Genomic DNA, 41,871 nt, shown 5'->3' on the forward strand with positions numbered 1-41,871 from the left:
GGCGGTCAGCGGTCGGCCGAGCAGGCGGCCCGCGCGCTCACCGAGCTGACCCGCGTCGGCATCACTGTCGACAACTTCTCGCTGGGCCAGCCCAGCCTGGACGAGGTCTTCCTCGCCCTCACCGGACACGACACCCGGACGCAGGACACACAGCGCGCACAAGGCAGTCAGGGCAGTCAGGGCAACGACACCGAGCTTCACGACACGAAGGACGAGGCGGCGGCATGAGTACCGCGACCACCACCGAGAGCAAGGAACTCGCTCCCGTCAGCGCCGAGTCGCTGGCCGCGCTGCTGATCGCCAAGGAGCGGCCGCCGCGCCCCAGCGCCCTGTCCGCGTCGCTGACCTTCGGCTGGCGGGCCATGCTCAAGATCAAGCACGTGCCGGAACAGCTCTTCGACGTCACCGCCTTCCCCGTGATGATGGTGCTGATGTACACGTACCTCTTCGGCGGCGCCCTGGCCGGTTCGCCGAGCGAGTACATCCAGTTCCTGCTGCCCGGCATCGTGGTGATGTCGGTCGTGATGATCACGATGTACACGGGTGTCTCGGTCAACACGGACATCGAGAAGGGTGTCTTCGACCGGTTCCGCTCACTGCCGATCTGGCGGCCGTCGACGATGGTCGGCTATCTGCTGGGCGACGCCCTGCGCTACACGATCGCGTCCCTGGTGATGCTGACCGTCGGTCTGGTCCTGGGCTACCGCCCCGACGGCGGGGTCGCTGGCGTCCTCGCCGGGATCGCGCTGCTGATCGTCTTCTCGTTCGCGTTCTCGTGGATCTGGACCATGTTCGGTCTGATGCTGCGCACCGAGAAGTCCGTGATGGGCGTCAGCATGATGGTGATCTTCCCGCTGACCTTTCTGTCCAACGTCTTCGTCGACCCGAAGACCATGCCCGGCTGGCTCCAGGCGTTCGTCAACAACAGCCCGATCACTCATCTGGCGTCGGCGGTGCGGGGGTTGATGGCGGGTGACTGGCCGGCCGCGGAGGTCGCCTGGTCGCTGGGCTGGTCGGCACTGTTCGTGTTGGTCTTCGGACCGATCACGATGCGGCTCTACAACCGCAAATAGCCGTACGGCGTCGGGAGTGTCGTACGACGACAGGGGTGCCGTACGACGACAGGGGTGCCGTACGGCGCTGGGGGCGTCCGCCGATTCCGCGCGGGCGCCCCCTCGCCGTGCCCAGGGCCGGTCAGTCCTGAGGCAGTGGTCGCATGTCCGGCGCGACCCTGGTGCTCGGGGTGGCCCGCACTATGGTGATGAGCCGGTCCGTCAGCTGGAGTTCACCGACGGAGGGGTCGTCGTAGCCGAGTACCCGGTGGCCTCGTACGACACTGACGACGAGGTCGTCGGTCTCCCGCACACCGCGCCCCACCTCGGCCTTGATGACCGGACGTTCGACGATGTCCAGCCCGCTGCCCTGCTGGATGAGGTCCTCCATGACCATGCCCGCGGCCGGGCTGAGCACGGAGAGCCCGAGCAGCCGTCCGGCCGCGCTGGCACTGGTGATCACCATGTCGGCACCGGACTGCTTCAGCAGCGGCGCGTTCTCCTCTTCTCGCACGGCGACCACGATCTTCGCCGAGCGGTTGAGCTGCCGGGCCGTGAGAACGGCGAGGACCGCGGTGTCGTCCCGCTGCGTGGCGATGATGATCTGCCGCGCCCTCTGCGCCTCGGCCCGCAGGAGCACATCACTGCGGGTGGCGTCTCCTACGACCCCCGCGTACCCGTCGGCCGTCGCCGCGTCGACCACCTTGGAGCTGGGGTCGACGACCACGACCTGCTCCTTCTTCAGCCCCTGCGCGCAGACGGTCTGGATCGCCGACCGTCCCTTCGTCCCGAAGCCGACAACAACGGTGTGATCCCTCAAAGCGGTCCTCCAGCGGTTCTGGCGCCATTCCTCACGTGTGCGCTCCGTGAGGACCTCGAGCGTGGTGCCGACCAGGATGATCAGGAACAGCACGCGCAGGGGCGTGATCACGAAGATGTTGGTGAACCGGGCGGCGTCACTGACCGGGGTGATGTCGCCGTAACCGGTCGTGGAGAGGGTGACGGTCGCGTAGTAGAAGGCGTCGAGAAGGTCAACGCCGTCGTCGGAGTTGTCGTTGTATCCCTCGTGGTCGGCGTAGACGATGAGGGCGGTCACGACCAGCACGAACAGGGCCATCGCCAGCCGCTTGGCGACCTGTCGTATCGGGCGCTCGACAGCCCGTCTGGGGAGCTTCACCTGGTGGGTCGCGAGACGCTCGTCCGCGCGTCGAGCGATCAAGTCCTGGCCCGGTAGTTTCACGTGAAACGCTCCCCGGTCCCCGATTCGTTCTCCACGATCCTGTACGTGACGATCTTGTACATGACGATCCTGCACATGCTCCGTTTCACGTGAAACACACCTGAATTCCCGCAGTCGCCCACGGTAGATCGAGGAGTTCCAGCCCCTGTCCGGTGCGAGCACCACCCGGCGGTACGACGGCCAGGGCGTCGGCGGTGGCGATACCGCGCAGCATGGCGGGACCGTTGTAGTGCAGCGGTACGGCCCGGTCGGCGCGCCGGGCGACCGGGACGAGCCGGGTGTCGCGCGGGTGGCCGTGCACGGTCTCCTGGAGCGGCAGCGCGTACGGCTCCGGGGCGGCGCGTCCCGCAAGGGTCCGCAGCAGGGGCTCGGCGAGGGTGAGCAGCCCGGAGACGGCCGCCAGGGGGTTGCCGGGGAGCCCGACCAGGTGCTGGTTCTCCCGTGTCCTGGCCAGGAGCATCGGGTGGCCCGGACGGACCTGGACACCGTCCACGAGGAGCTCGGCGCCGAGGCGGCGCAGTGTGGGGTGGACGTGGTCGACAGGGCCCGAGGCGGTGCCGCCGGTGGTGACGATCAGGTCGGCGGGGGAGTTCTTCAGGGCCTCGTACAGGGCATCGGCGTCGTCCCCGATCCTGCGGACGGTCATGACCTCGGCACCGAGCGCCCCCAGCCAGTGCGGCAGCATGGGGCCGAGGGCGTCCCGGATCAGGCCGTCGTGGGGACGCCCTTCGGTGAGCAACTCGTCTCCGAGGACCAGGACTTCGGCCCTTGGACCAGGAATGACGGAGACCGTGTCGTACCCGGCGGCCGCGGCCAGCCCGAGCACGGGCGGGGTGATCAGGGTGCCGAGCGGCAGGAGCTGGTCGCCGCTGCGGCACTCCTGGCCGCGCGGCCGGATGTCCTGACCATGGACGACCGTGGGCGTCCCACCGGGTCGAGCGGCATCGCGAGCCTGCGGGAGGGTCGCGTACAGCCGGCCCTTGTCGTCGATGCGGCCGTGCTCGCTGCGCAGGACGGCCGTGCTGTCCTGCGGGACGCGGGCGCCGGTGGCGATACGAACGGCCTCGCCGTCCGTGAGGGGCTCCGGCTGCGCATGCCCGGCCAGCACTCCGTCCTCGCGTACGTGCCAGGGGCCGGGGCCCGCGACCGCCCAGCCGTCCATCGCGGAGGTGTCGAAGGACGGGAGGTCGGTGAGGGCCACGAGGGGGGCCCCGAGGACCAGTCCGAGGGCGTCGTCGAGGGTGACGGAGGCGAGGGTACGGCGCCGGACCGAACGGGCGGCGCGCTCGGCGAGGGCGCGAGCCTCCGGCCAGGGCGTGCCCCTGTGCCGGGTGTCCTCGCTGGAGTGCGGTGCCCGCGAGGCGGGCGTGGACGGCGACGGGGTGGATGGCGTGCCGAGTGGGCGCCTGCCCCTGTCGTTGACCATGGCCAGCGCCTCCTCCACGTCGAGTTCCTCGGCGTCCTGGGCGGTCATCCGGCGTCCGGCCCGGCGTCGGGCGTGCTCTCGTCCGCCCAGCGCAGGGCCAGGGCGGCGGCCTTGCGGGCGGCCTCGGCGACCGCCTCAGGGCCGCCCTCGGCGCGGGCCGCGGCGTACCCGACGAGGAATGTGGTCAGCGGGGCAGCGGGCCTGGCCACTCCGTGGGCGGCGTCGCGAGCGAGGTCGAGCAGGGTGCCCGTGTCGACATCGAGGTCGATGCCCAGCTCGTCCTTGACTGCGGAAATCCATTCATCCAACACGCGCCCATGCTCCCTGATCTGAGCCCGGGCGGCGGCGATGTCCTCCCAGGTGTCACAGTCGAACGACGCGACGGGGTCGGCGATGCGGGTGAGATCGAGCGCGCCGGTGAGCCGCCGCAAGGGCAGCCCGGTGAGACCGCCGTGCCCGGCGGTGAGCGCGGTGAGCTCGCGGCGCAGGGCGTCGGCCCGGTACGCGGCGACGAGGGGCTGGTCACGGCCGTCGGGGTCGGTGAGCAGCACCCCCTCGGAACCATGCGTTGCCACGGCGTCCAGCAGCCGCCGCACCGTCGTCTCCCGAAGAAACGGCAGATCGGCGGAGAGCACGACGACATACGGCGCGGTGGTGTGCCGGAGACCGGCCTCCAGCGCGGCGAGCGGGCCGCCGCCGGGCGGGTCCTCGCGGGCCCACACCACGGGCCGTGCCGTCTGTCGGGGATCGGCCACGACCACCGTGGTGCCGCCACCGGCGCATGCGGCCAGCACCCGGTCGAGCAGCGCCCGGCCGCCCACGCGCACCCCGGGCTTGTCGGCGCCGCCGAGCCGCCGGGCGGCGCCCCCGGCGAGCACGACGGCGTCGTACACGGTCACGGCAGCGTCGTACGCGTCGGCGGCAACGCGGGGCGGCGACTGCTGCGGCTGCGGCTTCGGCTGCCCCGGAGGGTCGTACGCGGTCACCCCCCGAGTATGCGTGCCACGGCGATCACAGGGAACGCAGGAGCACCACCGGCTGTTCGACGCAGTCCGCCACGTACCGCAGGAAACCACCCGCCGTGCCGCCGTCGCACACGCGGTGGTCGAAGGTGAGCGAGAGCTGGACGACCTGCCGCACCGCCAGCTCGCCCTGGTGCACCCAGGGTTTGGGGACGATGCGGCCGACGCCGAGCATGGCCGCCTCGGGGTGGTTGATGATCGGCGTGGAGCCGTCGACGCCGAACACTCCGTAGTTGTTCAGCGTGAAGGTCCCGCCGGTGAGTTCTGCGGGGGTGAGCGTCCCCGTGCGGGCCGCCTCGGTCAGCCGGGCGAACTCGGCGGTGAGTGACTGGGCGTCCCTCGTGTGCGCGTCCCGGACGACGGGCACGACGAGCCCCCGTTCGGTCTGCGCGGCGAACCCCAGGTGCACCCGGTCGAGGCGGACGATCTCGCGGGCGGCCAGGTCGACGGTGGAGTTGAGCTCGGGGAAACGGGCGAGGGCGGCGGTGCAGATCCGCGCCAGCAGGGCGAGCAGCGAGATCTTGGGGCCGTCCGCCGCGTTCATGGTCGCGCGCGCGTGCATGAGTTCCGTCGCGTCCGCGTCCACCCAGCAGGTCGCGTCGGGGATCTCGCGCCGGCTGCGGGAGAGCTTGTCGGCGACGGCCCCGCGCACGCCCCGGAGGGGGATGCGGGTGCCGGCCGCGGCAGACGCGGCGGCGCTCTCCGCGCGCGTGGGCGTCAAGCCTTCCGCGCGCATGGACGTCAGGCTCTCCGCGCGCATGGACGTCAGGCTCTCCGCGCGCGTGGGCGTCGAGACGGTCTCCGTCTGTGCCGCCGGGACCGCTGTCGCCGGAGCGGAGGGGGGCGCGGCGGCGGCCGCGGCCCGCAGCGCGTGTTCCACGTCCGCCCGCAGGATCAGCCCGTCGGGTCCGGAGCCCGCCAGCTCCCGCAGATCCAGGCCGTGCTCCCGGGCGAGGCGGCGCACGAGCGGTGAGATGACCGGGACGGGGCCCTCAGGACGCTTCGGGGCCGCCTCGGGTGGGGGTGGGGTGCTCGCGGCGACTGGGGGCGCCGCAGCCCGACGCGGCATGTCCGGCACGGCTCCGCTCCGGGGCCGCGCCCTCCTCCGCCGTGCCGGGGGCGCCCCCGTGCCGTAGCCCACCAGCACGTTGCCGGAGCCCTGGTCGTCCTCGGCGGGCGCCCCCACGGCCACCGTCAACAGCGGTGCCCCTACGGGCAGTTCCGTGCCCTCGTCGCCGTAGCGGGCGGTCACGACGCCCCCGTAGGGGCAGGGCACCTCCACCATGGCCTTGGCCGTCTCGACCTCCACCACCGGCTCGTCGATGGCGACGACGTCCCCGACCTGCACCAGCCAGCGGACGATCTGGGCCTCGGTCAGCCCCTCACCGAGGTCGGGCAGCCTGAACTCCAGCACCTGGGTCATCAGCTCTCCGCCTCCCACTGCAGGCGCTCCACGGCGTCCAGGATCCGGTCGACCCCGGGCAGGTGGTGCCGCTCCAGCATCGGCGGCGGATACGGGATGTCGAACCCGGCGACGCGCAGCACGGGCGCCTGAAGGTAGTGGAAGCAGCGCTCCGTGACGCGGGCCGCGATCTCGCCGCCCGGACCGCCGAAGCCGCCGGACTCGTGGACGACCACGGCGCGCCCGGTGCGCCGCACGGACGCGGCCACCGTGTCGTCGTCGAAGGGCACCAGGGAGCGCAGGTCGACGACCTCCAGGTCCCAGCCCTCGGCCCGCGCCGCCTCGGCCGCCTCCAGGCAGACGGGTACGGACGGCCCGTATGTGATCAGCGTGGCGCTGCGGCCCGGGCGCCGCACCACGGCGCGGCCGATGGGCTCGACGGGCCCCGGGTCCTCGGGGTTCCAGGAGTCCTTCGACCAGTAGAGCCGCTTGGGCTCCAGGAAGACGACGGGGTCGTCGGACGCGATGGCGGCGCGCAGCAGCCCGTAGGCGTCGGCGACGGTCGCGGGCGTGACGACATGCAGCCCCGGAGTCGCCATGTAGTACGCCTCGGAGGAGTCGCTGTGGTGCTCGACGCCGCCGATGCCTCCCCCATAGGGGACACGGATCGTGATCGGCAGCGGCATCGCGCCCCGCGTACGGTTGCGCATGCGCGCGACGTGGCTGATGAGCTGCTCGAACGCCGGGTAGGCGAACGCGTCGAACTGCATCTCCACGACCGGCCTGAGCCCGTACATCGCCATGCCGACGGCCGTCCCGAGGATGCCCGCCTCGGCGAGCGGCGTGTCCGTGCAGCGGTCCTCGCCGAACTCCTCGGCGAGGCCGTCGGTGACCCGGAAGACGCCGCCGAGCGCGCCGACGTCCTCGCCCATGACGTGGACCGCCGGGTCGGCGGCCATGGCGTCGCGCAACGCGCGCGTGAGGGCCTGCGCCATGGTGGCGGGCTTGAGGGCGACGGTGGTCATCGGCCCGTCCCTTCCGCGTCCGCGTCCGCGTCCGCCTCGGCGCCGGCTTCGAGCTCGGCCCGCAACCGGTCCTGCTGCTCCCGCAGTTGCGGTGTGGGCTCGGCATACACATGGGCGAACAGATCCATGGGGTCGAGCTCCGGGTCCTGGTTCATGCGCTCGCGCAGGTCGGCCGCCATGGCCTCGGCCGCGTCGCGAGCGGCCTGGATGCCGTCCTCGTCGAGCAGCCCGCGCTCGGTCAACTCGTGCTCCAGGAGCGCGATCGGGTCGTGTGCGCGCCAGGTCTCGACCTCGGCGTCGCCGCGGTAGCGGGTGGCGTCGTCGGCGTTCGTATGGGCGTCGATGCGGTACGTCACCGCTTCGACCAGAGTGGGACCGCCACCCGCGCGCGCGTGGGCCACGGCGTCGCCGAGCACCTCGTGCACGGCCGCCGCGTCGTTGCCGTCGACCAGGCGGCCCGGCATTCCGTAGCCGACGGCCTTGTGGGCCAGCGACGGGGCGGCGGTCTGCTTGGCGAGCGGGACGGAAATCGCGAAGCCGTTGTTCTGGACGAGGAAGACGACCGGGGCCTGCCACACGGCGGCGAAGTTCAGCGCCTCGTGGAAGTCGCCCTCGCTGGTGCCGCCGTCGCCGACCAGGGCGAGCGCGACCACGTCGTCACCCTTGAGGCGGGCGGCGTGAGCGAGGCCCACGGCGTGCGGGAGTTGGGTCGCGAGGGGGGTGCACAGGGGCGCGACGCGGTGCTCGTGGGGGTCGTATCCCGTGTGCCAGTCGCCGCGCAGGAGCGTGAGCGCCTGGACGGGGTCGAGGCCGCGGGCGACGGCGGCGAGGGTGTCCCGGTAGCTGGGGAAGAGCCAGTCGCGCTCTTCGAGCACGAGGGCCGCGGCCACCTCGCAGGCCTCCTGGCCGGTGCTGGAGGGGTAGACGGCGAGTCGGCCCTGCTTGGTGAGTGCCGTGGCCTGCGCGTTGTACCGGCGGCCGCGCACCAGCTCCGCGTAGAGCCGGCGCAGCAGCGTGGGGTCGGCCTGGGCGGCGGTCTCGGTGCCCAGGACGCGGTACGGCCGCGAGTCGGGCAGCAGCGGAGCGGGGTCGGTGCGGGGCTGCCAGGCGGGCGGCGGTGTCGGCCGGTACGCGCCCCGCTGCTCCATGACCGTCATACGGCACCTCCTCGTGGGAGTGGCTTCTCGGGCCCGCCACGGTTGTGACGCGCCTCACCTACCGATTGTTCGGTCGTCGGCACATTTTGGCTACAGGCACCGCCAGGCTGTGGACAAACGGTTCTCCACAGCCTGTGATGGACGCACTACGTCCATGGTAGGGAGGCGGGGGGACATGGCACCTGAACAAATGGCCGAGCCTCCGGAGCACGGCCTGGTGTTGCCACCCCCTCGTCCGCTGGACGCCATTGATCAGGACATCCTGCAGATGCTCCAGGCGGACGGCCGCGCCTCGATACGTTCCGTCGCCGAGCGCGTCCACGTCTCCCGCGCCAACGCCTACGCCCGCATCAACCGCCTCCTCGAGGACGGCGTGATACGCGGATTCGGGGCGCGCGTGAACCACGAGCGCGCCGGGCAGGGCACCTCGGCCTACATCACCCTCAAGATCGTGCAGAACTCCTGGCGCACGGTCCGCGAACAGCTGCGACAGCTGCCGGGCGCCTCCCACATCGCCCTGGTGGGCGGCGACTTCGACGTCCTGCTGCTGGTGCACACCTCGGACAACCGCGCGCTGCGCGAGCTGGTCCTCACCCGGCTCCAGGCCATCCCGGAGGTGCTCAGCTCAAGGACGCTGCTGGTGTTCGAGGAGGAGGACCTGGAGCCGCAGGGCTGAACGCCCCTGGCCTCACCCCTGGGTGCGCAGGCCCCCGAACACCAACTGCACCACCGCGTCGGCCACTTCCCGCTCGCCCATGCCTCGCCCGTCCGGCCGGTACCACTCCACGACCGAGTTGATCATCCCGAAGACGAGCCGCGTGGCCAGCCGGACCTCTATGTCGCCGCGCACGTCCCCGTCGGCGGCCGCGGCCTTGAGCAGTTCGGCGACCCGGTGGTCGAAGTCGCGCCGCCGCTCCAGAGCCCACCGCTCGGTGCCGGTGTTGCCGCGCACGCGCAGCAGCAGCGTCACATACGGCAGTTCGGCGGTGAGCACCTCGACCATGCGCCGCACGACGTACTCCAGGCGCTCCACGGCACGCCCCACGCGCGCGTGCTCCTCGTCGAGGATCCCGAAGAGGCCGTCGAGCGCCCGGCTGACGGCACGCCGCAGCAGCTCCTCCTTGCTCGCGACGTGGTGGTATATCGACGACTTGGAGATACCGGCCGCTTTGGAGAGGTGCTCCATGGAGGTGCCGTCGTAGCCGCGTTCGTTGAAGACCCGGACGGCGACGGAGAGCAGTGTGTCCGGGGTGTACGTGTCGCGCTTGGCCGTGGTCATGAGGTGGTGCCCTCCCGCTTGTCGGAGGCGTACGCGTGACGGTAGAGCGCGAGGGACGGCGCGTAACGGCCCGAGGGGTCGCGCAGGTGCAGGTCGTCGAGGACGGCGTACGCCCAGTTGCGGCCGAGCCTGCGGCTCCACTCGAAGGGCCCCAGAGGGTAGTTGACGCCCAGACGCATCGCCGTGTCGATGTCCTCCTCGGTGGCCACGCCCTTGGCCACGGCGTCGTGCGCGAGGTCGACGATCCGGGCCACCGTACGGGCGACGATCATGCCGGGCGCGTCCCCGATGACGCTGACGTCCTTGCCGAGCGCCTGGAAGAGCCCGATGGCCTCGGAGAGGGTCCCCGGCGAGGTGTCCTGGGAGGCGGACAGGGCGATGCGGGTGGCCTTGCGGTAGTCGAGCGCCAGGTCGAAGTACACGACGTCCCGGAACTCCACGGAGGTCTGGCCGTCGGCGAGAACGAGCTGGCCGCCGCTCGGCAGGATCAACCGCGTGCCGTGGTCCTCGTCGTCCTCGCGCACACCGATGCCTGCCTCGCGGACCAGCGCGAGCAGCTCTGACGCGGGCCCCAGGTCGCCCTCGGCGACGACGTACGCGGGCGCCGGGGCCTTCTCCGCGGTGTGCGGCTCGGGGTGCTCGGCGTCGTCCCCGTAGTCGTACCAGCCGTGTCCGGTCTTGCGGCCGTGCCGGCCCGACTCGACGAGCCGCCGCTGTGCGAGCGAGGGCGCGAAGCGGACGTCCTGGAAGAAGGCCTGCCACACGGAGTGGGTGACGGATTCGTTGACGTCCTGCCCGATGAGGTCGGTCAGCTCGAAGGCGCCCATCCGGAAGCCGCCGGACTCACGCAGGACCGCGTCGATGGTGGCGGGATCGGCGGCCTGGGCCTCGTACACCGCGAAGGCCTCGCCGTAGAAGGGCCGCGCGATGCGGTTGACGATAAAGCCGGGGGTGTCGGCGCAGGCCACCGGGGTCTTGCCCCAGGCGCGGGCGGTCTCGTACGCGCGCGTGGCCGACGTGACGTCGGTCGCGAACCCGGAGACGACCTCCACGAGCGGCAGCAGGGGTGCCGGGTTGAAGAAGTGCAGGCCCACGAAGCGGCCGGGGTTGCGCAGGGCGCCGCCGATGGCCGTGACGGACAGGGACGAGGTGTTGGTGGCGAGCAGGCAGTCCTCGCCGACGACCTCCTCCAGTTCGCGCAGCAGCTCCTGCTTCACATCGAGCCGTTCGAGCACCGCCTCGACGACGAGCCCGCAGTCCGCGAGCTCGGCGAGGCTCTCCGCCGGGCGCAGTCCGGCCTGTGCGGCGTCCCGGTCGGCGCCGGTGAGCCGCTCCTTCTCGACGAGCCGGTCGAGGCGGGCGCCGATCGCCGCGGCCGCTTCCCGGGCCCGTCCGGGAACGGCGTCGTACAGCCGCACGGGGTGGCCCGCGACCGAGGCGACCTGGGCGATGCCCTGGCCCATGGTGCCGGCGCCGACGACGGCCACGGGGCTGCTGAGGTCGAGTGCTGTCATGTGCGCGATCCTCCCGCACGGGGTTTTCCACAGATGCGGCGGTCCCCCTTGTCCCGACCGATCGTTCGGTTACTCTAACTCTGTCCGCGTGTTTCTGCCCCGGTCTGAGCTCGACGAAGAGTTCTGGAGACGAGGAGTTGGTCCCGCATGGCCGCCGATCCGACCACACACGAGCTGATCGCCAAGCACCGGCCCACCCTCGACCAGGCGCTGGAAGCGATCCGCACACGCGCGTACTGGTCCCCCCACCCCGAGCACCCGAAGGCATACGGCGAGAACGGCAGCCTGAGCGCCGGGGAGGGCAAGGCCGCCTTCGATGCCCTCCTGGGCGGCCGCCTGGCCATCGACCAGCCCGGCACGGACGACTGGGTGGGCGGCGAGGTCTCCCCGTTCGGGATCGACCTGGGCATCACCTACCCGCACGCGGACATCGACGTCCTGCTGCCCGCCATGAAGGCCGGCCGGCGGGCGTGGCGCGACGCGGGCGCCGAGACCCGTGCCGTGGTCTGCCTGGAGATCCTCAAGCGGATCAGCGACCGCACGCACGAGTTCGCACATGCCGTCATGCACACATCCGGTCAGGCCTTCATGATGGCGTTCCAGGCGGGCGGCCCGCACGCGCAGGACCGCGGCCTGGAAGCGGTGGCGTACGCGTACGCGGAGCAGGTCCGCACGCCCGACGCGGCGGAGTGGACCAAGCCCCAGGGCAAGCGCGACCCGCTCGTCCTGGACAAGCGGTTCACACCGGTCCCGCGCGGCATCGCGCTCGTCATCGGCTGCAACACCTTCCCGACGTGGAACGGCTACCCGGGCCTGTTCGCGTCCCTGGCCACCGGCAACGCGGTGCTGGTGAAGCCCCACCCGCGCGCGGTGCTGCCGCTCGCGCTCACCGTGCAGGTCGCCCGCGAGGTCCTCGCCGAGGCGGGCTTCGACCCGAACCTGGTGGCGCTCGCCGCCGAACGCCCCGGCGAGGGCATCGCCAAGACGCTGGCCGTGCGCCCGGAGATCCGGATCATCGACTACACGGGATCGACGGCGTTCGGCGACTGGCTGGAGGCCAACGCCGGCCAGGCGCAGGTCTACACGGAGAAGGCCGGCGTCAACACGGTGATCGTGGAGTCCACCGACAACTACAAGGGGATGCTCTCCAACCTGGCCTTCTCACTGTCCCTGTACAGCGGCCAGATGTGCACGACCCCGCAGAACCTGCTGATCCCCCGCGACGGCATCGGCACGGACACGGGCCCCAAGTCGTACGACGAGGTCGTCGCCGACCTCGCGCAGTCGGTCGGAGGCCTCCTGGGCGACGACGCGCGCGCGAACGCCCTCCTGGGGGCGATCGTGAACCCGGATGTGAAGGCCCGCCTGGAGGCCGCGTCCGGGCTCGGCGAAGTCGCCCTCGCCTCACGGGAGATCACCAACCCGGACTTCCCGAAGGCGACGGTCCGCACTCCGGTCATCGTCAAGCTCGACGGCGCACGGAAGTACTGGGAGGGGGCCGACGACGAGGCCGCCTACCTGAGCGAGTGCTTCGGCCCGGTCTCCTTCGCGGTGGCGGTCGACTCGGCGGAGGACGCGGTGCGGCTGCTGCGGCGGACCGTCCAGGAGAAGGGCGCGATGACGGTCGGCGCGTACACCACCTCGCAGGAGGTGGCCGCGTCGATCGAGGAGGCCTGCCTGGAGGAGTGCGCCCAGCTGTCCCTCAACCTCACCGGCGGGGTGTACGTCAACCAGACGGCCGCCTTCTCCGACTTCCACGGCTCGGGCGGCAACCCGGCGGCCAACGCGGCGCTGTGCGACGGAGCGTTCGTCGCCAACCGCTTCCGGGTTGTCGAGGTACGCCGGGAGGGCTAGACACGTCCTAGTGCGGGCTGGAGTGCTGGGCGCTCGTCGCCGCGCCCCCGGTGGCGCTCCAGTGGAACAGCGTCATGGCCACACTGGTCGCGAGGTTGTAGCTGGAGACCTGAGGGCGCATCGGCAGGGACACCAGGTGATCGGCGCGGGCCCGGAGTGCGGCGGACAGACCGCTGCGCTCCGAGCCGAAGGCGAGCACGGCGTCGTCCGGAAGCTTCAGCGCCCGGATGTCGTCGCCCTCCGGGTCCAGCGCGAACACCGGGCCCGGCGGCAGCTCGTCCACGTCCAGCTGCTCCACCGCGGTGGCGAAGTGCAGTCCGGCCCCACCGCGGACGACCGTGGGGTGCCAGGGGTCGAGGGTGCCCGTGGTGACCACGCCCGCCGCCCCGAACCCGGCCGCGAGACGGATCACGGCTCCGGCGTTGCCGAGGTTGCGCGGGTTGTCGAGGACGACGACCGGAGCGGTGCGGGGGACGTGGGCCAGCGCCCGCAGATTCGCCTCCCGTGAGGGCCGTACCGCCAGGGCGGCCACGGCGGTGGGGTGCGGACGGGCGACGAGGGTCGCGTACGTCGCCGCGGGGACCTCCGCCAGGAGCGCGTCGAGGGTTTCCCGTACGTCGGGGGCCAGTTCGTCGGCGAGTGCGAGGGCGGCGCCGCGGTCGGTCGTGACGGCCACCGGGACCTCGGCCCCGAAGCGCACCGCGTGCTTGAGGGCGTGGAAGCCGTCGAGCAGGACGGAGGTGTCCGCGAGCCGCCGCCACACACGTACCGGATCGTTCATGCCGTGAAGCGTCTCAGATTGGCTTAGGGATCCCCAGTCTTGCTCAGGGATGTGAGCCAATCGCCTTCGTGCCCTGGTGCCGAACGGCGGGAACCGTCAGCCCTCGTGGCACGTCCCTCCGGACGCTGGTCGGTGAGGTCTCGCGATCTCACCGAGGAGGGTGCCCGACGTCGCCTGGGCGCCGGGCGTGCGCGTGACAGCCTGCCACAGGATCACTACGGACCGCTAATCCGGCTGATGAGCCTACGTGCGGTTCCTCGGCCCTCTCCGGGACGCCCGGCCGCGGCTTGTCCAAGCCCCGCGACGCGCGATCACGGCGACTTGGTCCGCCCGAAAGCAGCCTCCCACGCGCGCGTGCCGCCCCGTTGCCCAGGCGCCGCAGGAAGGACGTCGGCAGGAACACGGTGTCGGCGGCGATCATCGCGAGCGAGAAGAACGGCAGTCCCAGGACGACGGCGATCACGGCGTGCTCAGTGATCATCAGCGCCAGCAGGACGTTCTTGACGCGCCGGTTGAGGAGCGTGAACGGGAAGGCGACCTGCACCAGGACCGTCCCGTACGTCACGAGCATCACCATCGTGCCGTTCGCCGACAGCACGTCCGACAGCGCGGGCCACGGCGAGAAGGAGTCCAGGTGGAGCGGGTAGTACACGGCAGTGCCGTCCTGCCAGCGCGAGCCCTGGATCTTGTACCAGCCGGCGGTCGCGTAGATCAGACACGCCTCGGCCATGATCACGAACAGGGCCGCATTGTGCGTGAGGTTGGCCACGAGGTCGAGCAGCACGCGGGGCTCCCCGCTGCGCGCGTACCGCCCGACGGCCCACCACAGGCCCTGCAGGGCCCACAGCCCCCAGAAGACCGTCAGCCAGCCGCCCAGCGCCCCTCCACTGATCTTGCCGGCGGCCGTGGCCGCGGCCAGCAGCAGTCCGAGCACACACCACAGGGCGGGACCGATCCGGTCGGGCCGGGGCCACTCCCCACGCGCGCGTGCCTCCCGGGCGAGCCGCGCCCTGCGCGCGTCCAGGGACCACACCTGACCGCAGCGTGTGAGGACGAGGTAGATCGCCATCAGATGGATGACGTTGTCGCCGCCGTCCCCCATGAAGATGCTGCGGTTCTGCAGCGACAGAACGCCGACCATGAAGAGCACGCTCATGGTGCGGGTGCGCCAGCCCACGAGCAACAGAACGCCGGCCAGCACGGCCACGGCGTAGACGATCTCGAACCACACCTGGCTGTCGGACCACATCAGCACCGTGAACGCGTGGTTGCCCGCGATGAGCTGCTGGGCGAGGTCCCAGCTCCAGGTTCCGTCGGGCCCGTACATCTCCTGCCGGTTCGGGAACTCGCGCAGCAGGAACAGCAGCCAGGTCGCGGAGAAACCGATCCGTATGACGGCCGTCTGGTACGGGCCCAGCGCGGTGTCCGTGACACGGGTGATGCCGCGCCCGATCGCGGCGGCGGCCCGGCTCATCACGGGCCCGCCTCCGTCCGGTCCCGTTCGGCGACCTGCCACCAGGGCAGCTCGCGCACGATCGGCTTGTCGGACACCTTCTCCTCGCTCCACTCCGGCGGCGGCACGTTGGTGGTACGGGAGCGGACCTGGATGTGTTCGACGAGACCCCCGGGTCCGGCCGCGTTCTCGCGTTCGAGGCGCAGCACGACGATCCGGCGCAGATAGCGCTCGGCGAGGTCGCCGCGCTGGCCCGTGGGGCGGTTCTCGCTGTCGTGCGAGGCGACGTAGAGCTCCCAGGCCCGGCGCAGTTCGTTCTGCCGGGTGTGGCTCGGCAGGAGGCTGCCGTCGATCGCGGCGCCGTCCAGCGCCGTCAGGTCGTACCAGCCGGTCGTGCGGATGCTTCCGTCCGCGGCACGGACCTCGGCGCGCACCTGCACCGAGATGTTCTGCTGCAGCGGGTTGGGCGCGAACAGCATCCAGTTCTGCTCGAACTCCGGGTAGACCCACTCGTCGATCGCCCGGCCGTGCTTCTTGGTGACCGTGTTCGAGGGCGCCACGTGCAGGAACACCATCCCGAGGTGCACGCATGCGGCCACCGCGACGACGGCCAGCGCGAGGGCGGCGACGACCTGGTAGGGGAGCGACAGCGCGGTTATCCCGGCGGGGTCGGTGGGGTCGGTGGGGTCGGTGGGGTCCGCATACTCGGCGAGGTCTTCACGCTCGGCGGGCTCCGCGGCGGGGGGGTACGGGGCGTCAGTGGCCGAGAGACGGGGACCGCCGGTGCCGGTGTCTGTCGCGGTGCCGGTGCCGGTGCCGGTGCCGGTGCCCGTGCCGGTGCCGGTGCTCGCGATGCTGATGTCGCTGTCGGTGGCCGGGCGGTGTTCGGGCGTCGCCGGGCCGCCCTGCGCGGGAACGGCGGGGGCGATGGCGGCCTGCGCACGGGGACGGGGGTCCGAGGAGGAACCAGTGCTCAAGGAGGAGCCGGTGTCCGGCGCGCGGGCGGCGTCATCCGGTACGGAGGCAGTGTCGGGCGCGGAGGTAGTACTCGGTCCGGAGGCAGTGTCCGACGCAGAAGCGCTGCCAGGCCCGGAGGCAGTGTCCGACGCGGAAGCAGTGCCAGGCCCGGAGGAAATCTCCGGCGCGGAGGCAGTGTCGGGCGCGGGGGCCACGTCCGGCGCGGGGCCGTCGGGCGTGTCCGGCCCGTGCGGCTGCGGGGCGTTCGAGCCCTCGTCGTACGCGTCCATTCCGCCCCGATTCCCGATGTTGCGGTTCGCTTGCCCGTCTCCCGGTCCGTTGTCAACCCGCCTGGTCGAGGGGGTCCTGCCTCGCCCGGCCGCGAGCGCCGTACCGCGGTGTCCGCACCGGAACGGTACTCAGCCCCACCCGCCCGGCGCAGCCACACCGGGAACCGCGATCACATCAGCACATCAGTCACACCGGCGGCATGAGTTGTCCACAGGCGAGTTATCCACAGCGGTTGACACCATACGGCGCCCCAACCCACCATTGAATCGAGCGGACCGAACGATCGGTCGGGAGCAGGGAGAGGCGAGGGGGAGCGATGGCGACAGCAGCGCACCGGATTGCCCGGACGCCGGAGGAGGACGGCCCGGCGGACGAGGCAGCACTCGCGGTGGCGTACGAGGCGGCGTTCGACGCAGCCGTGGCGGCCGACGAGCGGATCGAGCCGCGGGACTGGATGCCCGACGCCTACCGGGCCACGCTCGTCCGGCAGATCGCCCAGCACGCCCACTCGGAGATCATCGGCATGCAGCCGGAGGCCAACTGGATCACGCGGGCGCCCTCCCTGCGCCGCAAGGCGATCCTCATGGCCAAGGTCCAGGACGAGGCCGGTCATGGCCTGTACCTGTACAGCGCGGCGGAGACCCTCGGCACCAGCCGCGACGAGCTGCTCGACAAGCTGCACAGCGGCCGCCAGAAGTATTCGTCGATCTTCAACTACCCGACGTTGACCTGGGCGGACGTCGGCGCCATCGGCTGGCTGGTGGACGGCGCCGCGATCACCAACCAGGTGCCGCTGTGCCGCTGCTCCTACGGGCCGTACGCGCGCGCGATGGTCCGCATCTGCAAGGAGGAGTCCTTCCACCAGCGCCAGGGGTACGAGCTGCTGCTGACCCTCAGCCGCGGCACCCCCGAGCAGCACGAGATGGCGCAGGACGCGGTGAACCGCTGGTGGTGGCCGTCCCTGATGATGTTCGGCCCGCCCGACGACCAGTCGCAGCACTCCGCGCAGTCGATGACATGGAAGATCAAGCGCCATTCGAACGACGAGCTGCGCCAGCGCTTCGTGGACATCTGCGTCCCCCAGGCGGAAACCCTGGGCCTCACACTCCCGGACCCGGACCTGAGGTGGAACGAGGAGCGGGGACACCACGACTTCGGCGAGATCGACTGGACGGAGTTCCGGGAGGTCCTCAAGGGCAACGGCCCGTGCAACGAACAGCGGATCACCCAGCGCAGGCGCGCCCACGACGAGGGCGCCTGGGTGCGGGAGGCGGCCGCGGCGTACGCCGAGAAGCACACGTCCAAGGACACGGTCCAGAACGGGGCCACCAGGGCCAACAACGGGGCCAAGGACGGGGAGGCGGCGGCATGACCACCAGTGAATGGCCCCTGTGGGAGGTCTTCGTCCGCTCACGCCGTGGGCTCTCGCACACCCACGCCGGCAGCCTGCACGCCCCGGACGCCGAGCTGGCCCTGCGCAACGCACGCGACCTGTACACCCGGCGTGGTGAGGGCGTCTCCATCTGGGTCGTCCCCTCCGCCGCCATCACGGCGTCCTCGCCGGACGAGAAGGACCCGTTCTTCGAACCGGCGGCCGACAAGCCGTACCGCCACCCGACGTTCTACGAGATCCCGGAGGGGGTGAAGCACCTGTGACGGAGACGACGAAGCCACCGAAGGCCCGCGAGCCCGTCCCCCACACCGCCGCGGCCCTGGCCCTCGGCGACGACGCCCTGGTGCTCTCGCACCGTCTGGGGGAGTGGGCGGGCCACGCCCCCGTCCTTGAGGAGGACGTCGCCCTCGCCAACATCGCACTGGACCTGCTGGGCCAGGCCAGGGTGCTGCTGTCGATGGCCGGGGACGAGGACGAGCTGGCGTATCTGCGCGAGGAGCGCGCCTTCCGCAATCTGCAGCTCGTCGAGCAGCCGAACGGCGACTTCGCGCACACGATCGCCCGCCAGCTGTACTTCTCCACGTACCAGCGGCTGCTGTACGCACACCTGGCCGCGGGGGACGGCGAATTCGCCGGGCTGGCCGCCAAGGCAGTCAAGGAGGTGTCCTACCACCAGGACCACGCCGAGCAGTGGACCCTGCGCCTCGGCGACGGCACGGACGTCAGTCATGAGCGGATGCGGCGGGCGTGCCAGGCGCTGTGGCGATTCACCGGCGAGATGTTCCAGCCGGTGGAGGGCCTCGACGTCGACTGGGAGGGGATCCGGGCCGCCTGGCTGGAGTCCGTGTCCGCCGTCCTGCGCCGGGCCACGCTGGATGTTCCCGAAGGCCCGCAGTCCGGTGCGTGGAGCGCGGGCGCCGGACGGCAGGGGCTGCACACCGAGCCCTTCGGGCGGATGCTCGCCGAGATGCAGCACCTGCACCGCAGTCACCCGGGGGCGTCATGGTGACCTCCCCGACCGCCACGACGTCCCTGGAGGCAGAGCTGCTCAGGCTGGCCGGCTCGGTTCCCGACCCCGAGCTGCCCGTCCTCACCCTGGAGGAGCTGGGCGTTCTCCGCGCGGTCCACGTACGCTCGGCGGACTCGGTCGAGGTCGAGCTGACCCCGACGTACACGGGCTGCCCGGCCATCGAGGCGATGTCGCTCGACATAGAGCGGGTGCTGCACGAGCACGGCATCCGTGAGGTCTCCGTCCACACGGTGCTCACCCCGCCCTGGTCCACGGACGACATCTCACCCGAAGGCCGCCGCAAGCTGCGGGAGTTCGGGATAGCGCCCCCGCGGACGGGCCGGGCCCCCGGACCGGTCCCGCTGACCCTCGGGCCGACCCGCACGACCACGCCGGACACGCGTCCGCAGGGCCCGGACCCAGACCCGATCCGCTGCCCCCACTGCGGATCGGCCGACACGGAACTGCTGAGCCGTTTCTCGTCCACCGCGTGCAAGGCGCTGCGGCGGTGTCTGGCCTGCCGTGAACCGTTCGACCACTTCAAGGAGTTGTGATGGCCCGCTTCCACACGCTCCCGGTGACGGCGGTCGACCGGCTGACCGACGATTCCGTGGCGCTCACCTTCGCCGTGCCGCCGGAGCTCCGTGCGGACTACCGGCATGCGCCCGGCCAGCACCTCGCCCTGCGCCACGCGGTCGACGGCACGGAGATCCGCCGTACGTACTCGATCTGCTCGCCCGCCCCGGCACCCGGCACCGACGGCCCGCGGACACTGCGGATCGGGGTGCGGCTGGTCGAGGGCGGCGCCTTCTCCACATACGCGCTGAAGGAGATCGGCGCCGGCGACGAGGTGGAGGTGATGACCCCGGCGGGCCGCTTCACGCTGGAGCCCGCGCCCGGACAGTACGCGGCGATCGTCGGCGGCAGCGGCATCACCCCCGTGCTGTCGATCGCGACGACGCTCCTGACGCGGGAGCCTCAGGCGCGGTTCTGTCTGATACGCAGCGACCGGACATCGGCCTCGACGATGTTCCTGGAGGAGGTCGCCGACCTCAAGGACCGCTTCCCGGAGCGGTTCCAGCTGGTGACGGTGCTCTCCCGGGAGGAACAGCAGGCGGGGCTGCCGTCCGGGAGGCTCGACCAGCAGCGGTTGACGGAGCTGCTGCCGGCGTTGCTGCCCGTGGAGCAGTTGGCGGGGTGGTTCCTGTGCGGGCCGTTCGGCCTGGTGCAGGGGGCGGAGCGGGCACTGCGCGGGCTCGGAGTGCCTCGGGCCCGGATCCACGAGGAGATCTTCCACGTGGACGCCGGGACGGCGCCGGCCTCGGTCTCGCCGGCCCCCGCGCACAGTTCGGTGACCGTCCGCCTCGACGGCCGTGGCGGGACCTGGCCGGTGCGGGACGGCGAATCGCTGCTGGACACCGTGCTGCGCAACCGTCCCGACGCGCCGTACGCCTGCAAGGGCGGCGTGTGCGGAACCTGCCGGGCCTTCCTGGTGACGGGCGAGGTGCGCATGGACCGCAACTTCGCGCTGGAACCGGAGGAGACCGATGCCGGTTACGTGCTGGCGTGCCAGTCCCATCCGGCGACGGAGAAGGTGGAGCTGGACTTCGACCGCTGAGCGCTTCCGGGGTGACGTGGAGGCGGGCTTCCACGCCGCGATGTTTGTCGGCCCGTCCTGGAGAACGGCGCCGGATGATCCCTGGACAGTACGGGTCGGTCCCTGGACGTTCCCTTCTTCTAGAACCTGTTCTATCTTGACGCTCCGTCAGGCCGGAGCGCGGATCAGGGTCAGGGTCAGGGCGCGGGTCCGGTCGTCGGACGGCGGCGTGCGGAAGGGGACGGAACCGTGGACTTCACCTTCACCGAGGAGCAGCAGGCGGCGGTCGAGGCGGCGAAGGCGGTGTTCGCCGGGGTCGCGCCGGACGGGGTGCCCAGCCCGGCGCTCACTCCGGGTGCCGTGGCCGACGACTTCGACCGCGCGCTGTGGGCGAAGCTCGCCGACGCGGATCTGCTGAGCCTGCTGCTGGAGCCGGAGTACGGCGGGGCGGGGCTGGACGCCATCGCGCTGTGCCTGGTGCTGCGCGAGTCGGCGAAGGTGCTGGCCAGGGTGCCGTTGCTGGAGAGCACGGCGGCCGCGGTGGCCGTACAGGCCCACGGGAGCGAGGAGCTGAAGGCCGCGCTGCTGGAGCGGGCGGGCCGGGGCGAGACGGTGCTGACGGTCGCTGCGAACGGCCGGACGGGCCACGATCCGGCCGAACTCGCCGTGACCGCACGGCACGAGAGCGACGGGACCTGGGTCCTGGACGGCGTGCAGACGGCGGTGCCCTGGGCGTACAACGCCGACTTCGTCCTCGTCCCCGCACACGCCCCGGCGGCCGGACGCACCGTACTCGCCCTCGTGCCCCGGTTGCACGAGGGAGTCGTGCTCGCCGAGCAGGTCACGACGACGGGTGAGCGGCTCGGCGAGCTGAGCCTGGACTCCGTGAGGCTCCCCGCGCGGGACGTCCTGGACGCCGACGGGGCGTGGGAGTGGCTGCGTGCGCTGCTGACCACTGGGACGTGTGCGCTGGCGCTCGGTCTGGGTGAGGGTGTGCTCGGGATGACCAGCGAGTACACGGGGAAGCGGGAGCAGTTCGGGTTCCCGATCGCCACGTTCCAGGCCGTCGCCGTGCAGGCGGCGGACCGCTACATCGACCTGCGGGCGATGGAGGCGACGCTGTGGCAGGCGGCGTGGCGGGTCGGGTCGGGGACAGGGGCGGGTGCGGGGGCCGCGTTGCCGTTGGCCGGGGACGTGGCCGTGGCCAAGATCTGGGCGTCGGAAGGCGTACGGCGAGTCGTGCAGACGGCACAGCATCTGCACGGCGGCTTCGGCGCCGACGTCGAGTACCCGCTCCACCGGTACCACGCCTGGGCCAAGCAGCTGGAGCTGTCCCTCGGCCCGGCGGCGGCCCACGAGGAGGCACTGGGCGACCTGCTGGCGACGCACGCCCTCGGGTGACGCCGGTCGCGCCCGGCCCGTGACTACAGCACGAAGCCGGGCTGTCCCTTGGCGTCCACGACCGCACGTCCGCCGGCCGCCCAGAGCTGCATGCCGCCGTCGACGTTCACGGCGTCGATGCCCTGCTGGACGAGGTACATCGTGACCTGGGCCGAGCGTGCGCCGCTGCGGCAGATCACATGGACCCGCCCGTCCTGCGGTGCCGCCTCGGTGAACTCGCCGTAGCGGGCCACGAACTCACTGATGGGGATGTGCAGCGCCCCCGCGGCGTGACCCGCCTGCCACTCGTCGTCCTCGCGGACGTCCAGCAGAAAGTCGCCGTCCGCGAGGTCCGTGACCTCGACCGTGGGCACACCAGCTCCGAAATGCATGTGACAGACGCTACCCGACCGAACAGGGGTGCGGTGTCGCCGAGCCGGCCGACGACGACGGCCGGCTCACACCGACTCCCGGGCCGACAACGACACCCGGCCGGCAAAGACGGCCGAGTGGCAAAGACGGCCGGCCGGCAAAGACGGCCGAGTGGCCCGCGGCGCCCGAGTGGCCCGCACGTACGAAGGCCCGCTAGCCGAGCAGCCCGGCCAGTTCCGCCTCGCGTTGGGCAACCTGGGCGAGGAGCTGCTCGGCGATCTCGTCGAGGAGGCGGTCGGGGTCGTCCGGCGCCAGGCGCAGCATCCCGCCGATCGCGCCCTCCTCCAGCTCCCGGGCGACCAGGGTAAGCATCTCCTTGCGCTGGGCGAGCCATTCGAGTCGGGCGTAGAGCTCCTCGCTGGGACTCGGCCTGCGTTCCTCGGGGACGGGACCCGCGTCCCACTCCGCGGAGAGCTCCCGCAGCAGTGCCTCGTCGCCGCGGCCGTACGCCGCGTTGACCCGGGTGATGAACTCGTCGCGCCGTTTGCGCTCGGTCTCGTCCTGCGCGAGGTCGGGGTGGGCCTTGCGGGCGAGTTCGCGGTAGAGCTTGCGGGCCTCCTCGCTCGGGCGCACCCGCTCCGGGGGCCGCACCGGCTGGTCCGTGAGCATCGCCGCGGCCTCCGGGAACAGCCCGTCCGAGTCCATCCAGCCGTGGAAGAGCTCCTCGACCCCGGGCATGGGCATGACCCGTGCACGGGCTTCCTGGGCTGCGCGGATGTCCTCCGGGTCGCCGGTGCGAGCGGCTCGCGCCTCGGCGATCTGGGCCTCCAGCTCGTCGAGCCGCGTGTACATGGGTCCGAGCTTCTGGTGGTGCAGCCGCGAGAAGTTCTCCACCTCGACGCGGAAGGTCTCGACGGCGATCTCGAACTCGATCAACGCCTGCTCGGCCACCCGCACGGCCCGCTCCAGCCGCGCCTCGGGCCGCGCGTCCTCGGTCCCGTCGGTTTTCCCGTCGGACCCGCCCACACTCGTGTCGGCCTCGCCCGTACTCGTGTCGGGCCCGCCCGCCGCCGTGTCGGGCCCGCCCGCCGCCGTGTCGGTGGTGCCGGCATTCGTGTCGGAGCCGCTCTGGTCGCCCGCGCTCGTCTCAGAGCCGCCCGCGCCATCACCGGAGTCCGCAGCTCCGGCATCCGTGCCATCACCGGCATCCGTGCCATCACCGGAACCCGCGCCACTCCCGGAGCCCGCAGCCTCACCGGAGTCCGGAGCCCCAGAACCCGCACTCCCCGTACCCGCGCCGCCCCCGGATGCGGGCTGCCCCTCGCCGGAGCCCTCCCCGCCTTCCCTACCTTCCCCGCCCTGCTCGGCTGCACCGGCCGGTATGTCGGGCCGCCCGGCGGCGCCGGACGACGCCTCCGCAGGCGCGGCCGCCTCCTCCTGCGGACCTCCCGCATCGGGCACGGACTTGGACTGATCGGCTTCCGGGGTCGTCACCCGACCAGCGTAGGCCACGGCCCGACCGCCCACCGAGCTTCACCGTCCCCGCCCGGACCCACGATCCGGCCCACTCACACGCTCAGCTCCGCCGCCCCACGAGTGCCGTCACACTCCCGCCGGTCCCTCACACGCCCGCAGGCCTCACAGGCCGGCACGCCTACACGCCTCACAGGCTGGCGCGCCTACACGCCTCACACGCCCAGTTCCGCCGCGATCCGCCCGGCCCTGACCGCCGCCACCAACACGTCGTGGTCGGCTTCCGTCCGGTCCGCGTATGTGACCGCGAACGACGCGATGGCCTCGTCCAGCTCCTCGCTCTTGCCGCAGTAACCGGCGATGAGACGGGGGTCGGCGGTGTGGGTGTGGGCGCGGGCCAGGAGGGCGCCGGTCATGCGGGCGTAGTCGTCTATCTGGTCGACAGCGAGGGCCGCCGGGTCGACGCTGCCCTTGCGGTTGCGGAACTGCCGCACCTGGTAGGGGCGTCCGTCGACCGAGGTCCAGCCGAGCAGGATGTCGCTGACGACCTGCATGCGCTTCTGACCGAGGACCACCCGGCGGCCTTCGTGGGGCACGGCCGGGGCCTCGAAGCCGGCCGTCGCCAGATGCGGGAGCAGCACCGAGGGGCGGGCCTCCTTGACCTGGAGGACCAGCGGCTCGCCCCGGTGGTCCAGCAGAAGGACGACGTACGAACGGGTGCCCACACTGCCGGTGCCGACCACGCGGAACGCGACGTCGTGCGCCGCGTACCGGGCCAGGAGCGGCAGACGGTCCTCGGACAGCGTCGTCAGGTACTCCTCCAGGGAGGTCACCACCGACGCGGCCTCCTCGTCCGGCACGCGGCGCAGCACCGGCGGGGCATCCACGAAGCGACGGCTGCCGTCCTGAAGCACCTCCGTGGACTTCGCCGCGAACCGCCCGCTCGTGTTGGCCCGCGCCTTCTCCGAGACCCGCTCCAGCGTGCCGAGCAGGTCGTGGGCGTCGGTGTGGGAGACCAGTTCCTCGTCCGCGATGGCGTTCCACGCGTCCAGTACCGGCAGCTTGGCGAGCAGCCGCACCGTGCGGCGGTACACCCCGACCGTGTCGTATGCAGCCTTGCGGCAGCTGTCCTCGTCGGCGCCCGCCTCCCGGCCCGCGAGGACGAGCGAGGTGGCGAGCCGTTTGAGATCCCACTCCCAGGGGCCGTGCACGGTCTCGTCGAAGTCGTTCAGGTCGATGACCAGTCCGCCGCGCGCGTCCGCGTACAGGCCGAAGTTCGCCGCGTGCGCGTCACCGCAGATCTGGGCCCCCATGCCGGTGACGGGCGTGCGCGCGAGGTCGTACGCCATGAGGCCGGCCGAACCGCGCAGGAACGCGAAGGGCGTCGCGGCCATCCTGCCGACCCGTATCGGCGTGAGCTCGGGGAGCCGACCGCGGTTGGACTCCACGACCGCGGTCGCCGCGTCCGGCCGGCCGGCGTCGAGCGTCAGCTCCGCATGCGCACCGCGTCGTACCCGCGCGCGCAGCGCCTTCCCCTTCTCCTTGGGCGAGCTTCCCTCCACGGGCCACCGCGCGAAACCGCGCACCCAGGGCACCCGCACCCCGGCCGCCGCCTGTGCCTCCAGCACCGCACCGACCTCGGTCATGCCGACCACCTCCCCCGCCCGCACACGAACATCAACTCCGCGAAACCGTACAACCGCCGGCCGAAACGCGTCAGACCCTGTGGAAAACCTGGCGGCACGAAGCGGTCAGAAGGTCACGCTCGCAGGGCACGGCTGAGAGCCGCACGCCCTGACGCGCGAATGGTGATGTCGCTGCCCCCCGCCACCCTGCCCGCGAAACCCCGTTCAGCACCCCTGTCCAGTTCCCCTGTCCAGTTCCCCTGATCAGTCCAGCAAGCCCCGCTCCGCCGGAGTAGCCGGGCGAGCGCCCGACCCGTCCCGAGCTTAGAAAGGGAGCTGAGAGACAGAGCTCAGAGAGGGACAGGGAGCTACAGGGAGCTCAAAGCCCCCGGAGGGAGTGGCTCGGGATGCAGATCGTCGTGGACCTCACCCGCTGCCAGGCGTACGCGCAGTGCGTGTTCCTCGCGCCGCAGGTGTTCTCGCTGCCCGGTGAGGAGGCCCTGCTGTACCGCCCGGCCGTCCCCGACGATCAGCTGGAGCGCGTGCACCAGGCCGCGGCGGCGTGCCCGGTCCAGGCCATTCTCGTGGGGGAGGAGGTGAGCTCCGGTGCCCGGTGACCTCCGGGACGGCCGGATCGTCATCGTCGGTGCGTCGCTGGCCGGGTTGCGGGCCGCCGAGACACTGCGCGAGAAGGGCTTCACCGGCTCACTGACCGTGGTGGGGGAGGAGCCCCACCCGCCCTACGACCGGCCGCCGCTGTCCAAACAGGTGCTGCTGGGCATGGCAGCGGCAGACACCACCGGCCTGCCAATGCGCCCTGGCCCGCCGATGAGCCCGGACCTGCCGATGCGCCCCGGCCCGCCCATGCGCCCCGGCCTGCCGACGCGCCAACCCCTGGACGCCGACTGGCGGCTCGGGGTGCGCGCCACCGGGCTCGACCTGGACGGCAAGCGGATCCTGCTGGCCGACGGCGATTCACTGCCCTACGACCGGCTACTGATCGCCACCGGAACGCGGGCCCGCCCCTGGCCCCGCCCGGAGCAGGCCGCCCTGGAGGGAGTGCTCACCCTGCGCACCCGCGACGACGCCGCGCGCCTGGCCGACCGGCTGGCCGCCGGGCCACGCCGTGTGCTGGTGATCGGTGCAGGCTTCACCGGATCCGAGATCGCCTCGGCCTGCCGGGAACGGGGCCTCCCCGTCACGGTCGCGGAACGCGGCACCGCACCACTGGTGGGCGCACTCGGCGGCACCCTGGCCAAACTCGCAACCGGCCTGCACCGGGCCCACGGCGTGGACCTGCGCTGCGGAGTGACCGTCACCGATCTGCGCGGCGACGACAGCGGCCGGTTCACCGGAGCGGACCTCTCCGACGGCGACCGCATCGACGCGGACCTGTGCGTCGTCGCCCTGGGTGCCGTCCGCAACGTCGAGTGGCTGGCGGATTCCGGGCTGGCGGCGGGCACTCACGGGGTCGCCTGCGACGCGGGCTGCCGCGCCTTCGACATGTACGGAATCGTCACCGACGACGTCTTCGTGGCCGGCGACGTCTCCCGCTTCCCGCACCCCCTCTTCGACTACCAGATGCTGTCCCTGGAGCACTGGGGCAACGCGGTCGAGCAGGCCGAGGTGGCGGCCCACAACATGGTCACTCCGGAGCCGCGACGGCGCCCGCACCTCGCGGTCCCGGTGTTCTGGTCGAACCAGTTCGGCGTCAACATCAAGTCCGTGGGCGTGCCCACCTTCTCCGACCAGGTCGTCATCGCCCAGGGCTCGCTCCGCGACCGCCGTCTGGTGGCGGTCTACGGCTACCGGGGCCGCATCACCGCCGCGGTCACCGTCAACATGGCCAAGTGGCTGGAGCACTACCAGCGCCTGATCGAGACCGCCGCCCCGTTCCCGCCCGGGCCCGGCGCGGCCGACGGTCACCCCCTGGTGACCGAATTCCCGCTCCCTTCCGACGTACCGGACCCGAAGGGGCTGTCCCATGGCCCCACCGTCGCGCTCACCGGTCATCTGCCGGACCGCCGGCTCACCGTGGTGCGCCCCGCCGGCTGACCCCTGCGTCTGCACGGTTTCACGTGAAACACCCCCCGCCCTGCCACGAGGAGCCCCCGCATGGCTGTCGACACCCTGCTGGAGCGGATCACCGACCAGGCCAACCGCCCCGACCCCTACCCTCTGTACGCGGAACTCCGCGAGGCGGGCGTGGCGCGGCAGACGGACGGCAGCTACCTGGTCGGCACGTACTACGACATCGTCTCCCTGTTCCACGACCCGCGGCTCAGCTCGGACCGCCGCAACCGCGCCGCCCCCTACCGCGGCCTGGAAGCGGAAGAGCCGGAGCAGATGCTCCCCTTCATCCGCCTCGACGACCCCGAACACCACAGGCTGCGCAGCCTGGCCACACGGCCGTTCGGTCCCCCGCACAGCCCGGACCGGATCGACTCGATGCGCGGCGAGATCGCCGCGATCACCGAGGAACTGCTCGCGTCGTTCCACGGCCGTACGCGCATCGACATCGTCGACGACTTCGCGTACCCGCTGCCCGTCACCGTCATCTGCCGACTGCTCGGGGTCCCGCGCGAGGACGAGCCGGTGTTCCGCGAGTGGTCCGGCGCGATCATCGACTCCGTCGACATCAGGCCCGGCGAGGACCCCACCGAGCGTCAACGGGCGGGCATCCAGGCCCGGGCGCAGATGGGCCGCTATCTGGCGGACCTCGCCGACCAGCGCCGTGGCCGCCCGGGCGACGACATGCTGTCCGCCTTCGTCAACGACCCGGACCCGGCCGGAGCCCTCACCCACGAAGAACTCGCCGCCACCGCCGTACTGCTGCTCGTCGCCGGACACGAGACCACGGTCAACCTCATCACCAACGGGGTGCTCACCCTGCTGCGCCACCGCGACCAGCTGGACCGGTTGCGCCGTGAACCCGACCTGATGCCCGGCGCGGTGGAGGAACTGCTGCGCTACGAGCCCCCGGTCCACATGCTGCAACGCACCCCCCTCGCCCATGTCGACGTCGCGGGCACCACCATCCCCAAGGGCGTGCCCGTGGTGCTGGTGCTGGCCTCGGGCAGCCGTGACCCCAAGCGGTTCCGCGACCCCGACCGGTTCGACCCCGCCCGCCAGGACAACCGGCACCTCGGCTTCGGCAGCGGCATCCACATCTGTTACGGCGCACCCCTGGCCCGGGTCGAAGCCCAGATCGCCCTGAGCGCGCTACTCCCCCACCTCAGCACCGCAACCCTGGCCGAAGACCCTCCCCCCTACCGTCACAGCGCCGTCCTGCGCGGCCCCCGGCACCTCCCCATCGAGTTGTGAGAGTCGGTGGCAACAATGACCAACCAGCCCGACCAGCCCCATCAGCCCGAACTGACCAACCAGCCCGACCAGCCCGATCTGTCCACCGTCCGCAGCGTCACCTACGACCTGCTGCGGACCCTGAAACTCACCACGGTCTTCGGTAATCCCGGCTCCACCGAACAGCCCTTCCTTCAGGACTTCCCCAAGGACTTCACCTACGTCCTGGCGCTGCAGGAGGCCTCCGTCATCGCGATGGCCGACACCTTCGCCCAGGTGACCCGCCGCCCCGCACTGATCAACGTGCACTCCTCGGCCGGGCTGGGAAACGCCCTGGGCAACCTGGTGGCGGCCTACCACGGAAACACGCCCCTGATCATCACCTCGGGACAGCAGCACCGGGAACTGGTGATCGGGGAGCCGTATCTCGGCAACCGTGAGGCCACCACACTGCCGAAGCCGTGGGTGAAATGGTCCTACGAGCCCGCCCGCGCCGAAGACGTCCCCGAGGCCTTCCTGCGGGCCTACGCGGAGGCCTTGCAGCCGCCGGCCGGACCGGTCCACCTGTCGATTCCCATGGACGACTGGAAACGGCCCCTGTCCGGCTTCGCCAGGGTGCGGACGGTGAGCGCCCGCGTCGCCCCCGACACGGAGCGGCTGCGCGACTTCGCCGACCGGATCTCCGCGAGCCGCCGCCCCGCCCTGGTCTTCGGACCGGAGGTCGACCGCGGCGGCGGCTGGGACGCGGCCGTCGCCCTCGCGGAGAAGCTGCGCGCCTCCGTCTACGGCGCCCCGCTGCTGGACCGTGCCTCCTTCCCCGAGGACCACGCCCTCTTCGGCGGCCCGCTCGGCATGTCGGTGAGGACCATCAGCGACCGGCTGGCGGGACACGACCTGGTGGTCGTGATCGGCGCGGAGGTGTTCCGGTACTACCCCTACGTACCCGGCGACTATCTTCCCGACGGCGTGGAGCTCCTGCAGATCACTGGCGATCCGGGGGTTGCCGCGGCGGCGCGGGTGGGCGACAGCCTCCTGGGCGATCCCACGACGGCGATCGAACTGCTCCTGGACCTGGTCGCCGAGGGATCGACACGGACCTCCCCGGAGCCGATGGCGCGGCCCCGCGAGCTGCCGCAGGCGCCTGGCAGCCCGCTCACCCCACCCGAGGTGTACGCCGCCCTGAGCCGGGTCCGGCCGCCCGACGCGGTCATCGTCAACGAATCGACCTCCACGATGGCGCAGCAGATCGAGTGGCTACCCACCAACCGGTCCGGATCGTTCTTCGCCACGGCCAGCGGAGGGATCGGCTGGGGCACCCCGGCCGCCGTGGGCGTCGCGCTCGGCGACCGGGACAGAGGCGTCGAGCGGCCGGTGGTCGGCCTGATCGGCGACGGCTCCTTCCAGTACTCCGTGCAGGCCATCTGGACAGCGGCGCAGCACAACCTGCCGGTCGTCTACGTGGTCATGCGCAACCACGAGTACTCCATCCTCAAGTCGTTTGCGGTGCTGGAGGAGACTCCGGGCGTTCCCGGGCTCGATCTGCCCGGGATCGACATCGCCTCCGTGGCCCGCGGCTTCGGATGCCGCGCGGTCGACGTGGAGACCGCTCAGGACCTGGAGCGCGAGTTCACTGCGGCCCTGAGCGCCGGCACCACCACGGTCATCGTGGTGCCCACGCAACCCCAGAAGGCGATGCTGTAGGCGAAACGGCCCGCACGACGACCCTCACGACAGCCCGCACGACAGCCCGCACGCCAACCCCCACGCCAGCCCCCACGACCGGAGAGGCGACAGCAGCCATGGACCTCGGCCTGAGGAACCGGGTGTACATCGTCACCGGCGGCACCCGCGGTCTGGGGAGGGCCGCCGCAAGCTCACTGGTGGCGGACGGTGCGAGGGTGGTCGTCAGCGGACGCAGCGAGAAGTCGGTAACGGCCGCCTCGGAGGAACTCGGCGGCCCGGGGCAGGCAGTCGGTGTCGCAGCCGACAACGCCGACACCGCGACTCCGGACCGGCTGATCGTCGCGGCCCGCGATGCCTTCCAGCGGCTGGACGGGGTACTCATCAGCGTCGGCGGCCCGCCGGCGGGCACGTCGGACCTCGTCGACGACGACCAGTGGCGCGCCGCCTTCGAGTCGGTCTTCCTCGGTGCGGTACGGCTGTCCCGCGCTGTCGCGGCGGAGCTGGGCGAGGGAGGTGTCATCGGCTTCGTCCTGTCCAGCTCCGTGTACGAGCCGGTTCCGGGCCTCGCGATCTCCAATGCCTTCCGGCCGGGCCTGGCCGGTTACGCGAAGAACCTGTCGAACGAGCTGGGCCCGAGAGGCATCCGCGTCGTCGGCCTCGTGCCCGCCCATATCGAAACCGACCGGGTACGCGAACTCGATGCCCGCGGCGGCGACGCCGACGCCGCCCGCGCCACTGCGACCGCCGTCATCCCCCTGCGCCGCTACGGAACCCCTGACGAGTTCGGCCGGAGCGCCGCCTTCCTGCTGTCGCCCGCCGCGGCGTACCTGACAGGAGTGATGCTGTCGATCGACGGGGGCGTACGCAGAGGCTTCTAGCAGGGCCCTGCCGTGCGCGCTGCCGTGCGCCCTGCCGTTTCTGGGCCGACGCCGCACAATCAGGCCAGAAGCAGGGCCCTGACCGTGACCTTTGTCACGGACAGGGGCCTGACGCACAGCCACCCCGGCCGTGTGATGCCTCACACCACGAACATCTCAGCCCACTCCCACAAGCCCACTCCCGCCTCCCGGCGGGCACAACGAGAAACGGGCCGCTGCCGTGACTTCCGTCACCAGCAGCGACCCGTTCCATCGGTTCTTCGCTGTGCTGTTGTGCGCGAGGGGGGAGTTGAACCCCCACGCCCTTGCGGGCACTGGAACCTGAATCCAGCGCGTCTGCCTATTCCGCCACCCGCGCATTGGGTGTGTCCTCTGGCCCCGCTCCTTGCGGCCCGGCGCCTTCCGACACGCAGAAGATTAGCACGCTGGAGACGGTGGGTTCACATCCGTTCTCCAGGGCTGCCGCCAGCGCGAATGTCCACGCCCCGTGCGGGTGGCGTCCGTGCGCCCGCCGCCCGCACACGCTCACTGGACCGACCGCCCATGACCCCGTGCCACCCTGTGCGCCGGCCCGTGCGTCCGTGTGCGGCGCCACACGTTTCCACCTGTATCGACGTGTGCCGGTTCACGTATCAACCTCGTACCGGTCCCGGCCATCTCCCCAGGAGGAAGGCAGGGTCCACAGTCAGGTGCGGGACACTGGTCTCGCACCCCCTCTACGATCCTTGGCAGAAACCTCGGCGGGAGTATGGCGGGAGGAGTTCGAAGGGGTGCTGCGCAGGGAATCCGGGAGGGGACTTCAGTGGGTGTCGACACCTGTCGACCGGGCCGACAGGGGGAACCACCCGATTTCACGGCGCGTGGATACGATCAGTAAGCAGTACGGACGCAGGATGCAGGACGGCAACGACGGAGGAGGTGCCCCATGGGAGTCCTGAAGAAGTTCGAGCAGCGCCTCGAAGGCCTGGTCAACGGCACCTTCGCCAAGGTGTTCAAGTCCGAGGTCCAGCCGGTCGAGATCGCCGGCGCGCTCCAGCGGGAGTGCGACAACAACGCGACGATCTGGAACCGCGACAGGACCGTCGTCCCCAACGACTTCATCGTGGAGCTGAGCACGCCGGACTACGAGCGCCTCAGCCCCTACTCCGGCCAGCTCGGCGACGAGCTCGCCGGCATGGTGCGCGACTACGCCAAGCAGCAGCGCTACACCTTCATGGGCCCCATCAAGGTCAACCTGGAGAAGGCCGACGACCTCGACACCGGTCTGTACCGGGTGCGCAGTCGTACGCTCGCCTCCACCAGCAGCCAGCAGGCTCCCGCGTCCGCCCCGGCCGGCGGCCGTCCCGGAGCCGGCGGCGGCTACGGCTACCCGCCGGCCTCCGCGCCCGCGGGTGCTCCGCCCATGCCGTCCGCGCCGCCGCCCGGCGCACGCTCCGGCGCCGCGCCCTACGGCCAGCGGCCCCCGGGCGGGCCCGCCCCCGCTGCGGGCGGGCGCACACGCCACTGGATCGAGATCAACGGCAGCCGCCATCAGATCTCCCGCCCGACGCTGGTGCTGGGTCGCAGCACCGAAGCCGACGTGCGGATCGACGACCCCGGCGTCTCCCGCCGGCACTGCGAGATCCGGACCGGAACGCCCTCGACGATCCAGGATCTCGGGTCCACCAACGGCATCGTGGTGGACGGGCAGCACACCACCCGCGCTACGCTCCGCGACGGCTCGCGGATCGTCGTGGGCAGCACCACCATCATTTACCGGCAAGCCGAAGGGTGAAGCGGGGGCAATGTCAGAGCTGACCCTCACGGTCATGCGGCTGGGTTTCCTGGCCGTACTGTGGCTGTTCGTGATCGTGGCCGTGCAGGTCATCCGCAGCGACCTGTTCGGTACGCGCGTCACTCAGCGCGGTTCACGGCGTGAGAGCGCGCGGCCGCAGCAGGCCGCGCGCCAGGCGCCCCCGCAGCAGCGCGGCCAGCAGTCCGGCGGTGGCGGTGGCCGCCAGCGCCGCGGTGCGCCCACCAAGCTCGTCGTCTCCGAGGGCACTCTCACGGGTACGACGGTCGCGCTGCAGGGGCAGACCATCACGCTGGGCCGCGCCCACGACAGCACCATCGTGCTGGACGACGACTACGCGTCCAGCAGGCATGCCAGGATCTACCCGGACCGTGACGGCCAGTGGATCGTCGAGGACCTGGGATCCACCAACGGCACGTACCTCGACCGGAACCGACTGACGACCCCCACACCGATTCCGCTGGGCGCGCCGATCCGCATCGGCAAGACCGTCATCGAGCTGCGGAAGTAGTACGACAAATGAGCGAGCGGAGCGAGCACGCGGTGGCCCCCACGACGGGCCCCGGCGCGCTCCCGACCGGAGGGTGGGCACCGTGCGGATGTACCCGGAGCCGACGGGCGAGGTGCGCATGAGTCTGTCTCTGCGCTTCGCCGCCGGATCGCACAAAGGCATGATCCGCGAGGGCAACGAGGACTCGGGCTACGCGGGACCGCGCCTGCTCGCGATCGCCGACGGCATGGGCGGCCAGGCCGCCGGTGAGGTGGCCTCCTCCGAGGTGATCTCCACCATCGTCGCCCTCGACGACGACGTACCCGGCTCCGACATCCTCACCTCGCTCGGCACCGCCGTGCAGCGCGCCAACGACCAGCTGCGCATGATGGTCGAGGAGGACCCCCAGCTGGAGGGCATGGGGACCACCCTGACCGCCCTGCTGTGGACCGGGCAGCGCCTCGGCCTCGTCCACGTCGGCGACTCCCGCGCATACCTCCTGCGGGACGGCGTCCTCACCCAGATCACCCAGGACCACACCTGGGTGCAGCGTCTCGTCGACGAGGGACGCATCACGGAGGAGGAAGCCACCACCCACCCGCAGCGCTCGCTCCTCATGCGCGCGCTGGGCAGTGGCGACCATGTCGAGCCCGACCTCTCCATCCGTGAGGTCCGCGCCGGCGACCGCTACCTGATCTGCTCCGACGGCCTCAGCGGCGTCGTCTCCCACCAGACGATGGAGGAGACCCTCGCCAGCTACCAGGGCCCGCAGGAGACGGTGCAGGAGCTGATCCAGCTCGCGCTGCGCGGCGGCGGCCCGGACAACATCACGGTCATCGTGGCCGATGTCCTCGACATCGACGCCGGCGACACCCTCGCCGCCCAGCTCTCCGACACCCCGGTCGTGGTGGGCGCCGTCGCCGAGAACCAGCACCAGCTGCACGACAACGGCGCCATGCAGACCCCGGCCGGCCGTGCGGCCGGCCTCGGCCGCCAGGTGCCCGGACAGGGCGGCGAGTTCGGCCCGCCCGGCTCCGGCGACGCGGGCGGCTACGCATCGTCGGACAGCTTCGGCCAGTACGCGGACGAGGACTTCGTCAAGCCCCGCAAGAAGGGCGGGTGGCTGAAGAGATCGTTCTACTCGCTGCTCGCCGTCGCCGTGATCGGCGGCGGCACGTACGCCGGCTACCGGTGGACGCAGACGCAGTACTACGTCGGCGCCAACGAGGACCACGTCGCGCTCTACCAGGGCATCAGCCAGGACCTGGCATGGGTCTCGCTCTCGAAGGTCGAGAAGGACCACCCCGAGATCGAACTCAAGTACCTGCCGCCGTACCAGCAGAACCTGGTCAAGGCCACCATCGCCGAGGGCGGCCTGAAGGACGCCCAGCAGAAAATCGACGAGCTCTCCACCCAGGCGTCCGCGTGCAAGAAGGACGCTGAGCGCCGCGAGGCCGAGAGCCGTAATAACTCAAAGACAGGCGAGGGAGAGGCCGGAGGGGTCACGGGAACCACTCAGTCCTCACTCTCGTCCAAGGCATCACCGTCGCCGACTTCGTCGCCATCGACGTCGGCGCCGTCGTCCACACCGACACCCACACCCACCGGCCCCAGCCTGTCCGAGGAAGAGCAGAAGCTGGTCTCGCTGTGCGGGAAGCAGTAGGCAAGCCGTGAGGGGCCTCGTCATACGATGAGCAGTACTACCAACTCGCCGACGCACCACACGTCCACGATCGGCGCCATCGGCGCACCGAGCAGACGCAACACCGAGCTCATGCTGCTGGTGTTCGCCGTGGCGATCCCAGTGTTCGCCTACGCCAACGTGGGCCTCGCCATCAACGACGAGGTCCCGACCGGCCTGCTCGGCTACGGGCTCGGGCTGGGCCTGCTGGCAGGCGTGGGCCATCTGGTGGTGCGCAGGTTCGCGCCGTACTCCGACCCACTGATGCTGCCGCTCGCCACGCTGCTCAACGGACTCGGGCTTGTCGTCATCTGGCGCCTCGACCAGTCCGAACGGCTCCAGCTGAGCTCCACGTACGTGGAGGCCTCGCCACGGCAGTTGCTGAACTCGGCGATCGGCGTCGCGCTCTTCGTCGTCGTAGTGATTTTCCTCAAGGACCACCGCGTCCTGCAGCGCTACACCTACATCTCCATGGTCACGGCTCTGGTCCTCCTGCTGCTGCCGCTGGTCCCAGGGCTTGGTGCGAACATCTTCGGCGCCAAGATCTGGATCAGGATTCCGGGCCTCGGCACGATCCAGCCCGGTGAGTTCGCGAAGATCGTCATCGTGGTCTTCTTCGCCGGCTACCTCATGGTGAAGAGAGACGCCCTCGCCCTCGCCAGCCGTCGCTTCATGGGCCTGTACCTGCCGCGTGGCCGTGATCTCGGGCCCATCCTGATCGTCTGGGCGGTGTCCATCCTGATCCTGGTCTTCGAGACCGACCTCGGTACGTCGCTGCTGTTCTTCGGCATGTTCGTAATCATGCTGTACGTCGCCACCGAGCGCACCAGCTGGATCGTGTTCGGTCTGCTGATGTCAGCCGCGGGCGCCGTCGGCGTGGCCTCCTTCCAGCCGCACGTCCAGCAGCGCGTCCAGGCCTGGCTCGACCCGATGAAGGAGTACCAGCTCAGTCAGCAGGGCATCATCGGCCACTCCGAGCAGTCCATGGAGGCCCTGTGGGCCTTCGGCTCCGGCGGCACCCTCGGCACCGGACTCGGCCAGGGCAACTCCGACCTCATCGGCTTCGCCGCCAACTCCGACTTCATCCTCGCCACCTTCGGCGAGGAACTGGGCCTGGCTGGCGTCATGGCGATCCTGCTGCTCTTCGGCCTGATCGTGGAGCGCGGCATCCGCACCGCCCTCGCGGCCCGCGACCCGTTCGGCAAGCTACTCGCGGCCGGCCTGTCCGGCGCCTTCGCTCTCCAGGTCTTCGTGGTCGCCGGCGGCGTCCTGGGCCTGATCCCGCTGACCGGTATGACACTGCCCTTCGTGGCGTACGGCGGTTCCTCCGTCATCGCCAACTGGGCGCTGATCGGCATCCTGCTCAGAATCAGCGACACCGCCCGCCGCCCGGCCCCGACGCCGGCCGCCAACCCCGACGCCGAGATGACCCAGGTGGTTCGCCCGTGAACAAGCCCCTGCGCCGGATCGCGCTCTTCTGCGGATTCCTCATTCTCACCCTGCTCATCCGCGACAACTGGCTCCAGTACGTCAAGGCCGACACCCTGAAGACGGATACCAAGAACCGCCGCATCTCCATCGAGCGCTACGCCACCCCCCGCGGCAACATCATCGTCGACGGCAAGGCGATCACCGGGTCCGTCGCCACCGAGGGCACGGACTTCAAGTACAAGCGGACCTGGAAGGACGGCGAGATGTGGGCGCCCGTCACCGGGTACGCCTCCCAGGCCGTCGGCGCCACCCAGCTGGAGAACCTCGAGGACGGCATCCTCACCGGCAACGACGACCGGCTCTTCTTCCGCAACACCCTCGACATGGTCACCGGCAAGAAGAAGGAGGGCGGCCAAGTCGTCACCACCCTCAACGCCGCCGCACAGAAAGCGGCCTTCGAGGGGCTCGGCAACAAGAAGGGCGCCGTCGCCGCGATCGACCCGTCCACGGGCGCCATCCTCGCGCTGGCCTCCACCCCGTCCTACGACCCCGGCACCTTCGCCGGCATCAGCAGCAAGGACGGCGAGACCTTCACGAAGCTGGACAAGAACAAGGACAAGCCGATGCTCAACCGGGCGCTGCGCGAGACGTACCCGCCCGGCTCGACCTTCAAGGTGGTCACCGCCGCCGCGGCGCTGGAGAACGGCAAGGTCAACGGCATCGACGAGCGCACCGACACCCCTGACCCGTACCGGCTGCCCCAGTCCACGTACGACCTCACCAACGAGCACGGCGCCTGCGAGAACGCCACGCTGCGCGACGCGCTGGAGGTCTCTTGCAACACCGTCTTCGCCAACCTCAGCGACCAGGTCGGCAACGAGAAGATGATCGAGCAGGCCGACAAGTTCGGCTTCAACGAAGCCGAGCTCGACATTCCCGTCCGCGCCGCCGAGAGCGTCTACCCGAAGGACAACCGGCCGCAGAACGCCCTGAGCGGCATCGGCCAGGCCTCCACCCGCGCCACCCCGCTGCAGATGGCCATGGTCAGCTCGGCGATCGCCAACGGCGGCAAGCTGATGAAGCCCTACATGGTGGACCAGCTGCGGGCCTCGAACCTCGACACCATCGAGACGCACGAGCCCGAGGAGCTCTCCCAGGCCGTCTCCGGGGAAACCGCCCAGGCGCTGCAGGGCATGATGGAGACCGTCGTCAAGACCGGTACCGGCACCAAGGCGCAGATCCCCGGCGCCACCGTCGGCGGCAAGACCGGTACCGCCCAGCACGGCCTCAAGAACAGCGAGAAGCCGTACGCCTGGTTCATCTCGTACGCCAAGCTCAGCGACGGCAGCTCGCCGGTCGCTGTGGCCGTCGTCGTCGAGGACGGCAGCGCCAACCGTGACGACATCTCCGGTGGCGGTCTTGCCGCCCCGATCGCAAGGGACGTGATGAAGGCAGTCATCGACAGCAAGAAGTGACCCCTGTCACGTCGCCTTCACAAAGGTGCACGTTGCGATACCGGTCCTGTATCAGGTGACGCGACCGACCAGGTCACGCAAGGCGAGCCGGGTACCGTATGCCCGGACAGCACACCGCCGGACCACACGTGGGTGCGGGCGGGACCGACGGAGAGGGCTGGTAGGAAGCTATGGAAGAGCCGCGTCGCCTCGGCGGCCGGTACGAGCTGGGCCATGTGCTCGGCCGTGGTGGCATGGCAGAGGTCTACCTCGCGCACGACACCCGGCTCGGCCGCACCGTGGCGGTGAAGACGCTGCGAGCGGACCTCGCGCGCGACCCCACCTTCCAGGCCCGGTTCCGCCGGGAGGCCCAGTCGGCCGCCTCGCTCAACCACCCCGCAATCGTCGCGGTCTACGACACGGGCGAGGACTACATCGACGGGGTCTCGATCCCGTACATCGTCATGGAGTACGTCGACGGCTCCACACTGCGTGAACTCCTGCACTCCGGCCGCAAACTGCTGCCGGAGCGCTCCATGGAGATGACCATCGGCATCCTCCAGGGCCTGGAGTACGCGCACCGCAACGGCATCGTCCACCGCGACATCAAGCCGGCGAACGTCATGCTGACGCGCACCGGCCAGGTCAAGGTGATGGACTTCGGCATCGCCCGCGCCATGGGCGACTCCGGCATGACGATGACGCAGACCTCGGCGGTCATCGGCACCGCCCAGTACCTGTCGCCGGAGCAGGCGAAGGGCGAGCAGGTGGACGCCCGGTCCGACCTGTACTCCACCGGCTGCCTGCTCTACGAACTGCTGACCGTACGTCCCCCGTTCATCGGGGACTCACCGGTCGCGGTGGCGTACCAGCACGTACGGGAAGAAGCACAGCCCCCGTCGGTCTTCGACCCCGAGATCACGCCTGAAATAGACGCGATCGTGCTGAAGGCCCTGGTCAAGGACCCGGACTACCGCTACCAGTCCGCCGACGAGATGCGCGCCGACATGGAGGCCTGCCTCGACGGCCAGCCCGTCGCGGCCACCGCGGCCATGGGTTCCGTCGGCTACGGCGCCTACCCGGACGACCAGCCGACGACCGCCCTGCGCTCCGCGGACGCCGGCGCCACCACCATGCTGCCGCCGATGAACCCGGACGACGGCGGCTTCGGCTACGACGACCGGGCCGGCCGACGCCGCCAGAACCAGAAGAAGAACAACACCTCGACGATCCTCCTGGTCGTCGCGGGTGTCCTGGTCCTCGTCGGCGCGATCCTGATCGGCATGGTCGCCTTCAGCGGCAACGGCAACGGCAACGACACCGTCGACACCCCCAACTTCGTCGGCGCCAAGCAGAACGCCGCCGAGCGGATGGCGAGCAACGTCGACCTGAAGGTGGACATCACCAAGAAGCCCTGCGAGGACGAGACGAGGGGTAACGTCTGCTCCCAGGACCCCGCCCCCAAGACCGAGGTCAAGAAGGGCGACACCATCAATCTGGTGGTGTCGACGGGGGCGCCGAAGGTGGCGGTGCCGAACGTCATCGGTGACAAGGTCGACGAGGCCACGCAGGAACTGGAGGACAACAAGTACCAGTTCAAGGTCGAGACGGAGACCAAGGAGTCCACCGAGGACCCGGGCACCGTCCTGAAGACGGACCCCATCGCGGGCGAGGAGATCGAGAAGGGCTCCACGATCACCCTCACCGTCGCCAAGGAAGAGTCGAAGTCCACGGTCCCGGACGTCACCGGCCAGTCCTGTGACGCGGCCAAGCAGCAGATGGCGGCCAACGACCTCGTTGGTGAGTGCACCGAGGTGGACACCCAGGACGACAACCTGGTCGGCAAGGTCATCACGACCACCCCGGCGGCCAACACGCCTGTCGACAAGAACTCCAACGTGAACATCCAGATCGGTAAGAAGGCCGAGCAGCAGGTGGTGACGGTTCCGGACGTGCGGGGTAAGCGCGTGAAGGACGCCAGGAAGGAGCTGGAGCGCGCGGGTCTGGCGCTGGGCAACGTCGTGGGCGCCTCGAACGACGACGCGTTGGTCATCAACCAGGATCAGCAGCCGGGCAGCCCGGTGCCGGCCGGCACCGCGGTGAACCTCCAGGCCGCGGACACGGGCGGGGGCGGCAACAACCAAGGCAACGGCGGCGGCTTCTTCGGAGGCGTCAACGGAGCGAGCTTCCGCCAGGAGGACTGACCCACCTCGGCATTTGGAGGGCCTTCGACACCGCGCGGGACGCGGTGTCGAAGGCCCTCCGGCGTTCACCGAACAACGAAGTCGCCCAGCGACCACGGGCACAGCGTCCCGCCAGGAGTCCTGACAGCGTGCCATAAGCCAAGTGTGACGGCAGAGGCTGGGGAGAGCATTGCCATGAGCACATCACGATCATAAGATCATCGCATCAACAATCCCCACTCACATGCGCCGTCAACGTAGCCAACAGCACAGGCGGTTACGGTACACCCACGCACAAATCGATCTACATGTCCCGCTGCGTGGCTGGCACCACTGCCGGTGGCGGTTGCACGACGGACACCGTTAGGCGGGACCCGGCCTTCGGCAGCTCTACGGAGTACAGCTACTACGCGGGCCCAGTCTCCTTCTACGCGGCGGACCGTTGCATCCTCATCGGTGGCACCCTCGTTTCACCGAGCGGCGGCGTGGCCATTTACTCGAGCATGGCGACTTACTGCGGCTAAGCAGACCTCCAGTGACGGTGGACCGTAGCCTGGCCCACCGTCACTGTCGCGTCGATCGCTTCACCGCAACTCCCTCTGCGACTCCCGCTCGTTGACCACGTTGTCGACGCGGACGAACTCACACCACCCACGTGCCGATCGCCCTACGACAGAACGCCAGCCCATGACGCAACGCGCCCCGTTCATGCCTCTGCCGGAGCGGGGCGCATTCGCTGTTTCGCGGCCCTCAGTCGTCGAATTCCCCACTCCTGACACCGGTGGTGCACGCCTTCCACTCGGTGGGAGTGAAAAAGAGGACCGGCCCGTGGCGGTCCTTGCTGTCCCGTATCGCGCGGCCGCCGTGAGTCGTGTGCGCCACCTCCGCGCAGTCCGTGTTCGCCCCCTGCGACGCCGAGGACTTCTTGAAGGCAGTGACGACGTCCCGCTCGATCGCCCGGTGGGTGGGGACCTGGCACGACCAGCCGTTGCGCCGCAGCTGGGGTTGCCCCCTCTGGGGACTTCCACACCCCCGGAACGGTGTAGCCGATGTGGAACATCCGCCCGATCAGTGTCTTGATCCTTGCCGGCATCGGCCACTGGTCGGCGAAGCCGTGGGCCAACGGGCTTCGCTGAAGACCGGCTTGCAACCGGGCGAACTGCGCCGGACTCAGCCTCGGCCGCGAGGCCTGCCCTTTCGGCACAGCCCGCCATGCCTCGGCGGTCGTAGGCCCGTCGCCACCGGTTCACCGACATCCGCGTCACCCGCAGTTCCCGCGCCACCTGCACGTCGGTGCGGCCCTGCTCGAATAACTCCGCGGCTGCCATGCGCACCCGCTCACGCCGCTCCCGGTCCGCGGCCGTCAGACCGCCGCCTTGTGCGTACCGCGTGAGACTGGCATAGCGGCCCCGACGACCAGCGTCACCACCCCGTAGAACACCACGAGTTAAAAGATCAGTACTTGTTGTCCGTGCCCGTCGGCTAGCCGTAGAGCAAGAGAGGCCTGAAGCCGCAAGAGATGATTGCGGCTTCAGGCCTCAGCCTTGCTAGGGCCTGTACGGAGTCGTGATCACCTGCTGGTACAACTCTCGTGTGGCGAGGCGTGAACTCAGCGACGACGAGTGGGCGTTGGTCGAGCCGTTGCTGCCGATCGGCGCCTGTGGCCCCTATCCG

35 protein-coding genes, 1 tRNA gene and 2 pseudogenes are annotated in these 41,871 nt (G+C 70.8%); 21 read left to right on the forward strand and 17 right to left on the reverse strand.

The features are described 5' to 3' along the window. A pseudogene (locus tag FPZ41_RS18600) lies at positions 1 to 228 on the forward strand (daunorubicin/doxorubicin resistance ABC transporter ATP-binding protein DrrA); the annotation flags it as partial. Next, positions 225 to 1,073: an ABC transporter permease gene (locus FPZ41_RS18605; RefSeq protein ID WP_152864043.1), complete on the forward strand. Its 849-nt coding sequence runs from the start codon at positions 225 to 227 to the stop codon at positions 1,071 to 1,073. The pseudogene FPZ41_RS18600 and the gene FPZ41_RS18605, both read left to right, overlap by 4 nt. Positions 1,074 to 1,194: 121 nt before the next feature. Here the strand turns inward: FPZ41_RS18605 and FPZ41_RS18610 are convergent, their stop codons facing one another. The 6 genes from FPZ41_RS18610 to pdhA form a co-directional block, all read right to left on the reverse strand. After that, complete coding sequence (locus tag FPZ41_RS18610) at positions 1,195 to 2,292, reverse strand: potassium channel family protein (RefSeq protein ID WP_322620406.1); 1,098 nt, start codon at positions 2,290 to 2,292, stop codon at positions 1,195 to 1,197. Between the two features lie 85 nt (positions 2,293 to 2,377). Next, positions 2,378 to 3,766 carry a molybdopterin molybdotransferase MoeA gene (locus tag FPZ41_RS18615; RefSeq protein WP_152864046.1) on the reverse strand — a complete coding sequence of 463 codons (1,389 nt, stop codon included), beginning with the start codon at positions 3,764 to 3,766 and terminating at the stop codon, positions 2,378 to 2,380. Next, a complete protein-coding gene (locus FPZ41_RS18620) occupies positions 3,763 to 4,704 on the reverse strand; it encodes an NTP transferase domain-containing protein (protein ID WP_407698794.1) in 942 nt (313 codons plus the stop codon). Before FPZ41_RS18620 ends, FPZ41_RS18615 begins: the two co-directional genes overlap by 4 nt. A 25-nt stretch (positions 4,705 to 4,729) precedes the next feature. Further along, positions 4,730 to 6,163, reverse strand: coding sequence for a dihydrolipoamide acetyltransferase family protein (locus FPZ41_RS18625; protein ID WP_152864048.1), 1,434 nt, complete (start codon positions 6,161 to 6,163; stop codon positions 4,730 to 4,732). After that, positions 6,163 to 7,167, reverse strand: a complete 1,005-nt coding sequence (locus FPZ41_RS18630; RefSeq protein ID WP_152864050.1) for an alpha-ketoacid dehydrogenase subunit beta — start codon at positions 7,165 to 7,167, stop codon at positions 6,163 to 6,165. The genes FPZ41_RS18625 and FPZ41_RS18630 overlap by 1 nt, the downstream gene beginning before the upstream one ends. Further along, positions 7,164 to 8,324, reverse strand: a complete 1,161-nt coding sequence (gene pdhA, locus FPZ41_RS18635) for a pyruvate dehydrogenase (acetyl-transferring) E1 component subunit alpha (RefSeq protein ID WP_152864052.1) — start codon at positions 8,322 to 8,324, stop codon at positions 7,164 to 7,166. The genes FPZ41_RS18630 and pdhA overlap by 4 nt, the downstream gene beginning before the upstream one ends. 190 nt (positions 8,325 to 8,514) lie before the next feature. Between pdhA and FPZ41_RS18640 the strand changes: the two genes are divergently transcribed. Next, a complete protein-coding gene (locus FPZ41_RS18640) occupies positions 8,515 to 9,000 on the forward strand; it encodes an Lrp/AsnC family transcriptional regulator (RefSeq protein ID WP_131562888.1) in 486 nt (161 codons plus the stop codon). Between the two features lie 12 nt (positions 9,001 to 9,012). Here the strand turns inward: FPZ41_RS18640 and FPZ41_RS18645 are convergent, their stop codons facing one another. Then, the gene (locus FPZ41_RS18645; protein WP_152864054.1) at positions 9,013 to 9,603 is read right to left on the reverse strand and encodes a TetR/AcrR family transcriptional regulator; all 591 of its coding nucleotides are present in this window, start codon (positions 9,601 to 9,603) and stop codon (positions 9,013 to 9,015) included. Beyond that, complete coding sequence (locus FPZ41_RS18650) at positions 9,600 to 11,117, reverse strand: 3-hydroxyacyl-CoA dehydrogenase (RefSeq protein WP_152864056.1); 1,518 nt, start codon at positions 11,115 to 11,117, stop codon at positions 9,600 to 9,602. The genes FPZ41_RS18645 and FPZ41_RS18650 overlap by 4 nt, the downstream gene beginning before the upstream one ends. Positions 11,118 to 11,264: 147 nt before the next feature. Here FPZ41_RS18650 and paaN point away from each other — a divergent pair, with 147 nt between their 5' ends. Then, complete coding sequence (gene paaN / locus FPZ41_RS18655) at positions 11,265 to 12,971, forward strand: phenylacetic acid degradation protein PaaN (protein ID WP_152864058.1); 1,707 nt, start codon at positions 11,265 to 11,267, stop codon at positions 12,969 to 12,971. 7 nt (positions 12,972 to 12,978) lie between these two features. Here the strand turns inward: paaN and FPZ41_RS18660 are convergent, their stop codons facing one another. The 3 genes from FPZ41_RS18660 to FPZ41_RS47115 form a co-directional block, all read right to left on the reverse strand. Next, positions 12,979 to 13,752, reverse strand: coding sequence for a TrmH family RNA methyltransferase (locus FPZ41_RS18660; RefSeq protein ID WP_152864060.1), 774 nt, complete (start codon positions 13,750 to 13,752; stop codon positions 12,979 to 12,981). A 148-nt stretch (positions 13,753 to 13,900) separates the two neighbouring features. Continuing rightward, complete coding sequence (locus FPZ41_RS18665) at positions 13,901 to 15,226, reverse strand: HTTM domain-containing protein (protein ID WP_152864062.1); 1,326 nt, start codon at positions 15,224 to 15,226, stop codon at positions 13,901 to 13,903. Beyond that, complete coding sequence (locus tag FPZ41_RS47115) at positions 15,226 to 16,182, reverse strand: DUF5819 family protein (protein WP_228022821.1); 957 nt, start codon at positions 16,180 to 16,182, stop codon at positions 15,226 to 15,228. Before FPZ41_RS47115 ends, FPZ41_RS18665 begins: the two co-directional genes overlap by 1 nt. 587 nt (positions 16,183 to 16,769) lie before the next feature. On the opposite strand from FPZ41_RS47115, the gene paaA reads away from it, so the two are divergent. The 6 genes from paaA (at position 16,770) to FPZ41_RS18705 (ending at position 21,853) form a co-directional block, all read left to right on the forward strand. Next, positions 16,770 to 17,825, forward strand: coding sequence for a 1,2-phenylacetyl-CoA epoxidase subunit PaaA (gene paaA, locus FPZ41_RS18680; RefSeq protein ID WP_152864064.1), 1,056 nt, complete (start codon positions 16,770 to 16,772; stop codon positions 17,823 to 17,825). Next, positions 17,822 to 18,109, forward strand: a complete 288-nt coding sequence (paaB, locus tag FPZ41_RS18685) for a 1,2-phenylacetyl-CoA epoxidase subunit PaaB (protein WP_131562872.1) — start codon at positions 17,822 to 17,824, stop codon at positions 18,107 to 18,109. The genes paaA and paaB overlap by 4 nt, the downstream gene beginning before the upstream one ends. Further along, complete coding sequence (gene paaC, locus FPZ41_RS18690; RefSeq protein ID WP_322620407.1) at positions 18,106 to 18,855, forward strand: 1,2-phenylacetyl-CoA epoxidase subunit PaaC; 750 nt, start codon at positions 18,106 to 18,108, stop codon at positions 18,853 to 18,855. Before paaB ends, paaC begins: the two co-directional genes overlap by 4 nt. Continuing rightward, positions 18,849 to 19,409, forward strand: coding sequence for a 1,2-phenylacetyl-CoA epoxidase subunit PaaD (gene paaD / locus FPZ41_RS18695; RefSeq protein ID WP_152864066.1), 561 nt, complete (start codon positions 18,849 to 18,851; stop codon positions 19,407 to 19,409). Before paaC ends, paaD begins: the two co-directional genes overlap by 7 nt. After that, positions 19,409 to 20,473 (forward strand): 2Fe-2S iron-sulfur cluster-binding protein, encoded by a 1,065-nt coding sequence (locus tag FPZ41_RS18700; RefSeq protein ID WP_152864068.1) that lies wholly within the window; start codon positions 19,409 to 19,411, stop codon positions 20,471 to 20,473. The genes paaD and FPZ41_RS18700 overlap by 1 nt, the downstream gene beginning before the upstream one ends. A gap of 228 nt (positions 20,474 to 20,701) precedes the next feature. After that, positions 20,702 to 21,853: an acyl-CoA dehydrogenase family protein gene (locus tag FPZ41_RS18705; RefSeq protein ID WP_322620408.1), complete on the forward strand. Its 1,152-nt coding sequence runs from the start codon at positions 20,702 to 20,704 to the stop codon at positions 21,851 to 21,853. Between the two features lie 23 nt (positions 21,854 to 21,876). Here FPZ41_RS18705 and FPZ41_RS18710 read toward each other — a convergent pair whose 3' ends face one another. The 3 genes from FPZ41_RS18710 to FPZ41_RS18720 all read right to left on the reverse strand — a co-directional run bounded on the left by FPZ41_RS18710 (position 21,877) and on the right by FPZ41_RS18720 (position 25,323). Next, positions 21,877 to 22,206, reverse strand: a complete 330-nt coding sequence (locus FPZ41_RS18710; protein ID WP_131562890.1) for a rhodanese-like domain-containing protein — start codon at positions 22,204 to 22,206, stop codon at positions 21,877 to 21,879. A gap of 211 nt (positions 22,207 to 22,417) precedes the next feature. Further along, complete coding sequence (locus tag FPZ41_RS18715) at positions 22,418 to 23,230, reverse strand: J domain-containing protein (RefSeq protein WP_322620412.1); 813 nt, start codon at positions 23,228 to 23,230, stop codon at positions 22,418 to 22,420. A 662-nt stretch (positions 23,231 to 23,892) separates the two neighbouring features. Further along, complete coding sequence (locus tag FPZ41_RS18720; protein WP_152864074.1) at positions 23,893 to 25,323, reverse strand: DUF2252 domain-containing protein; 1,431 nt, start codon at positions 25,321 to 25,323, stop codon at positions 23,893 to 23,895. Positions 25,324 to 25,709: 386 nt separating this feature from the next. Here FPZ41_RS18720 and FPZ41_RS18725 point away from each other — a divergent pair, with 386 nt between their 5' ends. The 5 genes from FPZ41_RS18725 (at position 25,710) to FPZ41_RS18745 (ending at position 31,166) form a co-directional block, all read left to right on the forward strand. Then, positions 25,710 to 25,919 carry a ferredoxin gene (locus FPZ41_RS18725; RefSeq protein WP_152864076.1) on the forward strand — a complete coding sequence of 70 codons (210 nt, stop codon included), beginning with the start codon at positions 25,710 to 25,712 and terminating at the stop codon, positions 25,917 to 25,919. Then, positions 25,909 to 27,357, forward strand: a complete 1,449-nt coding sequence (locus tag FPZ41_RS18730; RefSeq protein ID WP_322620409.1) for an NAD(P)/FAD-dependent oxidoreductase — start codon at positions 25,909 to 25,911, stop codon at positions 27,355 to 27,357. Before FPZ41_RS18725 ends, FPZ41_RS18730 begins: the two co-directional genes overlap by 11 nt. Before the next feature lie 60 nt (positions 27,358 to 27,417). Continuing rightward, positions 27,418 to 28,626, forward strand: a complete 1,209-nt coding sequence (locus FPZ41_RS18735; protein ID WP_152864078.1) for a cytochrome P450 — start codon at positions 27,418 to 27,420, stop codon at positions 28,624 to 28,626. A gap of 15 nt (positions 28,627 to 28,641) precedes the next feature. Further along, positions 28,642 to 30,306 carry a benzoylformate decarboxylase gene (gene mdlC, locus FPZ41_RS18740; RefSeq protein WP_152864080.1) on the forward strand — a complete coding sequence of 555 codons (1,665 nt, stop codon included), beginning with the start codon at positions 28,642 to 28,644 and terminating at the stop codon, positions 30,304 to 30,306. Positions 30,307 to 30,404: 98 nt separating this feature from the next. Next, a complete protein-coding gene (locus FPZ41_RS18745) occupies positions 30,405 to 31,166 on the forward strand; it encodes an SDR family oxidoreductase (protein WP_152864082.1) in 762 nt (253 codons plus the stop codon). 274 nt (positions 31,167 to 31,440) lie between these two features. On the opposite strand, the gene FPZ41_RS18750 is transcribed toward FPZ41_RS18745, so the two are convergent. After that, positions 31,441 to 31,524 (reverse strand) — tRNA-Leu (locus FPZ41_RS18750). Positions 31,525 to 32,091: 567 nt separating this feature from the next. Here FPZ41_RS18750 and FPZ41_RS18755 point away from each other — a divergent pair. The 6 genes from FPZ41_RS18755 (at position 32,092) to pknB (ending at position 40,218) form a co-directional block, all read left to right on the forward strand. After that, on the forward strand, positions 32,092 to 32,940 hold the full coding sequence (locus FPZ41_RS18755) for an FhaA domain-containing protein (protein WP_131571263.1): 849 nt from the start codon (positions 32,092 to 32,094) through the stop codon (positions 32,938 to 32,940). Between the two features lie 10 nt (positions 32,941 to 32,950). After that, positions 32,951 to 33,469: an FHA domain-containing protein FhaB/FipA gene (locus tag FPZ41_RS18760; protein ID WP_131571260.1), complete on the forward strand. Its 519-nt coding sequence runs from the start codon at positions 32,951 to 32,953 to the stop codon at positions 33,467 to 33,469. Between the two features lie 118 nt (positions 33,470 to 33,587). Beyond that, complete coding sequence (locus FPZ41_RS18765) at positions 33,588 to 35,111, forward strand: Stp1/IreP family PP2C-type Ser/Thr phosphatase (protein WP_228022822.1); 1,524 nt, start codon at positions 33,588 to 33,590, stop codon at positions 35,109 to 35,111. A 27-nt stretch (positions 35,112 to 35,138) separates the two neighbouring features. After that, entirely contained in the window at positions 35,139 to 36,578 is a 1,440-nt protein-coding gene (locus FPZ41_RS18770; RefSeq protein WP_152864084.1) for an FtsW/RodA/SpoVE family cell cycle protein, read from the forward strand. Then, complete coding sequence (locus FPZ41_RS18775; protein ID WP_322620410.1) at positions 36,575 to 38,035, forward strand: peptidoglycan D,D-transpeptidase FtsI family protein; 1,461 nt, start codon at positions 36,575 to 36,577, stop codon at positions 38,033 to 38,035. The genes FPZ41_RS18770 and FPZ41_RS18775 overlap by 4 nt, the downstream gene beginning before the upstream one ends. A 170-nt stretch (positions 38,036 to 38,205) precedes the next feature. Further along, positions 38,206 to 40,218, forward strand: a complete 2,013-nt coding sequence (gene pknB / locus FPZ41_RS18780) for a Stk1 family PASTA domain-containing Ser/Thr kinase (protein WP_152864086.1) — start codon at positions 38,206 to 38,208, stop codon at positions 40,216 to 40,218. Positions 40,219 to 40,947: 729 nt separating this feature from the next. On the opposite strand, the gene FPZ41_RS18785 is transcribed toward pknB, so the two are convergent. Together FPZ41_RS18785 and FPZ41_RS50575 are read right to left on the reverse strand one after the other, a co-directional pair. Beyond that, entirely contained in the window at positions 40,948 to 41,196 is a 249-nt protein-coding gene (locus tag FPZ41_RS18785) for a DUF397 domain-containing protein (RefSeq protein ID WP_152864098.1), read from the reverse strand. 218 nt (positions 41,197 to 41,414) lie between these two features. Then, a pseudogene (locus FPZ41_RS50575) lies at positions 41,415 to 41,531 on the reverse strand (helix-turn-helix domain-containing protein); the annotation flags it as partial. Positions 41,532 to 41,871 lie beyond the last annotated feature (340 nt).

Origin of the sequence: Streptomyces acidicola (genome assembly GCF_009377235.1) — a bacterium.
Classification (GTDB): Bacteria; Actinomycetota; Actinomycetes; order Streptomycetales; family Streptomycetaceae; genus Streptomyces; species Streptomyces acidicola.

Coding starts and splice junctions, on each gene's coding strand:
- FPZ41_RS18755 (WP_131571263.1), top strand. CDS start 32,092: ATGGGAGTCCTGAAGAAGTTCGAGCAGCGCCTCGAAGGCCTGGTCAAC.
- FPZ41_RS18665 (WP_152864062.1), bottom strand. CDS start 15,226: ATGAGCCGGGCCGCCGCCGCGATCGGGCGCGGCATCACCCGTGTCACG.
- pdhA (WP_152864052.1), bottom strand. CDS start 8,324: ATGACGGTCATGGAGCAGCGGGGCGCGTACCGGCCGACACCGCCGCCC.
- FPZ41_RS18770 (WP_152864084.1), top strand. CDS start 35,139: ATGAGCAGTACTACCAACTCGCCGACGCACCACACGTCCACGATCGGC.
- FPZ41_RS18645 (WP_152864054.1), bottom strand. CDS start 9,603: ATGACCACGGCCAAGCGCGACACGTACACCCCGGACACACTGCTCTCC.
- paaD (WP_152864066.1), top strand. CDS start 18,849: ATGGTGACCTCCCCGACCGCCACGACGTCCCTGGAGGCAGAGCTGCTC.
- pknB (WP_152864086.1), top strand. CDS start 38,206: ATGGAAGAGCCGCGTCGCCTCGGCGGCCGGTACGAGCTGGGCCATGTG.
- mdlC (WP_152864080.1), top strand. CDS start 28,642: ATGACCAACCAGCCCGACCAGCCCCATCAGCCCGAACTGACCAACCAG.
- FPZ41_RS18725 (WP_152864076.1), top strand. CDS start 25,710: ATGCAGATCGTCGTGGACCTCACCCGCTGCCAGGCGTACGCGCAGTGC.
- FPZ41_RS18700 (WP_152864068.1), top strand. CDS start 19,409: ATGGCCCGCTTCCACACGCTCCCGGTGACGGCGGTCGACCGGCTGACC.
- FPZ41_RS18720 (WP_152864074.1), bottom strand. CDS start 25,323: ATGACCGAGGTCGGTGCGGTGCTGGAGGCACAGGCGGCGGCCGGGGTG.
- paaB (WP_131562872.1), top strand. CDS start 17,822: ATGACCACCAGTGAATGGCCCCTGTGGGAGGTCTTCGTCCGCTCACGC.
- FPZ41_RS18605 (WP_152864043.1), top strand. CDS start 225: ATGAGTACCGCGACCACCACCGAGAGCAAGGAACTCGCTCCCGTCAGC.
- FPZ41_RS18760 (WP_131571260.1), top strand. CDS start 32,951: ATGTCAGAGCTGACCCTCACGGTCATGCGGCTGGGTTTCCTGGCCGTA.
- FPZ41_RS18650 (WP_152864056.1), bottom strand. CDS start 11,117: ATGACAGCACTCGACCTCAGCAGCCCCGTGGCCGTCGTCGGCGCCGGC.
- FPZ41_RS18630 (WP_152864050.1), bottom strand. CDS start 7,167: ATGACCACCGTCGCCCTCAAGCCCGCCACCATGGCGCAGGCCCTCACG.
- FPZ41_RS18745 (WP_152864082.1), top strand. CDS start 30,405: ATGGACCTCGGCCTGAGGAACCGGGTGTACATCGTCACCGGCGGCACC.
- FPZ41_RS18660 (WP_152864060.1), bottom strand. CDS start 13,752: ATGAACGATCCGGTACGTGTGTGGCGGCGGCTCGCGGACACCTCCGTC.
- FPZ41_RS18625 (WP_152864048.1), bottom strand. CDS start 6,163: ATGACCCAGGTGCTGGAGTTCAGGCTGCCCGACCTCGGTGAGGGGCTG.
- FPZ41_RS18765 (WP_228022822.1), top strand. CDS start 33,588: ATGAGTCTGTCTCTGCGCTTCGCCGCCGGATCGCACAAAGGCATGATC.
- paaN (WP_152864058.1), top strand. CDS start 11,265: ATGGCCGCCGATCCGACCACACACGAGCTGATCGCCAAGCACCGGCCC.
- FPZ41_RS18735 (WP_152864078.1), top strand. CDS start 27,418: ATGGCTGTCGACACCCTGCTGGAGCGGATCACCGACCAGGCCAACCGC.
- paaA (WP_152864064.1), top strand. CDS start 16,770: ATGGCGACAGCAGCGCACCGGATTGCCCGGACGCCGGAGGAGGACGGC.
- FPZ41_RS18640 (WP_131562888.1), top strand. CDS start 8,515: ATGGCCGAGCCTCCGGAGCACGGCCTGGTGTTGCCACCCCCTCGTCCG.
- FPZ41_RS18615 (WP_152864046.1), bottom strand. CDS start 3,766: ATGACCGCCCAGGACGCCGAGGAACTCGACGTGGAGGAGGCGCTGGCC.